This window comes from Nocardioides potassii (assembly GCF_021648885.1).
Classification (GTDB): domain Bacteria; phylum Actinomycetota; class Actinomycetes; order Propionibacteriales; family Nocardioidaceae; genus Nocardioides; species Nocardioides potassii.
In genome coordinates, this window is the sequence record NZ_JAKJHZ010000005.1 from 56,610 (window position 1) to 108,236 (window position 51,627).

Sequence of the window (51,627 nt, forward strand, 5' to 3'; positions counted from 1 at the left end):
GGTGCGGTGCTCACGGCCCCGGGCCACCGTCTCCCAGCCCGACCCGGTGTCCCGCTGCAGCACGACCGTCCGGCCCGTCCGGGTGTCGGAGAAGGACGCCAGCGCCTGGGTCCTGCCGCTCGACCTCGTCGGGCTGGTCCCCGGTTGGGCGATGGCCGGTCGGAGGTCGAGCACACCGGTGCTGATCTCGGCGCTGGCCCGGGTGACCCTCACCGGTGGCGCCTCGTCGCTGGCGAGCGCGGGGGGAGCCATGGCGACCGTGCACGCAAGGACGGTCAGCAGGAGACGCGACGCCAGTGACACAGCGGACCTCTCGGACGGCAGACGACGGACATGTTCGGCGACCCCCCCGGGCAGCGCCGGTGCGAGGTTAGTCGACCTGTTCAGTCCACGGGACCAGACCCGGAGATCGTCTCGTGATGTGTGCCGACTCCCTGGGTGGTCGCTGTGTCGCGCAGGTCCTGGCCCAGAAGGCTGGCTATCCGGGGGGTTGGTCCACCTGCGCGACGACCCTCACGGGGCGAACTGACATGGTGAGCCGCCTTGGCGACACCCTCGGTCAAAGACCAGACCCGCGCCTACGCGCTTCGCGGCTCGTCTTTACCAAGTTTATCCAACTTTATTGACGTGTGCTAAAGCAGGATAATCTTGATAAGATCGGACGCATGGATCCGGTCCGAAACCCGTACACGCCGAACGCCGGCGCGCAGCCGCCTGCGGTTGTGGGTCGCGACGTTCAGTTGCAGACGTTCGAGCTGTTGCTGAAGCGGATGAGCGCCGGACGTACTGAACGGTCGATGATCATCACCGGGCTGCGCGGCGTGGGCAAGACAGTGTTGCTCGGACGCTTTCGCAGCAAGGCGCAAGAGCTCGACTGGGTCGTGGTTGAGCGCGAGGTCTCCAAGCATGACGATGAGAAGTTCCGCCGCCAGATGGTCAGCTCGATCCGAACGGCCCTTTTCGAGATGTCACCCAAGGCGCGGTGGGGGGACCGCATGAAGCGCGCGGCCGCCGTCCTCAAGTCTTTCAGCGTGTCGGTCGACCCCACGGGTGCGCTGACGGGCGGAATGGACGTTGATGCGGCTCAAGGGTTCGCCGACCAGCAGGACCTCCAAGCTGACCTCACCGACTTGCTGGTCGCGGTGGGCGAAGCCGCCAAGGACTCCCGCAAAGGCCTCGTACTACTCTTCGATGAGGTGCAGTTCCTCTCCACTGCTCAACTCGAAGCCCTCATCTCGGCGCTGCACAAGACAGTTCAGCGCGCCCTGCCCGTCACCATGGTCGGCGCCGGGTTGCCGCAGATCGCCGAACTTGCAGGCGACGCCAAGTCGTATTCCGAGCGGCTCTTCAAGTTTCCCAGGATCGGCAACCTCGATGAAGAAGACGCGCGAGATGCACTCGTCGGGCCGGCTCGAGCCGAAGGCGCCGACTGGGCGGCGGATGCGCTCGACCTCGCCACTGAGGTCACAGGCGGCTACCCGTACTTCCTCCAGGAGCTCGGCTACGAGGTATGGGGCGTCGCTGAGGGTCCGGTGATCACGCGAGAAGATGTTGAGCTGGCTGTGCCGACGTACGAAGCCAAGCTCGACGAGTCATTCTTCCGCGTCCGCCTGGATCGAGCGACCGAGATGGAACGCATCTACCTGCGCGCCATGGCTGAACTGGGGCCCGAGCCGCAGAAGGCGCAAGACGTTGCGGCTGTCATCGGCCGCAAGTCCACCCAGATGGGTCCTACTCGAGCGCAGCTCATCAACATGGGGTTGCTGTACACCCCGCAGCACGGCTACGCAGCCTTCACGGTGCCCCACTTCGACAGGTTCATGCTGCGAACCATCCCGGCGCTCATGATGCCGCCAGACAGGGCCGGGAAGAAGAGTCGGAAGGACGGCTGAAAGTCGAATTTAACTGAGGGCGGCCACCCCGCACCGGCGACGCCGTCCTGGACGCCGTGCTGAGGACGTAGATAGTGGGTGCGGGGTCCCTTCCACAGATGCGCCGTGTCGTCGTGGGTGGAAGCGATGTGGTCGACGCTCGGTGCACGACGAAGGCCCCCGACCATCGGTCGGGGGCCTTGCTCGTGTACGCCATCAGGGACTCGAACCCCGAACCCGCTGATTAAGAGTCAGCTGCTCTGCCAATTGAGCTAATGGCGCCCGGTGAAGCGAGTGAGACTCTACAGCCCCGGTGACGGGCAGGCGAAATCGGGATGGACACCACCGGTGGTCGCCCTACAGGTCGGCGAGCACGGCCTGGGCGGCGTTGTGGCCCCCGAGCCCGGAGACCGCTCCGCCGCGGCGGGCGCCCGACCCGCACAGGAACACCGTGTCGTGGTCGGTCTGCACGCCCCACTGCTGGGCCGGGGTCTCGAGGCGGGAGCGGTTCGGCGCCCACGGCCAGTCGAGGTCGCCGTGGAAGATGTGGCCGCCGGGCATCGCCAGGTCGCGCTCGACGTCCTGGGGGATCTTCGCCTCGATGCACGGGTTGCCGTCGGCGTCGCGGGCGAGGCAGTCCTCGATCGGCTCGGCGAGGACGGCGTCCAGCGAGGCGAGGGCGCGTCGTACGGCGACGTCGCGCGCGCCGGGGTCGGCGTCGAACAGGCCGGCCGGGACGTGGAGGCCGAAGTAGGTCAACGTGTGCGCCGAGCCGGCCCGGTCGCCCAGGATGGAGGGGTCGGTGAGGCTGTGGCAGTAGACCTCGCCCGGCAGCGGGTCGGGCACCTGCCCCGAGGCAGCGGCGTCGTACGCCCGCTCGAGCTGGGTGTAGTCCTCGGCGAGGTGCAGCGTGCCGGCGAACGCGACCTCCGGGTCCGCGCCGGACCGCAGTGCCGGGAGCCGGTCGAGGAGGACGTTGATCTTCAGCTGGGAGCCGACCGGCTTGGTCTCGGCCTCCTCGCCGTCCCCGAGCAGGATCCGCAGCACCCACGGGGCGACGCCGGAGAGGACCCGGCGACCGGTCACGGAGTGCTGCCCGTGGCCGTCGTGCCAGACGACCTCGGCGCCGTCCAGGCCGGGGTGGATGGCGCTCACCCCTGCCCCGGTGACGATCTCGGCGCCGGCCTCGACGGCCGCACGTGCGAGGGCGTCGGTGACAGCACCCATCCCGCCGATCGGCACCCGCCACTCACCGGTGCCGTTGCCGACCAGGTGGTAGAGGAAGCAGCGGTTCTGGACCAGGGACGAGTCGTCCAGCGAGGCGAACGTCCCGATCAGGGCGTCGGTCGCCACGACGCCGCGGACCGTGTCGTCGGCGAAGCGCTCGGTGATGGTGCGACCCAGCGGCTGCTCCACGAGGTCGGCCCACGTGCCAGCGTCGACCCGCGCGCGCACGTCGCGCTCGAGGGGCAGCGGCTGCATGAGGGTCGGCGCCACGACCTCGGCCAGCCGGCCGACCTCGGCGTAGAACGCCTGCCAGGCGGCGTACTCCTCGTCCCCGCCGGTGAGCTCGCGGAAGGACGCGCGCGTCGCCTGGCCCTCGGGGCGCTCGACGAGCAGGCCGCCGGCGCGCTCGCCGCGCATCCAAGGGGTGTACGACGCCGTGGTGCGGGAGGCGAGCCGGACGTCGAGGCCGAGGTCGGCCATGAGCTGCTCGGGCATCAGGCTGACGAGGTAGGAGTAGCGGGAGAGCCGCGCCGGGTGGCCGGAGAACGGCTCGACGGACACGGCCGCGCCACCCGTGTGGCCGAGCCGCTCGAGGACCACGACCGAGAGGCCGGCACGCGCGAGGTAGGCGGCGCTGACGAGGGCGTTGTGACCGCCGCCGACCACGACGACGTCATAGCTGCTCCTGCCGGTGCTCATCGGGTCAACGTAGTACGACGTCGTGGGGTCGGGGCCCTTCGGCGCACCGCGTCGGGTCCAACGGCCCTGCCCGTCGGCCCGGCGCCGGTGAAGAGTGGTGGCACGGACCCACCAGCAGACGAGATCGAGGAGGAGACATGAACGGCACGGACGCACAGGTCGTCGTCGGGGTAGGCACGGAGGACATGCGGGCCGCCCTCGCGGTGGCAGCGGAGGAGGCGGTGCGCGCGCGGTGCGGCCTGCACCTGGTGCGCGCGGTGCACGTCCCGGCCGTCTCGGCAGAGACGCTCCTCGTGCTGCCGGAGGTCGAGGACCACAGCAGGGTGCTCCTGGCGGCCGCCGTCGAGCAGGCCGAGGAGCTCGTGAAGGGTGCCGTTCCGGTGACGCAACGGCTCGTGGTGCGGGCGCCCGTGCCCGCGCTCGTCGACGCTGGTCAGGGCGCGCGGATGGTCGTGCTCGCCCACCGGCGGATGTCCCGGGCCGCCCGCCTCGTGGAGCGGAGCGTGACGAACGCGGTCGCCACCCGCCTCGAGGTCCCGGTCGTCGCGGTGCCCAGCGGCTGGCAGCGGTCCGGGTCGCCGCTGGTGGTGGCGGGCATCGACGAGGCCGACCGCGCCGAGGACGTGCTGCGCGCGGCCATCGGCGAGGCCCGGGCGCGGGGTGCCTCCCTGCGGCTCGTGCACTCCTTCGCCGTCCCGGCGGTCTACGAGGACCTGCTGGTCGGCGCCGGAGAGGTACGACGTTGGGAGGAGCGCGGCCGGGCAGAGTTGTGCGCCGCGGTCGACCGCCTCGGCGATGCGTCCGTCGCGACCGAGGCGGAGGTGGTGGTCCGCTCGGGCCGTGCCGCCGACGTGCTGCTCGCCGAGGCGGCCGACGCGGACCTGCTGGTCCTGGGGCGCCACGACCCCCTCGTGCCGATCGGGTCGCACCTCGGTCCGGTCGTGCGGGCCGTCCTGCGCGATGCGCCGTGCCCGGTCCTGCTCATCACGCCTCGTGGGACGCGGCGGCAGGACCGATCGCTCGCCGTCAGCGGTCGCGGCGCCTACTGACCGACCGACCCCTCGCCCGATCGGGCGTAGGACGCCTCCCCGCGCCCCGTAGTGTCGAGCGGATGGGAGGGTTCGAGATGGAGAAGGTGAGGACCTGGGTCGACGACCGGCTCAGCGACCCGATCTGGTGGAACGACTGCCTGCAGCTCGCCAAGACGGTGCTCGCGGCCGTGGCGGCCTGGGTCATCGCGGCAAGCGTGCTGGACCTGCCGCAGCCGTTCCTGGCGCCGTGGTCGGCGCTGCTCGTGGTGCACGCCACGGTCTACCGGACGTTCTCGAAGGGCGCGCAGCAGGTCGCCGCGACGGTGGTGGCGGTGCTGCTCGCGACGGCCGTGGGGGAGTGGCTCGGGCTCACGACCGGGTCGATGGCCCTGCTGCTCGCGGTCGCGCTGCTGCTGGGGTCGGTGCCGTGGCTGGGCGCCGAGGCCACGACGATCGCCGCCACCGGCGTGGTGGTGCTGGCGACCGGCTTCGACGACGACGTGATGCTGGTGTCGCGGCTGCTCGACACCGCGATCGGCGTCGCCGTCGGGCTGCTGGTCAACGTCATCGTGTGGCCCCCGCTGCGTCGTCGTACGGCTGCCAAGGCGCTCGACCGCATCGACGACGGCATCGGTGAGCTCCTCATCGACATGGCGGGCGGGCTCGGCGACGGCTGCCAGGACGAGGACATCACCGCGTGGATCGACCGCACCCGCGACCTCGACGAGGACCTCGACCAGGCGTGGGCGCTCGTGCGTCAGGCGCAGGAGAGCGCCCGCATGAACCCGCGCCGCTCGGCCCGCCCGATGAAGAACCCGGAGCACTGGCACGAGCTGCTGCGCCGGATGGAGCAGGCCATCGCGGAGACGCGCAGCCTGGCCCGCACCCTCGGCGGGCAGAGCGCGCACCGGGAGACGTGGGGCGAGGCGTTCGCGACCCCGTGGATAAAGATGCTCGGCGACGCGGGCCGCGCGGCGTCGGAGGCCGACCCGGGCGGGCTGCTGGACGTACGGCGCAGGCTCGTCGAGCTCAGTGAGGAGATGCGGGCGACCGAGAGGTCTCCGGAGTGGCCGATCTACGGCGCCCTCATCATCAACCTGCGCAACATCATCGACGCCATGGACGTGGTCGCCGAGGCGAACCCGATCGGTGCACCGCCGCTCCCGATCCACCTCCCGCAGCGTCGGTCGGCCGTGCCGAGGGAGAGCGCTTGACCTTGACCTCGGGTCAAGCCGGATGGTCGTCTCGCCGGCGACGCCAGGTCCCGGTCACGAGAGGACGACGATGCTGACGATCGGCGAGTTCGCGCGGGCGACCGGCCTGACGGCCAAGGCGCTGCGGTTGTACGACGACCTGGGGCTGCTGGCCCCCGCGGACGTGGACGCGCACACCGGCTACCGGCGCTACACGGCGGACCAGGTGAACCGGGCGCGTCTGGTCGCCCGGCTGCGGTCGGTGGGGGTGCCGCTGCGGCGCATCGCCACGATCGTCGGCCTGGACGACCGCGAGGCCGCAGCGGCCGAGCTGCTGTCGTACTGGCGCCAGGTCGAGGCCGACACCGCGTCGTCGCGCCACGTCGTCGCCGCTCTCGTGTCAGAGATGAGAGGACACGACATGCACCCCACCGCCACCCACCACCCGGCTCCCCGCTCGGCGCACCGCGCCGGCCGGGGCGGACGATCCCTCGACCTCGACCGGGTCCACCCGCGCGAGCACCGCGTCGCCGCGCAGGTCACCGGTCAGCGGGTCTTCGCCGTCGCAGACGGCTACGGCGAGGACGGCGCCGCCGACGCGGCACTCGAGGCGCTCGCGAGCCTCGACGGCGCGGAGCAGGTCGCCGACCCGCTGGGCGCGCTCGACGCGACCGTCACTCGCGCGGCCGAGGCCGTCGCCGCCCGCGGCGTGGACGCGGGAGGCACGACGCTGACCGCGTTGCTCCTGGCCGGCGACCGGGCCCTCGTCGCCCACGTCGGTGACTCGCGGGCGTACGTCGTCCGCGACGGCAGCCTGGAGCGGCTCACCCGCGACCACACGGTCGTCCAGTCGCTCATCGACGAGGGGAGGCTCACCGCCGACGAGGCGCGCTCGGACCCCGACCGCAACCTGCTCAACCGCGCGCTCGCCCCGGGGGCGCCGGCGGCGCCGGACCTGTCGGTCCGTCAGCTGCACGCGGGCGACCGGTTCGTCCTCACCACGGACGGCGTGCACAGCGTCCTCGAGCCGCGTCGGCTCGCCGAGCTGCTGCTCGCCCCGGGGACGCCCGAGGAGGTGACGCACGCCGTCGAGGCGGCGGTGCTCGCTGCCGGGGCGCCCGACAACTACGGCGTCGTGGTCGTCGACGTGTAGGCCGGCCGGATCCCCGCAAATAGCTCGAGGCCCTGACCAGTCGGTCAGGGCCTCGCGCTGTTGGGGTGAGTAACGGGACTCGAACCCGCGACATCCGCCACCACAAGGCGGCGCTCTACCAGCTGAGCTATACCCACCATGCCTGCTCGATCGTCACCGGTTGCCCGGGGCGTCGAGGACGACGTGAAGTGTAGGGCAATCAGTGGCCGGAGCTGGAATCCGGTCCACCCTCGCCGTCAGCCTCGAGCCCGCCCTCGATCCCGAGCCCGGTCAGCTGCCCGCCGTGGCGCGCCGCGATCTCCTTGGCCAGGGCGCTGTCCGGGCCGGGCTGCGGCACGAAGACGGCCTCGCGGTAGTAGCGCAGCTCCTCGATGCTCTCCTGGATGTCGGCCAGCGCGCGGTGGTTGCCACGCTTGGTCGGGGCCGCGAAGTAGGCACGCGGGTACCACCGGCGCGAGAGCTCCTTGATCGAGGAGACGTCGACGATGCGGTAGTGGAGGAAGGCGTCGAGCGCCTTCATGTCGCGCGCGAGGAAGGCCCGGTCCGTGGCGACGGTGTTGCCGGCGAGCGGGGGACGGCTGCCCTCTGCGCAGTGCTCGTGGATGTAGGCCAGCACCTGCTCCTCGGCGTCCGCGAGCGTCGTACCGCCGTCGAGCTCGTCGAGCAGGCCGGACTTCTCGTGCATGCTCCGCACGAACTCGACCATCTGGTCCAGCGACTCCTGCGACGGCTTGATGATCAGGTCGATGCCCTCGCCGAGGACGTTGAGCTCGAAGTCCGTCACGAGCGCGGCGACCTCGATCAGCGCGTCGGCGCCGAGGTCGAGGCCGGTCATCTCGCAGTCGATCCATACCAGTCTGTCGCTCACGAGCCGCCACCCTACGCGCTGCGCGGACGCTCTCAGGCACGGCTCAGGGTCACCTCTTAGCCTCAGGGGTGTGAGCGGAGGGGTGAGGGACTGGTTCGGCCTCGTCGCGCGCCTGGTGACCGGTGGCGTGTGGATCGTGGCCGGCGCGCTCAAGCTGCCGCACCCCGCGGACAGCGTGCGCGCGGTGCGGGCGTACGACCTCCTGCCGGAGGCAGTGGTGCCCGCCGTGGGGCACCTGCTCCCGGTCATCGAGGTCGTGATCGGGCTCTGCCTGGTCCTCGGCGTGCTGGTGCGCGGCACCTCGATCGTCTCGGCGCTGCTCTTCGTTGCCTTCATCATCGGCATCTCGAGCGCCTGGGCGCGCGGGCTGTCGATCGACTGCGGCTGCTTCGGCGGCGGGGGCCAGATCCCGGACGCCGCGGCGAAGTACCCCGGGGAGATCGCCCGAGACGTGGGACTGCTGGCGCTGAGCCTCTGGCTGGTCGTCCGGCCCCGCTCGCGGTTCGCGCTCGACTCCGTCCTGTTCACCTCCGGCACGGACGACGACACTGATCCAGACGACGACGAAGGAAGCCTCGATGGCGCAGAAGAAGACCTCGCACAGGACCGCTGAGGAGAAGGCCGCGACCGCGGCCAAGCGGGAGGCCCGGCGGGCTCGCACCGAGCGCGCCCGCGTGCAGGCCGAGGAGCGCCGCAAGGCCGCCAAGCGCAAGGAGCAGCTCACCCGGTTCGGACTCGTCGCCGGTGTCCTGGTGCTGATCGTCGGCGGCTACTTCCTGGTCACCAGCCTCGGCTCGGACAAGCCGGACACGCCGCCCGAGGGCGCGACGTCGTCGTACGGCATGCGCATCGGTGACGCGGACGCGCCGAAGCAGGTCGTGGTCTACGAGGACTTCCTCTGCCCGTTCTGCGGCCAGCTCGAGACGACGGTGCGCGACCAGCTCGACGCCGCCGTCGAGGCCGGGGACGTCAGCGTGGAGTTCCGCCCGCTGAACTTCCTCTCGCGGCTCGGGGACTACTCGATGGACTCCGCCAACGCGTTCGCGGTCGTCCTCGACGCCTCCGGTCCCGACGTCGCCAAGAAGTTCCACGACCTGCTCTTCGACAACCAGCCGTCCGAGAATGGTCCGTTCCCGAGCAAGGACGACCTCGTCGACCTCGCCGTGCAGGCGGGTGCCACGGAGGCCGACGTGCGGCCCGGCATCGAGGACCTGGCCTACGAGGGCTGGGTCGACGCCGCCGAGGACGCGGCGTCGAAGGCCGGGGTCAACGCGACCCCGACCGTGCTCATCGACGGCAAGAAGGTCGAGGGCGAGGGCCTGACGATCGCCGACATCGCCCAGCAGATGGTCGGCTGATCCGGCCTGAGACACTGCCGGGCGTGAGCCTCCAGTCCTTCATCACCGGCCTGCCCAAGGCCGAGCTGCACGTGCACCACGTCGGGTCTGCGTCGCCGCGGATCGTCTCCGAGCTCGCGGCGCGCCACCCCGACGCCGGGGTGCCGAGCGACCTCGACGGCCTCAAGCAGTTCTTCACGTTCCGCGACTTCGCCCACTTCATCGAGGTCTACCTCGCGGTCGTCGGCCTGATCCGCACGCCGGAGGACATCCGGTTGCTGACCTACGAGGTCGCCCGCGAGATGGCAGAGGGCCAGAACCTCCGCTACGCCGAGCTCACCTGCACGCCGTACACCTCCGTGCTGGCCGGCATCGCCATCGAGGGCTACACCGAGGCGATCGAGGACGCCCGCGTGGCGGCCGAGCGTGACTTCGGGCTGGTGCTGCGCTGGATCTACGACATCCCCGGCGAGTCCGGGATCCCGGCCGCCGACGCGACCTTGGAGTACGCCCTCCGGCACCGGACGGACGCTCTCGTCGGTTTCGGCCTGGGTGGGCCGGAGACCGGGGTGCCGCGGGCCCAGTTCCGGGAGCACTTCGACCGGGCGCGGGCCGCGGGGCTGCACTCGGTGCCCCACGCCGGTGAGACGACCGGCCCGGAGACGATCTGGGAGTCCCTTCGCCTGCTGGGTGCCGAGCGCATCGGCCACGGGGTCTCCGCCGCCCGGGATCCGGAGCTGCTCGCCCACCTCGCGGAGACGGGCGTCGTGCTCGAGGTCTGCCCGACCTCGAACATCGCGACCCGCGCAGTGGACCGGATCGAGGACCACCCGCTGCGCACCTTCGTCGACGCGGGCGTGGCAGTGACGATCAACTCCGACGACCCGCCGATGTTCGCCACCACCCTGAGCCAGGACTACGAGGTCGCCGCGGACCTGCTCGGGCTCGACGAGGCGGGTGTCGCCGACCTGGCCCGCGCAGCGGTCGCGGCGTCGTACGCGCCCGACGACGTGAAGGCGCGCATCGGAGCCGAGATCGACGCCTACGCGGCGGCCGACCGGCGTGTCCCGGGCGACACGCCGTAGCGCCCGAACTTCACCCTCACGAGGGGTTGTGGCGCCGGTCACCCCCGGGATAGAACTGCGGTGTCGGAAGGACTTCGGTCCGGAAGACACCGAGACCCCGGCAACTCATACTTGCCGGGGTCTCACCTATTTTTGAGCGTGAGATGCCCCGTTCGCGGGGCCTGATGTAGCAGCGAAGTAGCAACGGTCACGAGTAGGCGTTCAGTCGACGCGCCGACCGCTGCCTCGCTCGCCCATCCCGTAGTCGCTGCAGCCGCTTCACCAGGAGCGGCGCGTACGCCAGCGCCTCCGGTCGGTCGATGAGCGCGTTGAGCACTTGGTAGTAGCGGACCGCCAGCATCCCGAACTGCTCGACAATCGCCGTCTCCTTCGCGCCCGGGTGGGTCCACTGCTGGGCCTCGAAGTCGAGGATGGCCTGCTCGTCGTCGGTCAGCTGCTGCATGCCGAGGACGGTATGCAGGGGGTCCGACATCGACCTAGGGTGCAGCCATGAGCACGGAGCAGTGGGGAGCCCGGACCGAGGTCGCGACGCTGATCGGCTTCGGCCTGTTCCTCGTCGCGCTGGGCGGGCTGCTCGCCTACCTCGACTTCAACAGCACGAGCGACACGGGAGGCGTGCTGCTGCTGCTCGGCGGTCTGTCCGCGCTCGTCGGGCAGGTGCTCGTCTTCATCGGCATCGTGGCGGTCGGCGTGCGTCTGGGGTCGCGCCCCTAGCCCCAGGTGTTGTGGGCGTGCTTGCAGTGGCTCGTCCTGCTGCTGGGGCACGTCGTGCACCGCGGACAGTCGGCGTGCGCGTCGCGGCCGAGCGACACAGCCTGCTCGACGGGTGCCGGCGGCGGTGTCACGAGGCCGTCGTCGTCGGTGAGCTCGGGGCGTCTGCACCAGGCGACGGGGACGGCGGCGATGTGAGCGGTGTGGAAGGGGTTGCGCCACTGCACCTCGAACCACCAGTCGCCCTGGTCGTCGACGAGGCGGGCACGGATCTCACCCTGCCGCGGCCCGGCGTGGTCGTGGCCGTCTGGAAAGGTGATGACGCACGCCGGCCGCTGGTGCTCGGGGTAGGTGTCGCGCATCGTGAGGGCCATCGGGCCAGTGTGGGTCGCGGGTCCGACAGAGCAACAGCCCAGGTCGGCTGATCTGTGGAAGACTCCCGGACATGTCTCGGGGGAGTCAGCATCTGCGGTCGCTGACGAGCCTCCGCTTCATCGCTGCGTTCTTGGTGGTCGCGCATCACGCCGACCCGATGGTGTATCCGCCTAGTCTCCAGCCCCTCGCTGTGCTGAGGTACGGATATCTCGGCGTGACCTTCTTCTTCGTACTCTCCGGGTTCGTGCTGGTCTGGTCGGCCCGAGACGACGACACCGCGAGGGGCTTTTACCGGCGTCGATTCGCGCGGGTCTGGCCGCTACACGCGCTCACCTTCTGCCTGGCGGCGGGACTCGCAGCCGCGGGCCTGGTCGACGTCTACGGGCCGGCTTGGGCGGCACCGATCAATCTGGCGCTGCTGCAGGCTTGGGTCCCGGATTCCGAGGTGATCCTGTCCTTCAACGACGTCTCTTGGTCGCTGTCGGCCGAGGCGTTCTTCTACGCCGTGTTCCCCGTGCTGGTGATCCTCGGGCGGCGGCGTGGGTGGCCGGTGATGCTCGTGGCCGGGGTCATCTGGCTGGTAGTCGGCGGGGTTTTGGCTCAGGCGCTCGGCTCGCCGGGGTACGTGAGCACTTTCCCTGCGTACAGGGTTGGCGAGTTCGTCGTTGGGATGGCGCTCGGCCTGGCGGCGCGACGAGCGACTCCAGCGCGCCAAGCGCTCGTTCCGACATCGCTTGCCTCCGCGTCAGTCGCGGTGTCGTTCGTGGCCCTGCTTGCGTTCAACCGCTTCAGCGGCGGGTGGTTCGCCGATCACGCGTGGGCTGCGACGCTCGTGATGCTTCCCTCGGTGGCGCTCGTCGTCATGGCGTTCGCCGCGCGTGATGCGGCTGGCCGGGAGGGGCTGCTGACCCACCCGGTGATGGTCCGGCTCGGCTTGTGGTCGTTCGCGCTTTACATGGTGCACAACATCGTCCTGCGGTTGGCCCGGCCCTGGACGAGTGAGCACGGATGGACAGTGTTCATCGCGATCGCGGTCGCCGTCGCACTCTCGGGACTCCTGTACGAGGCGTTCGAGCGGCCCGTTGAGAAGCGGTTGCGTGGCAGGGCCCGTCCGGCTGTGCAGCTCGAGCCTGCGGGGAAATGACAGAACCGGCCCGCCTCCGAGGAGACGGGCCGGTTCTGGTGCTGTAGGTCAGGCGCTGAGCGACTCCACCCACTCTTGGACCGGCGGCACCATCGCGGTCATGCCGAGGTTCGACGGGTGCACGCCGTCACCTCCGAGCGCGCCGAGGTCGACCCGCCACTTCCCGGTGGGCGAGCTCGATCCGCCCTGCTCGACCGCTGCTGCGATGTCCACGACACCCTTGAGCGGGTGACCGGTCTGGCCTGCGCGGATGACGGTGCCGGTCGCGCCCACCGACAGGGCGGCACGGGTGGTCGGGTGACAGGGTGCGCCGTCGCGGAGGAACGCGATCCACGGCTGCCGGTAGGTGGCGGCGTAGTCACGGACCGTCTGACCCGAGAGGGTGGCGCATCCATCGTCGGTGTCGACGATCGGCGTCGGTGTGGTCTGCCACAGGGGCAGGTCTGCGTTGAGGCCGTGGATGTAGTCGTAGTTGTCGACGGCGCGCGCCCACATGGTCGTGGTGTTGATGTTGTCGCTGAGGTCGTTGACACCGAACTGGACGAGCATGTGCGTGAGCGCCTCGATGAGATCGGCGCCGAGCCAGCGTCCGGTGAACCGTTGTGCGTTGCGGCCGAAGTTGACCCCAGCGACTGCGCGGGACGCGAGGGCCTGCTGCCACCACAAGCCCTGGGCGGCGATGGAGTCGCCGTACAGGCCGAGCGACAGCGCGGTCGCGCGGCCGTCCCCGATGAACCCGATCGGTACGGGGCCGTTGGCGGGGAAGGCGTCGGGTGACGGGAGGGTGGTCTCGGTCAGGTGTTCCCCGGTCGTCACGGCGGCGGGTGCGGACACGTTGATGTTCTGTGCGGGCGAGTAGACGCGGACCTCGAACGTGGTGGCCTCGAGGAAGGGGCCGGTGAGCGCGTCCGAGGTGAGGTAGCCGTCGAGAGGCAGTGACCCTGACGTGGAGCCGCTGAACGTCACCGGCACCCACGAACCGCCGGCCTTCCGGACAGACGCTTTGAGGGTCGCCGGGTTGGTGATCGACCCCTGCGACCCGCCGAAGAACACCAGCCGCATGTCCGCGGAGTCGGCGAGGACGGTGAACGCGGTGTGCTGCCAGGTCTTGCCGCTGCCCGTGAGGGTGGTGGTGTTCTGGTTCACGCCGAGCGGTTCGGTCATCAGCCGCGGCACGACCAGCGTCGGGTCCGGCGGCGGGGGGCCACCGGTCCCGCCGCCCGTGCCGCCTCCTCCGGTGGCGAGGAGTCGCCGGACGGTCACGCCGTGCTCCCGTTGCCGTACGTGCCGGCTGCGACGGCGAGGGCCTGGGCCTGCTCCTGGGTGACGGGCTCGCCTGCGTTGAGGGCGATGAAGTCGAGGAGGAACCCGCCCTCGCTGCCGCCGAACTGCCACGTGTTGATGTAGAGCTCGTTGCAGTCGTAGGTCGCGTTGATGCCGGTGGGGGTGAAGGTCATCGTCCACGGCACACCGTCGCGGTAGGCGGTGCGGACCTGGTTGCCGCTGCCGTCTCGCTCGGCGTTGATGACGAACAGGTGCTTGAGGGTGTTGTTGTCGTAGTACGTCTCGCCGCTCGCCAGGCCGTAGGTCTGGCCCTCGTTCATCACGAAGAACTTCGTCGATCCGCCTCGTGCGACGGGGTCGGTCACGGCGTCCACGAGGAAGATCAGCGTGAGCTTCTGGGCGCTGTCGAACGCCGTGCCGATCGCAGTGCGCTGCAGCGCGACACTGGTGGTGAACTTCGCCGAACCGGTCGCGCCGGGCGACAGCGCCGCGCCGTTCAGGGCGGGCAACGACTTGCCGTCGCTGGTCACCCAAGCAGTCCCGGGGAGGCTGTCGTGAATCTGGATGGAGCCCTGCGAGAAGCGGGTATACATGTCGAGGTTCATCGCCAGCAGCTGTTCGTGGAGGCCCACGCTGTCGACGTTGGCCGGACCCCAGGTGCGGGCGGTGGAGCGTTCGCCGGTGCTGTTGTAGGCGCGGACAGCACCGGAGTGGGACGACCCTGCGCCGAGGCCGGTGTACGTGTGGGCGGTGTCGCTACCCGAGTCGACCCACGCGCCGCCGTCGATCTGCACCTCGTACCCGGCCGCGACGGTGGAGGCGACCCACGTCAGGGCGTAGCCGTCGGTGGTGGGGTCGACGGTGACGGTTCCGGGCTGGGTGGGCGGGTCGGTGACAGGCTCAACCGTTCCGCCACCGCCGGCGCCCGCGGCCACGAGGTCCCATGCGCCCTCGTAGTAGACGCCGGTCACCCATGCGTCGTCGACGACCTCGATGTCCGAGCCCGCGATCGTGACGGCCTCGGCGCCGGACTTCACCTTGAAGGCGATCGAGTAGCCGGGCGGCGTGCCGAGCTCGATGGTCGTGGGGCCGGTAGCGCGAATGACGTGGAACCCGTTTGCCGGGCTGAGAACGAGCGTGCCTGAAGCGCCGTTGTGCACTTGCACGCCGTCGATGCGGGCCGCGATGGTGTCGAGCAGCTCGCCGTTGCCGAGCGCCTCGAGCACCGCGGCGATGACCTCGGGGGCGGCGGCGATGACCTCCCCGACCGAGGTCCACGTGCCCTGGTTGGTCACCGAGTCGTACACCAGCACCGAGCCGGTCTCAGGCTCGGCAGGAGCGGGCGGCGAGATGATCGCGCCCCAGCGCGTGATGCCCGACTCCGCCGACCCGCCGACCGCCCAGAAGATGTCCGGCGGGTCTGTCAGCGGCGGGTTGCACAGCGACCCGTCGAGCACCGCGCCGTTGGTCGCCGTGAACCCGAGCGTGGGGTAGTCCCAGGGGCCGCCGGGGCGGGTCAGCGTGTAGAACGTCATCGGGCGCTCCTCCTGCTCAGCGGGTGGATCAGGCGTTGGGCGGCTGGACCGACTCGTCCTGGTGCTCGGCCTCCGGGTCGCGGTTGGGCGTGCCGTAGACCGCGGCCGAGGTGACGATGCAGGCGACGACCGCCGTCACCCACTCGCCGGTCGTGATGTGCTCGGCGCCAGCAGACGCCTCCGTCACTGCCGAGCCGATGAGCACAGCGCCGGGGGCGACGAAGCCGACGACGGCCTTCCAGTAGGGCGCGATCTTGTTCACGGGGTCTCCTCGAGGTTGAGGGGCGAGTGCCCCAGGACGGCTTGGTCGATGAAGTCGCAGAGGCGCGGGCAGAACAGGCAGCCGAGCGCGTACAGCGCGGCGGCGAGGCGGGGGTTCATGTGATGAGCCGGAGGTGGTCGGGGCCGCGACTGTGCAGCGTGCGCTGCTGCGGGACGGCCTTGGGCGGGTGCGGGTCGTTGAAGTCGCCGCCGTCCACGACCAGGTCGCATACCTCGGCGAGGTCGGCCAGCGCCCGCGAGGTGACGCGCTCGCCGCGGCGGCGTGCGTGCTGCACCTTGGCGTTGGGCAGGTCGCGGTGCGGGTGCTGGTTACCGAGACCGATGCGGACGCCCTCGATCGTGGCGACGCACGAGACGAGGTCGCGGCGCGGACCGGTGCCGACCGGGGCGCCGATCTTCGTGCCCTGCTCCATCAGCAGCGTGCGGCGCTTGCGGGTGACCTTCACCCCGGGCGACACCGCGATCGGCTCACGGGTCAGCCAACCCACCAAGGTCGTGCCGGGCTCGAGCCAGCGCAGCAGCTTCTCGTGCTCGTCGGCGGGGTCGGCCTCGTCGATCTCCTGCAGCAGCAGCACGACGTACTGACGCTCGTCGACGCGATCGAGCAGCCGCATGACATTGCGCTTGAACTGGCCGGGATCGTAGCCCCGGCCGAGGTTGGCGGTGACGACGACGAGGCGGAAGGGCTGCAGACCGCCGGTGATGCGAAGGACGACCCCAATCGCGTCGTGGCCGTCGATGTCGAGGTCGACGGTGAACCGCTTGACCAGGCGCGCGCGGATCACAGCGAGTCCCGGGTGTCGATCCAGTCCGCGACCTTGGCCTGCAGCTTGGACTTGTCGTCCCGGGCCGCGGCGATGGTGTCGTTGAGCACTTTGATCTGTGCGCGCGCCTCGGCGATCTTCCCGTCGATGGCGCGGACCCGTTGCCGCTTCTTCGCCCAGGCGATGCCCTCCTGCCACGTCCGCACCTCGAAGTCGCGCGGGCCGTCGTCCGGGCCCCCGCGGCCACCCGTGCCGAGACCGTTGAACCCCGCGTCGAGCGCAGCGATCTGGTAGCGGCCGCCGGCGTTGTGGGGGCAACCGCGCAGCACGCCGTGACGATGCAGCGGCGAGAACGTCGGAGGTGTCCGCAGCCACTCGGCCGCGCCCATCTGCCGGCCGATCAGCACGTCGGCCTGGCTCGGTGTGCCGTCGGTGACGTCGTACGCGCCGCCCGGCTGGTGGGTATTGGCTGAGGCCGCGGCGTTGCCGATGAGCTGGTAGACCTTCAGCGGCCCGACGAGGTTGCCAGTCTCCTGCAGCTCGCGCTCGTAGACCGGCAGCCACTTCGCGAGGCACTCGCACGCGGGCAGGCCGCGGAACATGACGGTCACGAGTGCTCCTAGAGGTAGATGCCGGTCGGCAGGCGAGGCGGGCAGGGACACAGCGCGCCACCGAGGTCGGCATGGCAGCGGGTGAACTCGTGGTGCTCGTGGTCGCACCGCGGGCACGACGGCTGGCGGGAGATCGGCGTCTCGGCCATGCGTGCCTCCGGATGAAGCGCAGGGGTGAAGTCGGCCGAGATGAAGGGCAGGCGTTCAGTCGCACTCGGGGCAGGCGTAGCCGTGCTGGGTGCGCTCGAGCGGCGAGTGGCAGGCCGGGCAGGTGCGCTCGCTCATTCGTCGTAGTCGCGCGCAGCGAAGCCCCACGCCAGCGCGCCGATCAGGCCGACGAGAACCAGCATCAGGAGGAACACGCGCAGCCCAGGCGCGACCGTGTCGTCAGACGCGGCGATCTCGCCCGAGCCGTACGCGATGATCACGTAGGTCCCGATCACCCACGGGGTGATCCGCTTGAAGCGCCGCGGCATCGCCCGCCACCGGGCCACCGCTCCGGCCGACAGGAGCACGACGACCAACCCAGCCAGGCCGGCGTTGATCCAGCGGAACCAGTCCCAGGTCTCGGCGGTCATCGGGCCGGCTCCCCACACACCTGCTCCGGCAGCGCCGGGAGCGGGTTGGCCTTGCGCTCGGCGACCTGCTGGGCACGGAGTCGCTGGTACTGCCGGAGCTCGCGCTGGAAGCCTGTCTGGTCTCCGGCGCGGACCTCCTCGAGCAGCTGGTCGAGGGCCTCCTGCGTATCGGCCGCAGCATCCGAGCGCGCGCGGTAGACCGTCGCGAAGTCGGTCTGCCAGGTCGAAGTGCAGGACGTGAAGTCTGCCGACTGCGCGCGCTGGACGATGAGCACTCCGCCGAGGACGGCGTTGATCGCCAGGACGCCGGTGAGGATCCACCGGTTCAGGGTGTGATTCCGCGTCGGGCTCATGGGCCGTTCCTTCCGAGAGGCGCGGTAGAGGTCGAGGGCATCGCGGAACACGACGCCTGCGAGGAACCCGACGACGAGCCCGAGTCCGGCGAAGAGAGCAGTCACTGCTCGTCACCGCCCGGCGGCTTCGTGCGGTCGCGCATCATCACGCCGACGACGACGCCGCTGAGGAGGGTGGAGAGGGCGACCGCGACGCCGGTGGCGTCGAGGATCTTCTGCGCGAGTCCGACGACGACGACGATGCCGAGCAGTGCGACGATGACGAACACCAGGGCGGTGACGGCCTTCTGGCTCATGCTGCCCCTCCGTCGGTCATCGGCGCTGCCGGTCCTTCAGCAGCTTCACGAGCGCGTCCGAGGTGTCGCGCGGGTCGGAGTCGAGCGCGAGCGTCGCGACGTTGCCCTCGGTCGTGTAGTCGACGGCGAAGATCCGGAAGACGCCCTGCCCGTCGTTGTCGGCGGCGTTGAAGGCGTCGGGGTAAGCCTCGACCCCGAGGACGCGCACGAGCTCGCCGGCCTCGATCTCCCACGGCTGGACCATCGCGCCGGTCAGCACGTCGCGGATGGGGCGCGCAACCGTCAGGGTGCCGGCGTTCTTCGGGACGTTGTGCTCGGCGAGGAAGGCTGCGCCGGCGGCCGCCGCGGCGGTCTGCGATCCCGCCTCGCTGCCGAGGTCGACAACACCCATGCGCGTGAAGCCCGCCTCGTCGAGGATGGGCGCGCCACCGGTGTAGTAGGACCAGCGGTTGACGCCGCTGCTGTCGACCCACTTCACGGCGACCTGGTTGAAGACGTTCTGCGTCGAGATCGGGAACGAGCCGCCGTCGTCGAGGGTCGCCTCGTAGCGCACGGTCGTCGGCCACAGTTCCCAGCGGAAGGCGTAGCCGTTGCCGGTGGTGTCGGGGCCGGTCGTCCACCGGTAGGCCGGCTCGATGGCCATCAGGTCCGCAAGCACCTGCTCGGCGGTGATGCCGTCCGGGTACGCGAGCTGGCCGATCATCGTGCTGGTCGTCGCCACGGTGGCATTCGCCCCGTCGTAGTCCAGCAGCACCCGGCCGAGCAGGTCGTTGACGACCTCGTGTGCCAGGACGTACTCGTTGCTGTAGCCGGTCGTGATGTCGGCGCCAGAGCGGTCGACCAGCATGGCGCGGACTGAGATCTCTCCAAACCATCCCCAGCTCGAGTCGCCCGCCGTGGTGGTGGGGCCGCCCGTCCAGATCCACCGCAGCTCGACCGTGTTGCGGCCGTTCGCGAACGAACCGCCGACAACGCCCGTCACGCCCGACAGGCCGGTGGTGGCGGCCACCGTGAAGGCGGGATCGAGCGAAGCGCCTGCGTCCGTGCGGGCGATTGCCTGCAGCAGCCACGTCGAACTGCTGAGGCCGGCCACGTAGTCGACCGAGATCGCGCCGAGCTTCTGTGCCGCCTGCCAGATCCGGTCGTATCGGGCCACCACGCGGGAGTCGGCGACCAGCGGCGACCCGTCGGGGAACGTCATCAGCAGGCCCTGCGTGGCGTTGGCCGCCGTGTCGCCTGGGCGGGTCGAGGTCGTCATGCTCGCCGATGGGTTGGTCACGTCCACCGTCCGCCATCCGTCCGAGGCGCTGCGGTCGACGTAGATCAGCGGGCGGGTGTCGTCCGAGGCGTGCTGGGCTGGCCCGAACGCGACGCAGTCCCACCGCTGCCCGTCGGCCGAGGCGGTGCGGCCGGTGTCGGACAGCCTGCCGTCCGCGACCGTCTTCGCGGAGCGGGCGTTGTAGACGCACACCTTCGCGAGGGGCTCGAGGCCGCCGAGGTCGGACAGTGGACGGGTGAGCGTGAAGGCGATGGACCGCACGCCGCCGACAGCCTCGCGGCGGAACGACAGCGACTGCACCTGGTCGGTGACGTGCTCGAGGCCGACACGCACCGTCAGCGGGACCGGCAAGGTCACGACGACACCGGGCGCACGAAGAGGTACTGCGGGTGGTAGTAGACCGTGACCGAGATCGCGGCTGCCTTCGTGTGCGACTCGAGCCGGGCGGCCTGGTGCACCCAGGTGAAGGTGTTGTCGACTGCCGGCTGGATCACCGGGAACCCGCCAGCCACTGCTGCCTTCTCGGACACGGCGCTGCCCGTGAGTAGGTTGCCCACCGCTCCGACGACCGACTGGGTGGCCGAGTCGATGCTCACCATCCGTGCCGTCCCGAACTCCGCCACGAGGAACTGGCTGTCGACCGGCAGGAAGAGGAGCGCATCCCACTGCAGCGACCCGCTACCCGACGTGCGCGCGGCCTGGACGGCGCCGTTCGTCGAGGCGCCCGTCGCGGTGTACGAGTAGTCGAGGATCTCGGTCGCCGAGCCGACGCGGATGATGCCGAGGTCGACGACCTGCCGGTTCGTCGTGAGCGGGATCGTCACCGTGTCGCCGACCACGCCGAACGACGGGACCGCGGCACGGGCCGTGAAGACCGACGTCGCGTCCGACCGCCGCACGACAGCCGCCACGCGATAGAGGCCGAAGAGGGTCGTCGGCGTCTGGAGCCGCTGCACCATGGCCGCGTTGGTGCTGAACGACGTCGTCACGTAGTTGTTGGTCCCGGTGCCCGACATCGCCGCGTCGGGACCGCCGCCCGGGTTGGTGGTGTCGATGCCCAGCGAGCAGGCCTCGGCCTGTGCGATCGTCGGCGTCCCGGTCGCGAACCACACGCCCTTCGCCGTCGACCCCGTGGTGGCTGAGGCGAGGAACGGGGCGGGCACGTCACCAAGGGCGTTGGCCATCGGGATCGTGAACTTCAGCGCCCCGCTCGCCGCGGCGGGGTCGTTGTTCACGGTGTACGGGCCCAGCGTCTCGCGGAGGCCCAGCGCGAACGGCTCGGCCAGCACCTCGATCGTGAACGTCCGCATGGCCGCCTGAGCCACGACGTCGGCCAGCTGCGAGGCGTCCGAGCGGAAGGTGCGGAAGAAGACCGGCTTCGACGCGCCCTGCGGGTGGTAGCGGATGAGGTTCGTCGGACGGTCGAGCTCGCGCCACAGCTTCTGCATCTCGACGGCCGCGGCGTCCTGGTTCGGCTTGCGGCACTCGATCTCCATGGTCAGAGTGCGCCCGTCGTAGTTCGACGAGCCGACCGAGATCCCGTCGCGCATCGCGTTGCTGGCCATCGACCGGCGCAGCCGCGGCGGCGGTGCGGAGAACGACTTCACCCAGAACGAGATCTCGTCGTTGAGGTCGAGGCGCACCGTCGGCGACGAGGAGATCGAGTCGACGAACTGGACCAGGTCAGCCACGTCACCACGCTCCCTGCAGGTGGGCCTTCTGGCCGGGGTTGAGTCCCTCGACGATCAGGCGCAGGTCCTTGATCTCGTCGCGGAGCTTCCGGGCCGTCTTGCCCGGCTGGTCCTTCAGCTCGTCGACCAGCTTCTTGATCTGCTTCTCCAGCTCGGTCGCGAAGCGGTCGCCGAGGATGGCCTGCGCGCTCTCGTCGCCCAGGCCCTTGGCGATCGCTGCGTTCTCGTCGAAGAGCGCGGAGTCCCGCACGACGGCGCTTGGGTCGTTGGCGTACTGCTGGATCAGGCCGAGGTTGCCCGACTGCATGAGCGAGGACAGGAAGCCCTTGGAGGCGCTGCCCTTCAGCGCTGCGAAGGTGGCCATCAGGTTCTTCAGCGCCGTGTTCGTCGAGGCGAGCTGGGCCGACGACTGGGACATGGCCGACTGCGCGGCGGTCGTCACCTCGCCGGTGGTGCTGTCGACCTCCTGGGCGATGTCGGAGAACCCGAACGAGTCGCCCGTCAGCCCGGACGCGATCGACTGGGAGAGGCTCGACATCTCGTCCCGGATCGAGGAGAACTTGTCCTTGATCCGGTCGCGGGCCGCCTCGAGCACCTTGTCGAGCTTCTTGCCGCCACGCCGGATGCCATCGGCGACCGCGTCCATGAGCCGCTCGCCGGCCTGCTGCGCGGTCATCGAGGTCGTGCCGGCACGACCTCGGCCGTTGCCGAGGTTGATGATCCAGTCGTTGGTGTCCTCGATGTGCTTGGTCGGCTTTCCCTTCGGGTAGAGGAAGCTGATGTTGATGCTGACGCTCTTGTAGGACGGGATCCCGCGGATGGCGCGGTCGGCCTCCCCGGCCTTCTCTGCCATGTTGCGCAGCTTGTCCGCGGCCTTCGCAGCCCACCCCATGCCGGGCGCCTTTGACATCGCGTCGAGCATGTCGGCCGCGGCGCCGGCGAGGGTCTCGAAGCCCTGCAGGATGTTCGAGAACGTCGGACGCAGGACCTTCTCCCACAGCCACTTCCCGGCCGTAGCGGTGTCCTCGAAGGCGTCGCCGATGAGCTGGAAGCTCTTCTTGATGACCGGGCCCGCCACCTTGGCGAACTTCTCGGCCGCGGGGATCCCGTCGCGCAGCAGCCAGTCGGCCAACTTCTCGGCCATCGGCAGGAGCTTCTGGCCGATGGTCTCCTTGACCTCGTCGAACTGGACCGACAGCCGGCGGAACTTGCCCTGCGCGGTGTTGGCCGCGTTGGAGGCCTGGCCCTGGTGCAGGTCGGCGAGCTCCTTGGTCACCTGCTTGAGGGACTTCTCCTTGCCCTCCTGGTCCTTGGTCGCCACGCCGAGGCGCGACAGGCCGCCGAGAGAGCCGTTCTGCGCCTTCATCAGCGCCTCGGTGACGGTCTTCAGCGACTTGCCGGTCCCGGCGCTGACGTCCATCGCGAGCGACGTCAGCTCCTGCGCCTTGCCGACATCGCCAGTTGCCGTGGCGAGCCGTGACAGCGCAGGGCGCAGCTCGTCGTCCGCGACGCCGAGGCTCTTGCCCTGCCGCTCGATCCACTTCTCGGTGGACGCCACCTGCTGGTCCGTCGCGCCGGCGCTGTTCTTGAGGGCGGTCGCGAGCTTCTTCTGCGACTCCTCGTCCTCCATCGCGGCCTTGCCCATGTCGAACAGGGCCTTGCCGGCGATGATCGCCCCGCCTGCCACGGCCCCAGCACCAACGGCCGCGAACTTCTTCAGCTTGCCCGAGGAGCGGGACGCCGAGTCGCCGACGTGGTCGAACTTGTCGGAGGCGCGGTCCCTGGCGAGGATGTCGAAGACGATCGCAGTGCTCACAGGCTGCGCCTCCGCTCGATCTCGTCCAGGTAGATGCAGAACCGCTCGAACTCGAGCAACGTCAGCTCGTCCACGTCACGCGGCGTCATGTGCAGGTGCAGCGCGAACCCGAGCTCGTAGGTCAGGCGTCGCGCCTCGTGGCCGCCTTCTTGGAGGCCTTGGCTTTTGGGGCGGGGTCGTCGTCCCCCGTGATGTCGACCTCGTCCAGCTCGAACTCGACCTCGTCCGGCTTGAGCGTCGACAGGTCGCGCTTCAGGAGCACGTACAGCAGTGCGTGTACGGCGATCATCGAGCCGCGCGCGCAGGCGTCGATCCACTCCGCCCAAGTCAGTCCGGTCAGCCGCTCGACGACCATCATCTCGCTGGACTTCATGTGGTTCGGGTCGAAGTCCCAGACGCGCGCCTCCTCGGCGCCCTCCGGCTTGTAGCTGAACTTCATCCCTCCACCTTCCGTGCGATCTCTGCGAGGACCCGCTGCACACCCCGGATCACCTCGGGCTTGTTCTTGTCGAAGGCCTCGTCGAGGAAGCCAGGGTTGACGCCGGCGGTCTGCTCGACCCACACGCTGCGGTTGCCGAAGACCGGGTGTCGCAGCCGCCCCTCGTTCAGGCGCTTCAGGTCGTAGGACCGGTGTCGCGCCCGGATGCGTACGCCGGCGTTGCGACCGGCCACCGCCCCTGAGGTCAGCGACACCTTGGCCATGACCAGTGCGGCCAGCCCGCCGCGCGACGGCAGCGAGGGCCCGATGTTGGCCTTCATGTCCTCGCGGACACCCTTGGTCGCGCGGTTCAGCCCGGCGTACAGCTCCTTGCGGATCGCCTTCGCGTCCGCGTGGGTGCGGATCCGCCGGACCAGCGCGTCGACGTCGTCGGCGCCGCGGAGCTCGACGTCAGGCATCGATCAGAGCGCGGTGTCGGTGCTGATGTACGCCGCAGACACCAGGCCGTTGGTGGTGTCGTAGAAGGCGGTGAAGGGGATCGACGCCTTCAGCACGTCGGGGCCGCCGACCTCGGGCACGTCCCCGTTGAAGTAGACCTTCGGGACCGAGAACCGCAGCGTCGGGTAGTACGAGGTGGCGATCGCCGTCGCGCCCACCCACTCGAGGACGAGCGACGTCGAGGTGTGCCCGGTGAACCGGTCGAGGAAGTCGGCCTTGTTGACCAGGTCGACCTCGAGCGTTCCGGACACCGCGGCGAAGTCGTTCCACACGGGCTCGGCCTTGGCGCCCGCGTTGCCGGCGTAGAAGCGGCCGGTGTCCTGCGGCCGGGCGATGGTGAGCGACACCGACCGGACGCCCTGCACCGCAGCTTCTGAGCCGTAGGTGCCGAGCTTCACCGACATCTCGCCAAAGTGGAACGGGGCGTTCGCTGCGGTGTACGACGGGGCGGTCAGCGCCTGGGCGTCGGTCCACGTCTTGCCGTCGAAGTCGAACGTCGCGCCGAGGATGCCGTCGACCGCGCAGGAGAACTCCGCCTGCGTGATCTTGCAGCCGGTCGCGGTGATCGGGATGACGGTGCCGCCGACGTTCGGGAGGCCGGCCTGCATCGTCAGCGACTTGCCGAAGTTGTCGCCAAGGACGTGGGTCTGAAGGTAGGCCGCGGTGGCGCCCTGCTGGACGGGCGTCGCCGACGACCCCATGAGCTGCGCGAGCAGCAGGCCGAAGCCCTTGCGCAGGACGTCCGCCTGGATCTGCCCGGTGGCGGCGGTCGTGGTCACGACCTCGTCGACCGCGGCCGGACGGCCGGCCGCGACACCCGACTGCGGGGCGGTGTTCTGCACCTTCTTGACGTTGAACGACCGCGCCTCGATGAAGCGGGTCGGGGCGGCGTACGTGCCGTAGGCCGACTCCGCGGCCAAGCCGACGGACGAGCCGATTCCAGATCCAACCGCCATGCGTCAGCCCTCCTGGCCATAGGTGTCGCGCAGCTGGTCGCGCGACATGTCCGTGATGTCGTCCTCGGTCGCGCGCTCGGTGGCGACGACCCATGCCGCCCACACGTCGCGAGACGCGTTGCCGGCGGGGCGCGCGTTCTCCTCGATCGCCTCCTCGACGGCGTGCGCCGTCGCGTAGGCCTCGTCGTGCGCGGTCCGAGCCTCGTCGTCGCCGGGTGCCCAGTTCGGCTCCTGGATGGTGTACGACCACACCTCGTCGGCCGGGACCTCGAGCAACGCGCCGGCGAGGACCAGGCGGCCCTGCACGATGCGGTCCTCGCCGGACACGTTCTTGACCTTGGCCATGGGGTTACTCCTCAGATCCGGGCGCGGTAGTCGATGCGGAAGATGAGCAGGCCGGCGGCGCCCGACTGGCTCTGCCACTGGTCGTAGTCGAAGTCGCCGACGCCAGACCAGAGCAGCCCCTCGACGCCCATGGCGGGCGTGTTGTGGAGCATGGTCTCGATGGCGGCCATGAGGGCGAAGGTGTCGACGCGAGCCTTCGGAATGTCGCCGTCGCCGTTGAACGATGAGGCCGCGCAGAGGACCTGGCCAGTCTCGTCGCGCGCGGTGTAGTTCGCGTTCGCCCACTCCTGGCGCGACGTCGCGGCGGTCGTGCGGTTCTCCGAGTCGACGTCGCCGACCCCGATCATCACGAAGTCGTCGGAGGTGTCGATGACCGTGTCGCCGTCGAGGACCTGCACCTCGGCGGGCAGTGCCGCTCGGGCACCGGCGTACAGCGCGGCCATGAAGGCGGGGACGACGGAGGGCACGTCAGACTCCGACGTGGATCGGCATGTGCGGCTTCAGCAGCTCGGACACACGGAAGGGCAGGAGGTAAGCGGCGCCGGGAACGGAGTTGGCCGCCGACTCCGACGGGGCCGAGCCCGGACGGCGAGTCGGGCCGCGCTGCGTGTTCCAGAAGTGGCGGACCAGCTCCTTCGCCGCGAGCAGCAGATCGGCTGGCACTGGGTCGCGCCCAGCCATGTACGTGACCAGGTAGTGACCGGCGGGCACGGCTCGTCCGTCGGCGTAGGAGACGAGGCCGGGGTCGGCATCCAGATAGAGGTCCGCGATCGTGAGCGTCGTCTCGTACATGTCGGAGATGCTGGTGATGCTCGCGACCGGGCCGGGGACACGCAGGCCGTATCCGGTGGAGCGAACCCGGACCGTCCTCTCGACCGGCTCCAGCGGCCCCACCCGCTCACCGATGGCAGCGACTGCGGCGTCGAGCATGGCCTGCAACTCGGTGTCGTGCTGCTCGCCGGTGATGTTCAGGTGCGACTTGACGCTCGCGAGAGAGAGGACGGCCACGGGTCACCTCACTTGTTCTTCGGCGGGGCGGCCTGCTTGTCTGCGGCCTTGGGGGCCTTCTTGTTCGCCGGCTCGGGCGCCGCCTTCTTGGCGGGGGCTGGCTTGCGGATCTTCTTTGCGTCGTCCTCGGTGAGCTCGTCGTCCTCGCCGTAGGCCAGGACGCTCGCCTCCGGGTGACCGTCCTCGACCAGGTCGCCGTCCTCGGTGCGCCACAGGCGCGACTCGGCGCGCATCAGGTCTGCGACCCGACGACGGTCCACGTGACCGTGGAGGTTCCGTTGGTGGCCGTGCAGATGTAGGCCTTGCCGTTGGTCGTGTCGATCAGGTTGGACCCGACGATCGCGACACCGAGGTAGGTGACGTTGTTCGTGGGGGCGCCTGCGTTGCGCAGCGGGGCGTCGAGGCCGGCGCCCTCGATGACGCGGCCGGGTTCGATGATGGGCATTGCTCGTCCTCCTCGGACTCGAGGCAGGACGGCCGGCATTCGGCCGCCCTGCCTCAGGTGGGTGTCAGATGCCGGTGACCGTGCAGAACGCGGCCGGGCGGTAGACGATGAACGCCGCACGCACGTCCGCGCGGATCGCCTGCTTGCCCTCGACGAAGAACGTCGAGTGCGAGTCGGAGATCTTGGTCTCGATGCCGCGCTTGACGGCGAGCTCGGAGAAGTTCCCGAAGTCGCCGACCACGCCCGTGTCGACGGTGAGGCCCGCGGCCTGCGCGACCTGCAGGCCCCAGATCTTCTCGGGGCCGGGCTCCGAGGGGTTGCCCCAGATGTAGATGCCGTCCGCGGTGCGGAGCAGGCGCACGTCCTGCCAGTCGGTCGGGTTCGTCACGTAGGCGTCGGGCATGGCCCAGCCGACGGTGCGGACCTTCACGATGGCCTTGTAGACGGCGTCCGGCACGGGGTCGGCGCCCTTGGCCTGGGTCTGGATGCCGGCGACGTTGAGCACGCCGCGCAGGTTGGGCGCGGTGCCGTTGCCGACCAGGACTTGGCTGTCGAGGCGCTGGCGCACCATGAAGGGCAGGCGGTTGTCGATGTACTGCCGGGCCCGCGGGACGTCCTCGAGCGTCTCGTCGGTGACGGGCAGCCACGTGCCGACCTTGCGGACCATGGAGGTCTTCTCGGTCAGCCCGAGCGCCGACTCCGGGTAGGTCCCGGCCTCGGCGATCTCGGCGGCGTTGTTCGTGAAGGTGGTCTCCTCCATGTACGTGACGCCGGCCTGCGTGGTCGTGGTCTGCGGGATGAGGTCCAGCACCTGGATGGGGCGGGTGGCGAAGTCCACCACGCGACCAGTGCGGGTCGTCTCCGGCACGTAGCCCGAGGTGTCGAGCAGGGTCTTGAGGTCGATCTCGATGGTCGCCTCCTGGCCCTTCTCGGTGAAGGCCGAGGACTTGACGAAGCCCTCGCCGAAGGACTTGGCGCGGTTGCGTTCGGTGACGTCGCGCTCGCCCTCGTGCTCGCCTCGCTCGGCGGCCCGCTCGGCTGACGCCTCGGCCGCGTTGGCCACGGCCTTGAGGCGGTCGACCTCGGATCCGAGGTCGGACAGCTCGTCGTTCATGGCGCGGATCTGCTCGGCCTTGGCCTTGGTGTCACCGTCGATGCTGGTGACCTTGGTCAGGTCGAGGTTCTCGCCGGCCTCGGCGAAGATCTTGCCGAGGTCGTCCTGCTTGGCGGCCAGCTTCTGCTGGGCCTCCTTGAGTGCGGGGAAAGTCATGGTCATGCTCCGATCTGAGTGAGGTTGGAGAACAGGTCGCGGCGACGGACGTCGGCAGCGATGGCCTCGAGGGCCTTGATGTCCTCGGGAGTCACCTCGGCGGCTTCGTCCGCCTTGGTGTCGAACAGGGCGCGCAGCTGCGTCAGCGACTGGTCGAGCTCCTTGAGGAACTCGATCGACTCGTCGCTCAGGCTGCGACCCTTCTCGGAGCGGAGGACCATGACCTCCTGCGCCCGACCGAGGTAGGCCTTGACGGCGGCCACGACCGCGTCACCCTCCTCGGAGAACTTGAGCCCCTTGGCGACCAGCGTGCGGGTGTTCACCCCGGCGCCGATGAGCACCGGGGACACCTCCTTCACGAAGATCGACTCGAGGAAGTTGACCCGCTGGCCGTTGATCTCGCCGGCCTTGCTGATGACGTCGTGCAGGCTGTAGGACCACTCGCCCAGCGGGCCGAGCTCCTTCACGACCTCGAACGTCTCGCGGCCGGCGGTGGTGTTGAGGAAGAACTTCAGCTCGGCCTTGGCCTCGGTCTCAGTGGTCCTGATGACGCCCTTGCCGACCGGCAGCGCGCCGTAGTGCGACTGGTGGCCGTACGCCGAAACCACGACCTCGGCGCCGTCCTTGATGGCGCCGGGCAGCGTGACGTCGCCGTCCTTGTCGATGACGTTGAAGGTGGAGAAGACGGCCTCGACCTCGCCCTTATCGGCGCTCTTGACGGTGAAGCCGGTGATGGTCTTGTGCATCTTCACTCCTTCGGAGCGGGTGGGGTGAGCGTGCCGGGGGCCTGGAGCTGGACGGAGTAGAGACCGGAGTGCTTGAGCGTGCGAAGGTCGCCGGTCTCGAGGAACTCGACAACCGACTCCGGCGTGAAGCCGGCGTCGGTGAGCTGCCGCGCGGTGGTGGCCTGGTTCGCCTGGATGGCGGCGACGTCGGTGGAGTCGTCGCGCAGGAAGGCGATGTCGCGGTCGTCATACCAAAGCGCGGAGTCCTCGCCCGGGCGCTTCATCAGCGCCTCGAGTGAGGCCGCCGCGCCGCGCCACAGGGGACGCAGCGTCTTGTCGGCCGTGAGGCGAATCGCTGCGTCGAAGTTGCCGGCGTTGAGCGAGGAGCCTTGCAGGCCCTCGGAGAGTCCAACGATCACCGGGTGCATGCCCGCGGCGGAGGCGATGCGGGTCTCGCCGGCGCCCTGCGTGGACTTGAAGTCCATCTGCTGCATGTTCGCGCCGTTGAGGGTGACGTCTGCGCCGCCTCCGAGGTACAGCGTCTTGTACGCCATGTCGACGCCCTCGGTCTGCTCGCGCATCTTCGCGACGAACGACTCGAAGGACGCGGGCGTGACGTCCTTGTCGAGGCTCACAACCGTCGAGATCGTGGCGCCCTGTTCGAAGAACTTCAGCTTGTGGCGGGACGCGGCCTTGTCGGCCTTGATCTCGCGCAGGACCGGGGTCAGCCACGACATGCCGCGGAAGCGTGCGGACGGGTCAGGCAGCGGCGAGAAGTGGACGACCTCGTCCGGCAGCAGGAGCACCGGCTCGGAGTCCTTGCCGGCGTGTGGCGGCGGCTTGTAACGGTAGGCGATCGGCTTCGTGTCGAGGTCGTGGAGGTTGCCGCTCCGCGAGCCCAGCACGATGTTGACCCAGTCGGGTCGCATCCGGACGATACGGCGCCCGGGGCCGGTCGCCGCCTTGCCCAGGCGCCCTGTGTCGTCGGCTGTGGTGGCGAAGAAGTTCCCGGACAGGTCGGCGTCCTGGATCATCCGGGTGAGCAGCTCGCCGGTGGTGCCGTTCGGCCAGGGCCGCTCGAGGATGGACAGCTCCGAGTTCGAAAACAGCGGGCCCGGGCGACCGTTGCGGCGCGGCTGCCAGGCGAACCGAGTCTCCGAGAAGAGGGTCTGGCGGGCGAGCATGCAGGCGAACACGATCCCGTTGGACGCGTAAGCGTCGCGGATGTAGCCCTCGAAGTCGTTGCCGATCTCCTCGCGGTCGGGCATCACTGAGCCCCACACGGGCTGGCTGCTCGACCAGAACGGCGACTGCGTGAACGACTTGCGGCCCTCGAGCAGGCGCTGCGACAGACGCATCAGCCGGCCTCGGCGAGGAACAGGTAGCCGAGCGCGGCGACCAGCAGGCCGCCGACGATGTAGGCCGCGGGCACGAAGAGCATCGAGACGCCGGCGACCACGAGCGCGCCGGCGACGATGAGGACGAGGGCAAGGAGAGCCTCACGCACGGGGGTCTCCCTTCATCAGACGAACGCGGCCATCGGGGTCAGGGACTGCGGCTTGGAGTTGGCGCCCCAGAGCGCGAGGCTCGGCGCCTCGAGCATCGAGTGGTCCCACAGGAACCGGCCTGCGCTCATGCGTCGACTGCCGTCACGGGCCGCGTCGTTCAGCTCGGCTGCGTCGTTGTGGAACACGGAGTGCGTCTCGGTGATGCCGACGTACAGCGACGCGCAGGCGTCCTTCAGGTCTGACATGTCGGCCACCAGGAGTCGATCGCCGAGTCGCTCGCGCAGCGGTTCGACCAGGTCGGCGCCCGGTCCCGAGGCGGCAATCGCCACCGGGACGTTGTGACGGTTGGCGATGTCGCACGCCTCGTCGAGGATCCATGACGCACCCGGCCGGCGACCTCCGAGCCTCGGGTCGGAGGATGCGGGGAAGATCACCTGCACGGCATCGGTGCCGTAGTCGCCGACGGCGGCCAGCGACGAGTAGGCGAGGCCCGGCTCGACGGCGATGCCTAGGCACCGCGGCTTCGGAGCGACCGCGTCTGCGATCCCCTGCTTGCCCCAGTGGGGACCGAAGACCTGCGATGCCGTCTCGGTGGGCGGGTCCTCCCACCACACCAGGAACTCGCGTGCGAACTCCTCAGGTGGCATCGCCTGGCGCAGGGAGCGGATCGTCTCGCGCTGCACGCGGCCATCGAGGGCCGACATGATCTGCTCCCAGCGACGCTCGTCGTCGAGCGCGCACCCCTTCGCCGTCTTGGCGTGGTTGCACTTCGGCGTCTCGCAGCCAGGTTCGGGCTTCTCCGGCGTCGGACCGAGGCGGTCGGACAGCTCGAAGTAGAACTGGTTGTGCGTCAGGCCAGCGCGTCCACGGTCGCGCTTGTCGCGCAGAGCCTCCGACATCAGCAGGCCGGCCGACGAAGCCGAGACGACCTGGGGGCGCGGTCGGGCCGAGAGCGTCGGGTAGAGCGAGCCGATCACCGCCGGCGTGACGGCGAAGAACTCGTCGAGAACGACCTTGTCGCCAGAGAGTCCGCGGCCTCCAGTGGCCTGACGAGCCCGGTAGCGGAGCCGCCGGTCGCCGGTGAGCTCGATCGCCCAGCGGCCGTTCGCTGCCGTGATGCCAGGTCGGTCGCCGCGGGTCGGCAGCAGGTGTCGCGACAGGAACGAGTTGTCCTCGATCAGCGCGGCCGTCTCGCGAAACGTCTCCTCGGTCGTCGACAGCTCGTGCGCCGAGTGGATCGAGAGGCGCTCCTTGGTGACGAACAGCCAACCGAGCTCGATCATCTTCAGCACACCGGTCTTGAAGTTCTGCCGCGGGCCGACCATGTCGACCTCGAAGGCAGCAGGCTTCCCGTTCGGCAGGATCGCGAAGGTGGCGTCGAGGATCAGTTCCTGCTCGGCGTCCGGCGCGTAGCCGGCTCGCGCGCAGATGTCGGCGACCTCGGGCCCGAACGTCTCGACGTACTCCGGGACATGGAGGTAGGTCGGCTCAAGCCTTCGCCGCGCGCTCAAGCTTCCTCTTCACCGCGTCGTCTGCGTCGGCCAGCGGATCCTCGGCAACCGTGTTGCCGGCCGCGATGTTCGCCATCAGCCGCGAGTGCTCCTTCGACAGCGTCGCCAGCTCGGAGCCCTGACCGCGCGCCATGCCGCGGGCGATGATGAGCACCTGCTGGCCGAGCATCGTCTCTAAGGCGTCGAGCTTGCGGAGCTCCGCCTGAGTGGCAGACACGAGGCCCTCGGCGAACGGGTTCGGCTCGTCTGCGTCACCCTGCTCGTGCGGCGGCTTCAGGTCCGACTTCGCCACCACGACCTCCAACGATCTGCCGGGGAGAGATGCCGATTTTCGGTGCTGGGGTCCTACGCATCGACGTCTTCCGTGTCGACCCGACCCCCGGGGGCCAGGGGTCACAACACCCAGCGAGTGACGTCCTTCGCGACATGCCGACGCTGCCCGCCGTCGGTCACATTGCACAGTGCGTGAGCCGGTCCGATGACCACGTTGCCCTCGTCGTTGTGCGCGACGTGGGCCTCGTCGGTCGGCGCGATGTCGCGGGTCGGATGGAGGCAGCCGCCGCTTGAGCCGTGCCATCCCTGCACGCAGATCAGCCACTCGCCTCGAGCCTGCGCCGCAGTGATCCGCTTGCGCTCGGCCCGGTGCTCAGGCGTCCGGTGCTGCGGCCTGGCCATCGCTCACCCCCGAAGGCGTTGCCTGCGCGCGACCGGCGACGCACCATGGACGGATGAGCCAGAGCCCCGAGCGCGACGAGGACTGGCGCCTGCTGCAGGAGGCGCTCGAGGAGCGCGACCGTGAGTGGTGGGCCGACGAGCAGGACGACGAGCCCGACATGCCGAACGCCCCGGCCTGGTGGCAGCGGGGCGCTTGAGGTCCGGGGACGCCAATGACGTCCGAACTGTGACAAGGCTACATGACCGTCACGACACGGCGGTCAGCTTCTTGGATCGCGTGTCGCGCAGCACGAGGTCGAGGGCGTCGCCCATGCGGTAGCGAGCGTGGCCGACCTGCTCGTCGGCTACGACCATGCGCTCCTGCTCGAAGTCCCAGGTGTAGCCCCGGCGGATCTGGTGGTGGGGCTGCAGGTCGCCGCGGTTGGCCCACTGGCGGATCCGGTCGTACAGCCGCGGCACGCTGGCTTCGGTGTCGACGAGCGCGACGATCGCTTCGGCCAGCGGCTTGGGTCGTGCGAGCCACCCACGCGCCTCAGCGAGCACGACGTCGAGGTGGTCGCGTGCGTACGTTGTGGCGCCGCAGGATCCGCAGGTGACCCACGTCAGCCCGGGGATGACCGAGGTCCCGGCGCCGCAGCGGACCGCAGCGCCGTCCTCGTCGAAGCCGACGACCTGGCGGCAGGCGCCGGCGTACCACCCGGGCACGAGCGGCGTGAGCGTCTGCAGCCGCTCCTCGTGCTGGCTGAGGTCGCGAACGAACTCGCCGCACCAGTCGAGTGTCGAGATGCTCGTGAGGTACCGCTCGAAGCCGAGGCATAGCCACGCGACGGCTTGGGCTTCGGTGACGGTCTCGGCCTGGCGTGAGGCGGTGAGCCGGTCGAGCAGGCGGGTGAGGTGTGGTCGGTCGTCGACGAGTGCGCGGGCCCAGGTGATGAGCGCGTTGCTGGTCTCGTCGAGGGTGTCGCTGATGCGGTCCCCGGTGCCGGCGCTCTTGACCTGCCCGTCCCAGAGCACCCGGGATCCGGGGACTGGTCGCGAGGTGCCGGAGCGTCCTGGTCGCCAGCGGGCGAGGTTGCGGAAGTAGACCGGCAGCACCTCGAGAATCGTCTCGGCCTTGCGCCGGCAGAGCTCGCACAGAGCGAGGCCGTTCGTGGTCTCGGCGTGGCAGTGGAGGCAGTGGATCACGGCGTGGCCTTCCTGGTGCGGATGACGGAGGTGCGTGGACGGGTGGCCCACATGGGCAGGCCGTACTTCTCGCGCATGGCGAGCACGTGGCGCAGCAGGTCGTCGCTGCCGCGGAAGTTCTCGCGGCGCTCGTCGATGCGGTCGGCGCCGAACTGGCGATGTCGCTCCTGCTCGAGCTCGTAGCCACCGGGCTCGATGGCGAGCAGCTCGTCGGCTCGCAGTGAGCGCAGCCGGTCATGAAGGTGGGTGCTGTAGCCGATCTTGATGTAGTTCCCGATGCGGGCGTAGTAGACCAGCGGCCGGCCGCCGACGTTGCCTTGTGCGGCCACGTCGCGGTCGGAGCGTCGTTGCGCAAGGGCGGCGAGCCGTGCCTGTTCCTCGGCCAGGATCTCGGCGCGGAAGTGGCGAGCGATCTCGAGGCCGTGGGCGGAGCAGAGCGAGGGCAGTTCGGGGCGCAGGCCGCTGTTGGCCGGTCGGCCGCAGTCGGGCATCCAGCATGTGTCGGTCAAGGCGTGGTCCTCTCGCGGACGATCGGGGGACAGGCAGGAGCGGTGGCGCGTACGGTCGGCGCGTGATCGGGGTGAGCGCGCACGACGGGGTCGACTACGACGGCTACTCGGCGTGGTGGATCTGGATGCTTGAGCACGGGCTGGACGGCATCGTCGGAGGCTTGCTGGCGGTAGCAGGAGTTGCGGGAACGCTTTGGTACGACCGTCACGCTCGTGCACAGACACGTAAGTCGGAGCAGCTGGACGAGGTGCGCCAAGTGGTGGGGAGAGTGCTGGAGAAGGCGCTGGACGCGAATTCGGCGCTCCAGGCCAACGATCCAGATAGGCACCCCGGTGCGGCATTGATGGCCTTAGATCGAGAGATTCGGCTCGCGACCCCACACCTCTACAGCGCTGGTCTCACCGACTTCGCTGCGTCGCTTCAGATGCATGGCTCGGTCATCAACTACGTGATGAACCGCGAGCAATGGCGCCAGTCCGCAGGGCGTGTGGCAAACGCCGTCCTGACCCGGTGCCAGGCGTGGCTGCGGGACCCGGATCAATACACGGGAAGACCGCAAGACAGGGGCGAGACCATCGCCTTCGGTGACACGGTGCTCAACACGATCCTTCATCCCGCCCCGGCGCCGGAGGACGAGTCCTCGCCTGAATCCTGACGCCTCGCCCTGATGCTCGCCAGCAGCGCCTGCCCGGCACTCCGGTCGTCGTCGAGCACGGGGTCGGTCTCGGCACTGAGCTCGTCGACGGCGCACGCTCGGCACGAGCCGACGTACTCGCCCGGGTGTCGTCGGCAGTCCTCGCCGGCCTTGGCAGGCTGACGTCGTCCGGGCTCCTCGGCGCGTTGGGGGACGAACGGCCGTCGGATGGCGCCGGGTGTGCGGGCTTCGGGGTCGGTGGCGTGCCCGATGACGCGGTGGGTGGTCTCGGCGAGGTTCTGGCCGACGAGCTCGGCGATGACGGCGTAGGTGCCGTTCTGGTCCCACTTCGCGCAGCCGTGGGTTTCGTCGCGGAGGCGGGTGGCGAGGTAAGTGAGCGCCTGGGCGTCGCGGGTCGTGGTCGTCATCGCCCACCCCTCGAGCTCGCGGCGTAGCCGCCATCCATGAGCCGAGCCCCTAACCACCTGAGGTCATGGATGAACCTCAACCACCCATACTTCGGTCGGGTCGGGTCGGGTCGGGTCGGGGTCTTGTGACACCCCTTGTGACGCGACGGTGTGGTCACGCGTGAGTCACGGCGTGACGTCGGTGTGACGATCACGAGTCACCGTCTTTCTGTCGCTTCTCGCGAGACTTCCTCTTGCGCTCGGCCGCGGCCTCGCGTTCGGCGTGCACCTGGACCCGGCTTGGCTGCCGCTGGTCCCACTCGTGGAACTGGTAGCCGTCGTCCTTCTGGTCCCACAGGCCGGCGCGCACGAGGCGTGTGGCCTCGGCCTTGGTGCCGAGGGTCACGGCGATCGCGTTCGGCACGAAGCCGTCCGTGAGTTGCTGCATGGACCAGGCGCCGGCGCGCACCCACAGGCCCATGGCCCCGTTGCCGGCGGCGAGCACCTTGGCGTGTAGGGCGAGGTTGTCGTCGACCTTGAACCATGGCATTCAGGCCGCTCCCTTCCAGTAGGACCGCCACGGCATCGGCTCGGCCGGGGCGGTGTAGATGAGCACCGACTCGGTGACACGGCCGGAGCCGGGGACCTGAGCAGCCGGGGCGATCGAGAAGCCACCTGGTCGGAGCAGCCGCGCCTTGGCCTGCGTGATGAGGCGGGGCAGGTCTGCGGTCGCCTCTCGGCAGAGGTCGGCGTAGGGCATCGACTCGTCGACGATCGGCCAGATGGCTCGGAACATGCTCACGACAGCGCCTCCACGACGGCTGCGATGAGGTCGCGCGCGGCGGGCGGCGTGACGGCGTTCCCGGCGAGCTTGACGCGCTCGCGGCGGGTGCCGCCCCAGATGTAGTCGGCGGGGAATGCCATGCCGGCGGCGACCTCGTGGGGCTCGAGCATCCGGAAGAGGCAGTCGTCGACCTGGGCGGCCGCGGCCTCGATGTCCCCTGGGGTGATGACGGACTGGTGCCCTGCGGTGGTGAGGGTGCGGAGGTACTCGCTGGCCGGTGTGGTCATCTCGGCACCGCCGCTGTTGTTGCGGTGGATGAGGGCGTACCGGTCGACGGTGGTGAGCGTGCCGATGGGCTTCTCGACGGGCTGCGAGGACTGGCTGGATCCGTAGTAGGGCATGACGAGCGCCGCGCCGCCTCCAGTGGCGGTGGTGGCCGTCGGCAGCGGCTCGCTGATCGGGTGCGCGCGGTTGTTGTGGTTGTTCGCCTGGATGAGCGCGTGGTGGTTGCCCGACGCGGTGACGGTTGACATCGGTGACTCGACCGACCGGGCGTCGGACCCTCCACCGCGCAGCTCGGCGATGAAGGGGTGCTGGACAAGGCCGTGGTTCGCACCGTCGGCCACCACGGTAGGCAGCGGCTTCTCGCGCGGGTCGAGGTCGCGGACCCGGTCGCGGAACTGCGTCAGGAACGCGGGCGGCTCGATCAGGCTCGCGGTGTCGTAGGTCGTGGGCCAGTCCTGCCCGCCCCACTCGGCGCGGGTCACGAACGCGTCCTGGTGGCGCGAGGTCTGCGTACGCAGCGCCTGCTCTGCGGTGCTCACCCGGTCGCCGGCGCGGCCCTCAAGCGGAACGACGAGCGCCTTGGACTCGATGGTGTGCAGGGTGCGCAGGACGTCGTACATCGACCAGACGCGGTAGTAGGAGTTCGGGTCTCCGTGCTGCGGGTGCTTCACGTCGGCGGCGTCGTACTGGTTGCCGCTCTGCTCCATGTGGAAGGGCGACCAGTAGCGGGCGATTCCGGCGGCGATGCGGCGGCGGGTCTTGTCGGCGAGCGGCTTGGCGCGGTCGCCGATGCGGGTGCCGCGCAGGGACCAGTCGATCGCGGCGGCGGCCGGGAGGTAGCCGGGCTCGACGGCGGTACCGCAGGCGGCGTGGAGGTAGACGTACTGCGACCGGTACTTGCCGACGGTGCGGCCGTTCTTCCACGCCTGGTGGGCCTCGACGACCGACTGGCACTCGGGGCACCACGCGAGCGGGCGCATGACCTTGTCGATGTCGGGGGCGCGGTTGCCCTTCAGCCAGCAGACGACGTAGAGCCGGTCGCGGGACTGCGGGGCCGGGTCACCGTGCGCTTGGGCGTGCATGGAGTTGAGCGAGACGATGCGGAAGTCGTAGCCGAGGTTGCGCAGGCCCTTCTTCCAGAGCATCCACGCGTCGGCGTACTTCGGGTTGGTGGCGACGTCGACGACGTTCTCGATGACCATGGCCTTGTAGCGGTGGTGCTCGGCGAAGCGGAGGACGTCGAACATCAGCAGCCGCGAGCGCTGGACGATCGCGGTCTCGGGGTCCTCGTCGACGAGCTCGGGGTTGAGGGCGTCGAAGAGGTCGGGCTCGAGAGAGGCTGGGACGTTGGAGTACTTCCCGCCGCTGGCCTGGCTCCACTTCGTGCACTCGGGGGAGGCCCAGAGGATGTCGGTGCGGGGGAAGTAGCGCGGGTCCTCCTCGTGGAGGTCGACGGCGGCGTGGTCGGCAGTCGGGTGGTTCTCGTTGTGCACCTGCACGGCGAGGTCCCAGTGGTTGGCGGCGATCTTGATCTCGACGCCGGGCACCTGCACGGCGCCGGTCGAAGATCCGCCACCGCCACAGAACAAATCAGTGATGGTCAGCATGGGTCACTCCTGCTTGGTGTCGGCGACGTAGACCGCGAGTGCGTACGCCTGCCAGATGTCGGCCTTGAACCCGTGGAAGAAGCCGGGCTGGGCGGTGGTGCCCTTGCCGCGGTTGGGCTGCCCGGGTGCGAAGCGGTCGACAAGCGCTTGGGCGATGTTGGAGTCCTTGGCGCGGCTGTCGTGGCAGTGGTGGACCTTGACCTGCAGCCGCTTGACGAGCTCGGGGTCGGTGCCGGTGCGCCGGCGGATGGTCTCGGCGTAGCGGCCGATCCAGACGCAGGTGTCGAAGACCTCAGCCCCGACCGCCATGCCGTAGGAGGCGACCATCTCGATGGCGGCGTGGTCGAAGTCGAGACCGAGTGGCATGTGGCCGAGGTCGTCGAGCAGCTGCGCGTTGGGCACCTTGGCGGCGCGCACGGGTCGGCAGCCTTCGCCGATGAGCGCGTACGCCGACTCGACCGGCCCGGGGTCGATGGCAAGGACGTGCGTCACCCTCGCCACCTCCCCCCGCGTCGCAGGTTCAGCACGATGACCGCCAGCCCGGCGAGGGCGACGAGTGCGAGCCAGGCGTCGGTGGCGGTCACCGGCCCTCATCCTTGCGCTTCAGCCAGTCGTAGAAGTCGCAGCAGCCGGTGATGGTCCAGCCGATGGCGATGACCCACGCGGCCAGGCAGACGGCAACGGCGGCGGTGACCAGCGTGACGACGACGAAGGTGTAGGCGAACTCCAGCAGCGTGTTCATCGGCCCTCCTCGCGCGGGGTGGGAGCGAGAGCGCGGTAGGGGTTCGCGGTCACCTCGGTTCGTGTGCCGTTAGTCAGCCCGGCCGAGTCGCCCATGCCGGTTACCCAGCCCTCGTCCCATGCGTCGGCGCGGACCTGAGCGTCGTGGGCGGCGAGCCAGTCGGACGCGAGGACGGTGCATGCGATGTCGCGGTACTCGTTCTGGTCGTCGTCGTTGAGCGTGGTTGCCCACCTGTGTTCGACGCTCTCGTGTCGCGCTACCTGCTCGACAGCAAAGATGGACCTCGCCAGCGCCTCCACGTCCGCCTCGGACGGTCGCTCGGTGGCGGTCACGACTCGCTCCGAACGATGCGAGCGGCGCGGTCACGGAGCCACGTCTCGCCTGCGTCGTGCCACGGCCACTCGTCAGCCGCTTGCCTCAGCGCCTCTGCCGCACCCTCGGCGCGCATCTCGGCGTCTCTGGCTGCAAGCGCCTCCGAGCCGTGGACGTAGCACATGTCGTGGTCGGCGTTGTCTTCGCGGCCTGCTTGTTCACCCTCGGCGCGTGCTCGGGTCGCGGCGGCAGACTCACGGGCAGCGACGATGCGCTCAACGGCCTCGTAGACGTACTGCATGTCGGGCGCGATGGCCTGTGGCGCTCGGACCGCCGCACTGAGCGCGTGGCGCTCGGCCTCGCTGAGCCCCTCACTCGCGTCCGTGCTGGCGTCGCGACAAAACGTGCAATCTGACTGCATGCCCGACCAGTGCGGGTGGATGCGACATGACCGCTCGTCGAGCGCCCCACTCGCGTCCGTGCTGGCGGCGGGGGTGGGGGGAACGCTCGGGCATCCGCTGGCCGTCGAGGACAGGTGCGGGTAGCGCAGGCGAGGGCAGGTGCAGGTGTGCGCAAGTCCGTCAGTCATCGGCCTGCCTCCAACCCGAATCGCTCGCGGAGCGCGTCGAGGCCCGCGTTGATGTCCTCTTGGGCGCAGTACGACAGAGCCTTCGACGGCAGGTGCGCGAGAAACGTGTCCTCGATTGCGTCGATCACCGCTTCTATCGCGGACCGCTCATCCGCGGTGGGTTCGCTCGCGTCGTCGGCGTCCGGGGTGGCGGGGTGATGGATCTGGCACGGACCTTCCTCGGGCAGCACGTACTCACGGAGGCACGGCTTCTGCTCGCCTGCCCCGCTCTCGGTCGCGCTCACGAGCCCGACCCGTTCAGCTTGGCGACCTCAGCCTCGATCTCGCTGCGGCGCTCAGGGGTCGCGGTCTTCCACTCCGCACGCAGCTCGTCAGCCTTCGACGGTGCGGGTGCGTCGGGCAGGGGATCGACGGTGTACACGCCGCTCTTGCCCTTGGTCAGGATGAGCGGGATCTTCTTCTGGCCGTCGATGTGCGACATGCGGCTGATGCGCGTGCCACCCACCGCCTTGCCGCCGAAGACGACCTCGGTGTCACAGAAGAGCTCGACGCGACGACCGGGCCAGGTGGAGGCGTCGGCGGACCATGCGCCGGCGAGCACGCGGCGCATCGACTTGCCGGGTCTCCACGGGCGCGGGAACTCGGCGAGGTGCACGTTGATCGGCTGCTCGCCGTTGTTCTTTGTGACGCGCTCGATCGTGAAGACGCGTGGTCCGCCGAGTAGATCCACGGCGTCCAGCTGATCGCTCTTGGGAGCGAGGGTGTCGGTGATGTCCATCAGACGGTGATCTCCTCGGAAGGGACGCGCCACGACTCAGAGAGCACGTCGTCGCGGTCGAAGAAGTAGTAGCCAGGCAGGGGAGTGGGCTCGGCGTGCATGCCGTCGAAGCCCGCCCAGAGGCCGGTCGACATCGACTCGGCGTAGATGCGGATGGCGCGGTCGTTCAGCTCCTTGGCGACCTCGATCGAGAGGTCGTCGGGCGTGTGGATCTGCACGAGGTACGGAGCGGTGACCTCCTGGCAGATGAAGCGCAGCGGCGTGCGTGCGGCCGGGTGACCGAGTGCCTGCAGTCCGCGCCGGTAGAACTCGGCCTGCTGGTGGTAGCCGTAGTTGGCCATCGCCTTTGAGAAGCCACGACGACTCGCGTCGGTGCACGTCTTGTAGTCCCAGGCCGCGCGCTCGCCGAGCAGGTCGTAGCGCGCCCTGCACCAGACGCCGTCCTCCTGCCAGAAGCCGGAGACCTCGGCCTCGGACTCGTCGAGGATCTTGGCGACGATGGACGACTCGCGCAGGGCGGTGGCCATGCCGATGATCTGGTCGCGCTCGGCCTCGGACACAGCGACGGCCGCCTCGGTAGCGAGCATGTCGGCGTACTCGGCGCGTTCGGCCTTGCCGTCCTTCGTGCGCCCGTCGTGCTGCCAGACGATCAGCAGCGGACCGGCGCCGAGAGCGTGCGCGTGAGCCGCCTTGCCGAGGTTCATCGACTTGGTGGGCTTGCGGTTGCGTCGCAGCTCGTAGGCCTTGGCTGGCACGTTGTCGGTCAGCAGTCGAGCGAACGTTGAGGAGAGGGAGCCGCCCGGGATCGGGTCGGCGTGGTAGGCCTCGTCGCTCACACCGCTGGTGAAGCCGCCGGGAGCGGTGATGTTGTCGACGTTCACGACGCCTCCTTCTCGATCTTCCGCAGCACGTCGGCGCGGATCTCCTCGGCGACGCGCGCGCAGGTGGTGCAGTCGCACGGGCAGTCGACGCAGGTGGTCCCGCAGGCGCGCGGCTCGGGACCGGTGCAGACCATCCGGTCTCCGCAGGTGTCGCAGCGACGGTTGCCGCAGTCGTCGACGCCGCAGCGCATGTGCTTGACCTCGGCGATGGCCCCGTCGAGCGCTCCCTGCCACGCCTCGTCCAGCGGCGGCCCGGGGTAGCGGTCGGCGTTGACGGTGTCCGGGTCGAAGCCGGCGCAGTGGCCGGTTGGGCAGTCGGTGTCGCGGTAGGCCGAGCGCACGATCATGCGGCCCTCCTGTTGAGCAACCCGCGTTCCATTGCGGAGAAGACGGGCGACGACTGCCCTGGTCGAAAGACGACGAGAGCGCACGGAAACGGAGCGTTGCTGGTCGCCTCGCCCTGGCCGAACACGAGTCGTCCGCGAACAAGGCGCACCTCGGCCGCGCACATGACGTACTCGTGCCACCACGACGTGTCAGTTCGAGCGGGAATGAGCATGACGACGGTCGACCCCGTCTGCGACTCGCTCCAACCCTTGTGCACCCACTTGCCGATTCCTCGGCCATAGGGCGGGTTGCACCAGACGATTCCCGGCCACGGCTGAGCCAGGGCGTCGTCCGCCTCGGTGTAGAACGTGTTCACCTTGGCGTTGTTGGGTGACGCAGCGGCGTCGAGGGTAAACGGGAACTCCCTTGCCACAAGGTCGAAGAACCCCTGCGGGGTGGCCCAGTCGAGACGGTCCGACGTGAACATGCCCTCATTGATGCGACTCACGACGCGCACCCCTCCCACACCGCGATCCACGCGCCCTTGGTGCTGAGCAGCGTCGAGCGGGTCATCCCGACCTTGCGCTGCTCCCGTGGTCGACGGAGAGCGGCGGCGTGGACGCGTGGGCCGACGAGGCTGGCAGCGGCGACGCTGACCAGATCGCGACAGTCGTTCGCCGACCACTTCTCGCCGGTCGCGTTCAGCTCGGCGATCTTGGCGTCGACCTCAGCGATGAGGCGCGGGTCGGCACCGTTCTCGACGGTCGCCATGCCCTCCTCGCCAGCGGCGATGGCGGCTGCGACGCGGGTGTCGGTGACGGTCATCGGGTAACTCCCATCCGGTCGAAGAAGACGACGTTGGCGGCGAGGTCAGGCGCGGGTTCGAGGTCGACCTCGTCCTCGCGACATGCCAGCCACTCCTCGGCCTTGATCCACGCGAGGACGAGCAGCGAGGGGCCGAAGACCATGGCGAGCCAGATCAGCAGCTCGGACATCACGCCTCCGCTCGCAGCGGCGTCGGCGGCGACCAGGTCACCAGGCGCTGGTCCTTGCCGGGGCGGGTGGCGAACTCGCCCGTCCCGTCGTCGAAGATCGAGATGAGGTAGTCGGTGCCGCTGGCGCCGGCCTCGGGGTCGTGTGCGGTGAAGACCCTCATGCCGCCAGCGCTCCCGTCACGTTGCGAGCGACTGTCACGGTGACCGTGCCCTTGTCGTAGGTCGCGCGAGCCGTGGGCCAGCAGACCTGCATGGCGGCGAGGAGGTCGACCATCCGGCGCAAGTCAGCGACGTGCTCGGCGTTGATGGTGGCGACCGTGATGCGGTCCTTCATGTCGTACCCTTCCGGTAGGAGTTCGTCTCCGACCCGTCCGGTGGCACCCGGGCGGGTCGTCTGTTTCTGGGCATGGCTGTGGCCCGCTCCCACCGCCCGGGGGTTCGGCGGCAGAAGCGGGTGATCTGTGGGGCGGTCAGCGACCGGGGCGCATCAACGCCTCGATCTCGCGGCGGTATCGTTCAGCAGCTGCGATCGCGTCGCACTCGGCGAGGCGTCGGCGCTTGGCCTCCTGCTCCTGGCGTAGTGCTTCGAGCTTGGCGTCACGGACCTGCTGGTGGCGTCGGCGGGATGCCTCGACCTGCGCGTCGGGCGCGTTCGGCTTGCGGACGTTGGCGGCGTTGCGCTTCCCCTGCGGCTTCTCACCCAGCAGCGCCAGCACGTCACGGCGGGCGAGCCGCACCGAGAACCGTGTGGGCGTCTCCGGCAGCTTGTACGTGCCCGACGCCTTGCTATGCGACCAGATCGTGTGGCCCGACGAGTCGGTGCCCTCGCAGACCCAGCCGCCCTTGCGCAGTTCCTTCGCGAAGGCGCGGATCTCGGCGCGGGCGTGGCGGGGGCGGGTGGGGTCCGTGGTGGTCATGCGTCCCTCCATCCGAGGTCGCGCCGGAGTGCGTCGAGGCCGTTGAGGCGGTCGAACTCGTCGCGGCTGATGCGGCGCGAAGAGACCACCTCGCGCCAGTCGCGACGCTCGCCGAACTGGCCACCGAGGACGACGTGGAGCATGTCGCCGTCGTCGAGATGCACGAAGGCAGCACGGGGCGTTCGGTCTCGCTCCTGAGCCAGACCGGGGTCGCGCACGACGGCGGTCACCTGACCGTGATCCTCGCCGATGTAGCAGTTGGTCGGCGTGCTGCCGACGTAGATCCGGTCGCTCATCCGCTCGTCACCGCCCACTCGCGCTTCGCCTTGCCGCGCACCACCATCAGGTCACCACGACGTCGCAGCCAGGGGCCAAACTCCTCGCGCACGAAGCGCTCGGCGTCACGGTGGCGGGCGTCGCGCTGGTCCAGCTCGTAGGCGCGGATCAGGGCCTTGGCCTGCGGGTAGGTCACGCCGAGCTCGTGGACGAGGTAGCGCTCCTGGCCGCTCTTGGTCGTCAGGTCGGTGGTCCTGACCCCGGTGATGTGCTCGCCGGGAGGCTCCGTAGTGGCGGTGAGGCCGGGCGGGCTCATGACGCCTCGGCCTTCTTGCGCTCGACGAACGCGTCGAGGTCGGCCTTGTCGAAGAGCACCTTGTTGGTGATGTTGGTGATCTTCGGCAGCTCGCCGTCCTTCGCGAGCTGCTCGACGCCGCGCTTGCCGATGCCGAGATAGATCGCGGCGGCCGGGTAGTCGAAGAGCCGGCGCTCGACGGGAGCGAGAACTCGAGCACCCATCAGGCCGGCTCCTCGACCGCGAACAGGCCGGGCTCCCGGATGAGCGCTTGGACCGGGACGTCGAGCGCGGAGGCGATCCGGTAGAGCACCTCAGGGCTCGCGTTCTTCCGCTCGTTCTCGATGTTGTCGAGGGTCGAGTAGCTGATGAGCGCCTTGGTGGCGAACGGTCCGGGCTTCATCCCGCTCTTGATGCGGAGGTGTCGGATCGCGAGGCCGTTCTGGCGAGGCGTCTTGGTCATGTGGAAGAGATTAGGAGGGGATTCGGAGGAAGACAAGAGGAAACGCGGAAGAGATCCGGAAATCTCGCATCGCCGCAGGTCAGCCCGTCTCACACGCCTGTAACTACCGCCTTCGATTTCCAGCCTCCTGGGCCAGAACCTCTTCCAACGCCGCCTAGACTCTTCCGGACTTCTTCCGACACTCTTCTGGCATGAAGAAGTACCCGCATGAGCACTGGGTGGCCCTCGGCGACTGGATCGCCCACGCCCGGAAGCAGGCCGGATACACCGACACGAAGCGGTGGGCGGCTGCGGTCGGTCGCTCCGACCGCGTTGTCCTTGGGCTGGAGCGGGGCGAGCCGCAGGGGGCCAAGACCATCGAGGCGGTCTCGGAGGCGCTGGGCGTCAGCAACTGGGCACTGTTCGAGATTCTCGACAAGGGGAGCAGCTCTCCAGACTTCGTCGCGAAGTCTCCCGATGAGATCCAGGCGATCCGCGCGCGCTACGAGTCGGAGACGGGTCTCGAGGCCGATGCGGCCGGCGCCGACCTCTTCGCCATGTTCAGCGACGAGGAACTGCTGGACGAGATCCGTCGACGGCTCGCGACCCGCCCAATGGCCCGCTCAGAGCGCCGCCTGCGTGAGGTCCAGGCTTCGCCAGGGTCCGACTCCCTCGACGACGACATGGACGCAGCGGCCAATGAGTCCGCGGGCGACCCTCTCCAGCAGGAGCCCGGCGCGGAAGAAGATCCGTCGACCTGATGTCAGTCGCCTCTGATTGAGTTCACGGCCTGACAGCGGGCGCCAGCGGGGAGCGGTCGGTCAGCGGAGAACCGGGAGTCGCGCCGAGGGCCATGACGACGGATTGAGAACGCTCGACGAGCTGCTGTGGCACTGCGCAGACTTGGGCGTCGACGTCGAGTGGGCAGACCTGGGACCGACGAAGCACGGAGGCTACAAGGCCTCGACCGACGTCATCACCCTGAGCCACCGGCTGACCCGTCGGCAGGCCATTGCGACCCTGGCGCACGAGCTCGGCCACCGAGCGTTCGGGGACCGCTGCTCGACGCCGGCCGTGGAGCGACGGGCGTGGGAGTACGCCGCGGCCTTCCTCATCACGCCGAGCGAGTACGCCCGCGCCGAGGCCGAGGTCGGCTGCCACATGGCGGCGCTCGCCGAGCACCTCGACGTGACGCCGAAGGTGATCGAGGCATGGCGCCGGTGGGCGCACAAGCGGGTGCCGCTCGAGCGACGGCGCTACTACACCGTCGAGTGGCCCTAGCCCCAGAGCGCGCCGCCGACCTTCGCGGCCGCGGCCTGCTTCGCCTCGCTGACTGCGTGCTGGTAGTTCGAGGCGGTTGAGATCTGCGACCACCCGAGGATGTCCATGACGACGCGCGGGTCGATGCCCTGCAGAAGCATGAGCGTAGCGGCCGTGTGGCGCGCGGCGTGCAGCTTGATGGGCTCGACACCGGCCTCGACCAGGAGCGCGTGCCACTGCGCCCGATCGTCGCGCGGGTCCAGCGGCGTGCCGATGCGGGTGGGGAAGAGCAGGTCGTGGTCCTGCCACTTGTCGCCGGCGCGCAGGCGTTCCTCGGCGTAGGCCTTGCGGTGCTCCTTCAGCGAGGCGAGCAGCTGGTCGGGCAGGCCCATGTCGCGCTTCGACCGCTCGGTCTTCGGCGGCCCGAACACGAGGCCCTTGCCGGGCAGTCGGTAGACGGTCTGCCGCACCCGGATGGTGCCCGCATCGAGGTCGACGTCGGACCAACGCAGCGCGAGAGCCTCGCCCTGACGCAGGCCGAGCGCGAGGGCCACGGACCAGCGCGCCTCGTGTCGCTTCCCCTCGGCCGCGGCCAGCACCTTCTGCGCGTCCTCGGTAGCGAGCGGCTGGACCTCCTTATCGTCCTTCGCGGGCGCGTCCATCGAGTCGGGCCCGGCAGGGTTCACCGTCAACCGCTGCTTCTGCATGGCCAGGCGGAGCATCCGAGACAGGATCGTGTGCGCCCAGTGGATCGTGCTCGGCGACAGGGGCCGGCGCTTCTCGCCGAGGGTCGGGTTGCCCTCCTCGAGCAGCAGCGACCAGACGCCTTCGATGTCCTCGGCGGTGATCGCGTCGAGGCGCAGGTGACCCATCGTCGGGATGAGGTACTGGTCGAAGCACTGGCGGTACTTCAGCATCGTCGACTCGCGCGGCTTCTTCTTCTGCCGGGGGAGCAGCGTCGAGTGGCAGTGGTTGAGCCACTGCTCGAGCGTGGGCGACTTCCCGACGGGCACGGTCTGGGCGGCGATGCTCTCGCGCAGCTCGCGGACCTTCACGGCGCACGCGTTCTCGGTGGCTGCGGAGACGGTGCGTCGGACCGGCACGGTGCGGCCGTTGGTCGCGCGCTTGTAGCCGGTGATGACGGCGCCGCGCCAGCGGCACTTGCAGGCGCTCTTGCCGCGTGGGCCGAGGGGCCGGGCGCAAGCCTTCTCGTGGACCTGGTAGACCGAGCCGTCGCCGTCGGTGCGCTTCTTAGTCATCGGCCCTCCCACACTTTGATGGCGTCCGCGAACTCCACGCCGAATGCCCAGAAGCCCACCTTGCCGTAGCCGCGCTGTGCCGAGTCACGCGCCGCAGACACCGCGTCGTGATGCAGCGCGATCGCGTACGGACCCATGTCGTGGTCATAGACGACCCACGCACCGGGCACGCCGTCGAGGATGTCGGGAGGCTCGGAAGAAGTTTCCGGAGCGAGCGCGCGGGACTGGGTCATAGCCCGAGAGTAACCCCGCGCACCGACAGTCGATGTAGCAACGCGCGTAGCAGCGCGGGGGTCTGAACCTGCGGGGTTTTGCGGGGTCTTTACGCCTGACTGAGCGTGAATGGGGCCACTTTACGCGGCTCTGCGAGCAATATCCCGAAACTCATACTTGCCGGGGTCTCACCTATTTCCGCTCCTGTGCCCCGGTGCCGGGAAATGCACGCGGCCCCGCAACCTCATACGTGGCGGGGCCTGACCACATCCTGACGTGATCGGGTCTCCTCGCCCGGGAGGCTGCGGGGCGTGTCGCGGGGCGGGTCTGGCGCCCCCGGCAGGACTCGAACCTGCAACCCACGGATTAGAAGGCCGTTGCGCTATCCGTTGCGCCACGGGGGCTGGCGGCAGCCAGTATCCCAGCGGGTCCGGACGTGTGACGATCCGGCCGCCGGGGCGACCGGATCGTCACACGCGTCGTGGAGGTCGATCAGGCGGAGGCCGCGACCGGCTCCTTGCCCGGAACGACCACGTCGGTCGTCTCGTCCTCGCGCCAGGCCGTGCGCCCACGCGGGGCGTCGTACGTCTCCTGGTCCAGGATGCCCTCGCGCTTCGCGACGATCGTCGGGACGAGCGCCTGACCCGTCACGTTGACCGCAGTGCGGCCCATGTCGAGGATCGGGTCGATCGCCAGCAGAAGGCCGACGCCCTCGAGGGGCAGGCCGAGGGTCGAGAGGGTGAGCGTCAGCATCACGGTCGCGCCGGTGACGCCGGCGGTGGCGGCGGAGCCGATCACCGAGACGAACGCGATCAGGACGTAGTCGGTCACCGACAGGTCGAGGCCGAAGAACTGGGCCACGAAGATCGCCGAGATCGCCGGGTAGATCGAGGCGCAGCCGTCCATCTTGGTCGTCGCGCCGAGCGGCACGGCGAACGAGGCGTAGGACCGCGGCACGCCCAGGTTGCGCTCGGTGACCGACTCGGTGACGGGCATCGTGCCGACCGACGAGCGGGACACGAAGGCCAGCGAGATCGCGGGCCAGGCGCCGGAGAAGAACTGCTTGACCGACAGGCCGTTGAGGCGCAGCAGCACCGGGTAGACCCCGAGCAGCACGAGCAGCAGGCCGGCGTAGATGGCGATCGTGAAGGTGCCGAGCGAGCTCAGGGCGTCCCAGCCGTAGCTGGCGACGGCGTTCCCGAGCAGGCCCACGGTCGCGATCGGGGCGAGCAGGATGATCCACCACAGGACCTTCTGCACGACGGCGAGCGCCGAGCGGACGAAGGCGAGGAACGAGTCGGCGGCCTCGCCGACCTTCAGCGTCGCGATGCCGACGGCGATGGCGACGACGAGGATCTGCAGCACGTTGAACGACATCCCGACGGTGCCGTCGCCGTTGTCGTACCCCTCGAGGCCGAGCACGTTGGCCGGCACGAGGCCGGTGAGGAAGTCGAGCCACGAGCCGGTCGACGACGGTGCCGAGGCGGCGTCGGAGGTCACGCTCGTGTGCTCTCCGGGCTGGAGCACGAGGCCGAGCACGATGCCGATCGACACCGCGATCAGCGCGGTGATGGCGAACCACATGAGGGTCTTCCACGCCAGGCGGGCGGCGTTGGTGACCTCGCGCAGGTTGGCGATCGACGCGACGATCGCGAGGAAGACGAGCGGGGGCACGACGGCGCGGAGCAGCGTCACGAAGGTGCCGCCGACCGTGTTGAGGGTCTCGGTGAGCCAGTTGGGGTCGACCTCGCCGGTGGAGGCGTCGACGCCGTCGGCGCCCATGCTGCGGGCGACCAGGCCGAGGACCACGCCGAGCGCCAGGCCGATCAGGACCTGGACGCCGAACGAGGGGAGCCGGAGACGGCGGGTGCGCTGCTCCGGCTCGATAACTGAAGTATTCATACTGGAAAGATAACCTTTCGGAACGACGCCTCGTCAAAGCGAGGTGCCGAGGACGCAGGGAAGGGTCAGTCGACGGCGCGGCGGGGGCGACAGAGCGCGCTCTCCGTGCGGACGAGGTCGACGGCACGACGCTGCGTCAGCAGCTCGCCGAGGGTCCATGGGTCAGTCACACCTGGCGCAACCGACCCGCGGTCGCCCCGATTCCGTGGTTCGCCTCACACGTCAGGAGCCGCCTGACTAGGGTGCGCGCATGACTCCTCGCCTCGGCCTGCGCCTGCTCGCCCTCGCCCTCCCCGCCCTCCTGCTCGCGCCCGGTGCGGCGCACGCCCGGACCCTCACCGTCGCGGACAGCACGAGCGACGCCAAGGCCCTGGACATGGCCCTCCTCCTGGGCGAGTTCATCGATGGCACTCCCGCGGAGGGGCCCTACTTCCTGGACGCTCCGGACGAGACGTCGGTCGACGTCGTCAGCACCACCATCGATCACGCGGCCAAGCGCCTCACCCTGACCGTGCAGCTCCGCGGCCTGGTCGAGCTGAAGGGGCTCTCGGCGGACTTCCGCATCTTCACGCCCGACTCGCGCTGGGACCTCTCGGCCACCTACGCCGAGGACGGGGCGCAGTGGGTCCTCTTCCCGGGCCGCGACGGAGACACCATCTACTCCAGCGAGGGCAGCGTGACCGCGGCGTCAAGCTTCAGGAAGTGCCGGGTGCGCGTGCGGTACGACGCGCCCGGTGACACGGTGATCGCCTCCGTGCCCACCGCCTGCCTCGGCAAACCGCAGTGGGTCCAGGTCTCCGCAGGTGTCATGCGCACGCGGGTCGCCCCGGTCGGCGACGGCTCGGCCAACGTCGCCGCCTTCGCCGACGACGCGTTCCGTGGTGGTCTCAGCCTGGAGAGCCAAGGCCGCAGCCCCAAGGTCCGTCGCGGCTGACCTGCCCGCTCACCCGCGCGACAGGAGCACGATCACCTCGTAGTGCGTGGTGTGCGGGAACATGTCGAGCACGCGCGCCTCGACCGGCCGCAGCGACGGCATGAGCGCGAGGTCGCGAGCGAGTGACTCGGCGTTGCACGAGGAGTAGACGACGTGGCGCACGCCGGACGACTCCAGCCAGCCCGCGAGGTCGGAGCCGATCCCGCGCCGCGGTGGGTTGACCACGACCAGGTCGGGAGCGGTGCCCGAGGCCAGCGCGTACGCGGTGGCGTCGCCCGCGACGAACGACGCGGCCACGCCGAGGTCGGCCGCCGTGGCGGTCGCCGCCGCGATCGCGTCGGGCGACACCTCGACGCCGAGAACCTCGCGACCAGGACCGGCCAGGTGCAGCGCGAAGCCGCCGACACCGCAGTAGAGGTCCCAGACCGTGCGGACGTCGAGGCCGGCGACCCACGAGCGGGCCTGTTCGTAGAGCGCCTCGGCGACGAACGTGTTGGTCTGGAAGAACGCCTTCGGGCCCAGGCGCAAGGTCACGCCCGTCGCCAGCCGCATCGGGAGCTCGGCCTCCTCCGTCAGCACGATCTCGCGGTCGCCCTCGAGCACCGCCTTGTGCTCGGGCTGGATGTTGAGCGTCACGACGCGCAGCGCCGTCACGCCCTCCAGCAACGCGGGGAGGCGGGAGCGGATCCTCGCCTCCAGGGCCGTCGACCGCAGGACCAGCCGGAGCAGCAGCTCACCGCCGGGTGACTCCGTCAGCAGGACGTGCTTGAGCTCGCCCCTGCGCTGCGCGACGTCGTACGGCACCACGCCGGTGCTGCTGATCCATGAGGCGACGCGGTCGAGCGCCGCCGTGAGCCCGGGGGAGTGCAGGCCGCAGTCGCGCAGGTCGACGCCGGCGAGGTCGCGGTCGAGGATGCCCAGGGTCGGGGCCTCGACCGTCCCGCCGACGGCCATCTTGGCCTTGTTGCGGAACCCCGACTCGACGCCGGCCACCGTGGGCAGCCAGACCGGGGAGTCGACCAGCGACCGGGCGTGGTGCTCCTTGTCGGAGAGCTGGCGCGCCCGCGGCACCTCCAGCAGCGTGCAGGAGCGACAGCGGAAGGCGTCGTAGTGGTGGCAGTCCACTAGCGCAGGCGGCCCATCCACTCCTCGACGTCGGCCGACGTGCGGGGGAGGGAGGCGGAGAGGTTCCGGTTGCCGTCGGCGGTGACGAGGATGTCGTCCTCGATGCGGATGCCGATGCCGCGGAGCTCCGCGGGGACGAGCAGGTCGTCCTCCTGGAAGTAGAGGCCGGGCTCGACCGTCAGCACCATGCCCTCGGCGAGGTCGCCCTTCGGGTAGATGTCGGCCGACGTGCGACCGCAGTCGTGGACGTCCATGCCCAGCATGTGCGAGGTGCCGTGGAGGGTCCAGCGGGCGTAGACCTTCGACTCCGGGTCGAGGGCCTCCTGCGCGGACACCGGCAGCAGGCCCATGTCCTCGAGGCCGTGGGCGAGCACCGCCATCGCGGCGTTGTGGGCGGCGAGGAAC

General features: G+C 69.7%; 76 protein-coding genes and 3 tRNA genes (2 of these 79 running past the window's edge). 14 read left to right on the forward strand and 65 right to left on the reverse strand.

From position 1 onward, the window contains the following. On the reverse strand, positions 1-213 hold the 5' end (the start) of the coding sequence (locus L2K70_RS21555; protein WP_308195732.1) for a glycoside hydrolase family 16 protein. The gene continues 861 nt to the left of window position 1, outside the view; the window shows 213 of its 1,074 coding nt (coding positions 1-213); its start codon is at positions 211-213; its stop codon lies beyond the left edge, outside the window. Between the two features lie 452 nt (positions 214-665). Here L2K70_RS21555 and L2K70_RS04580 point away from each other — a divergent pair, with 452 nt between their 5' ends. Further along, a complete protein-coding gene (locus L2K70_RS04580; protein ID WP_236399680.1) occupies positions 666-1,892 on the forward strand; it encodes an ATP-binding protein in 1,227 nt (408 codons plus the stop codon). A gap of 188 nt (positions 1,893-2,080) precedes the next feature. Here L2K70_RS04580 and L2K70_RS04585 read toward each other — a convergent pair. After that, positions 2,081-2,153: transfer RNA gene (locus L2K70_RS04585), tRNA-Lys, on the reverse strand. 75 nt (positions 2,154-2,228) lie between these two features. Then, on the reverse strand, positions 2,229-3,797 hold the full coding sequence (locus L2K70_RS04590) for a phytoene desaturase family protein (RefSeq protein ID WP_236399683.1): 1,569 nt from the start codon (positions 3,795-3,797) through the stop codon (positions 2,229-2,231). A gap of 137 nt (positions 3,798-3,934) precedes the next feature. Here L2K70_RS04590 and L2K70_RS04595 point away from each other — a divergent pair, with 137 nt between their 5' ends. The 3 genes from L2K70_RS04595 (at position 3,935) to L2K70_RS04605 (ending at position 7,174) form a co-directional block, all read left to right on the forward strand. After that, positions 3,935-4,846, forward strand: coding sequence for a universal stress protein (locus L2K70_RS04595; RefSeq protein ID WP_236399686.1), 912 nt, complete (start codon positions 3,935-3,937; stop codon positions 4,844-4,846). Between the two features lie 62 nt (positions 4,847-4,908). Next, entirely contained in the window at positions 4,909-6,042 is a 1,134-nt protein-coding gene (locus L2K70_RS04600) for an FUSC family protein (protein WP_236399689.1), read from the forward strand. Positions 6,043-6,112: 70 nt separating this feature from the next. Next, positions 6,113-7,174 carry a MerR family transcriptional regulator gene (locus tag L2K70_RS04605; protein ID WP_236399692.1) on the forward strand — a complete coding sequence of 354 codons (1,062 nt, stop codon included), beginning with the start codon at positions 6,113-6,115 and terminating at the stop codon, positions 7,172-7,174. 61 nt (positions 7,175-7,235) lie between these two features. Here the strand turns inward: L2K70_RS04605 and L2K70_RS04610 are convergent. Next, positions 7,236-7,311 (reverse strand) — tRNA-His (locus L2K70_RS04610). 62 nt (positions 7,312-7,373) lie between these two features. Further along, positions 7,374-8,042: an oligoribonuclease gene (gene orn / locus L2K70_RS04615; protein WP_308195734.1), complete on the reverse strand. Its 669-nt coding sequence runs from the start codon at positions 8,040-8,042 to the stop codon at positions 7,374-7,376. A 70-nt stretch (positions 8,043-8,112) separates the two neighbouring features. Between orn and L2K70_RS04620 the strand changes: the two genes are divergently transcribed. The 3 genes from L2K70_RS04620 to L2K70_RS04630 are packed head-to-tail and all read left to right on the forward strand — an operon-like array spanning position 8,113 to position 10,464. Beyond that, positions 8,113-8,655, forward strand: coding sequence for a MauE/DoxX family redox-associated membrane protein (locus L2K70_RS04620; protein WP_236399694.1), 543 nt, complete (start codon positions 8,113-8,115; stop codon positions 8,653-8,655). Continuing rightward, positions 8,621-9,400, forward strand: coding sequence for a DsbA family protein (locus L2K70_RS04625; RefSeq protein WP_236399696.1), 780 nt, complete (start codon positions 8,621-8,623; stop codon positions 9,398-9,400). Before L2K70_RS04620 ends, L2K70_RS04625 begins: the two co-directional genes overlap by 35 nt. A gap of 23 nt (positions 9,401-9,423) precedes the next feature. Next, positions 9,424-10,464: an adenosine deaminase gene (locus L2K70_RS04630; RefSeq protein WP_236399699.1), complete on the forward strand. Its 1,041-nt coding sequence runs from the start codon at positions 9,424-9,426 to the stop codon at positions 10,462-10,464. 187 nt (positions 10,465-10,651) lie between these two features. Here the strand turns inward: L2K70_RS04630 and L2K70_RS04635 are convergent, their stop codons facing one another. Then, entirely contained in the window at positions 10,652-10,906 is a 255-nt protein-coding gene (locus L2K70_RS04635; RefSeq protein ID WP_308195736.1) for a DUF3263 domain-containing protein, read from the reverse strand. Between the two features lie 47 nt (positions 10,907-10,953). On the opposite strand from L2K70_RS04635, the gene L2K70_RS04640 reads away from it, so the two are divergent. After that, entirely contained in the window at positions 10,954-11,178 is a 225-nt protein-coding gene (locus tag L2K70_RS04640) for a hypothetical protein (protein ID WP_236399705.1), read from the forward strand. On the opposite strand, the gene L2K70_RS04645 is transcribed toward L2K70_RS04640, so the two are convergent. Continuing rightward, on the reverse strand, positions 11,175-11,549 hold the full coding sequence (locus L2K70_RS04645) for a hypothetical protein (RefSeq protein WP_236399708.1): 375 nt from the start codon (positions 11,547-11,549) through the stop codon (positions 11,175-11,177). The genes L2K70_RS04640 and L2K70_RS04645 overlap by 4 nt on opposite strands. Positions 11,550-11,620: 71 nt before the next feature. On the opposite strand from L2K70_RS04645, the gene L2K70_RS04650 reads away from it, so the two are divergent. After that, positions 11,621-12,694, forward strand: a complete 1,074-nt coding sequence (locus tag L2K70_RS04650; RefSeq protein ID WP_268930172.1) for an acyltransferase family protein — start codon at positions 11,621-11,623, stop codon at positions 12,692-12,694. A gap of 48 nt (positions 12,695-12,742) precedes the next feature. Here the strand turns inward: L2K70_RS04650 and L2K70_RS04655 are convergent, their stop codons facing one another. From L2K70_RS04655 to L2K70_RS04785, 28 genes are all read right to left on the reverse strand, one after another. Beyond that, the gene (locus L2K70_RS04655; protein WP_236399711.1) at positions 12,743-13,957 is read right to left on the reverse strand and encodes an SGNH/GDSL hydrolase family protein; all 1,215 of its coding nucleotides are present in this window, start codon (positions 13,955-13,957) and stop codon (positions 12,743-12,745) included. Next, complete coding sequence (locus L2K70_RS04660) at positions 13,954-15,513, reverse strand: hypothetical protein (protein WP_236399714.1); 1,560 nt, start codon at positions 15,511-15,513, stop codon at positions 13,954-13,956. The genes L2K70_RS04655 and L2K70_RS04660 overlap by 4 nt, the downstream gene beginning before the upstream one ends. 28 nt (positions 15,514-15,541) lie before the next feature. After that, positions 15,542-15,775 (reverse strand): hypothetical protein, encoded by a 234-nt coding sequence (locus tag L2K70_RS04665; RefSeq protein ID WP_236399717.1) that lies wholly within the window; start codon positions 15,773-15,775, stop codon positions 15,542-15,544. After that, positions 15,772-15,894 (reverse strand): hypothetical protein, encoded by a 123-nt coding sequence (locus L2K70_RS20980; RefSeq protein WP_268930173.1) that lies wholly within the window; start codon positions 15,892-15,894, stop codon positions 15,772-15,774. Before L2K70_RS20980 ends, L2K70_RS04665 begins: the two co-directional genes overlap by 4 nt. Further along, the gene (locus L2K70_RS04670) at positions 15,891-16,580 is read right to left on the reverse strand and encodes a hypothetical protein (protein ID WP_236399719.1); all 690 of its coding nucleotides are present in this window, start codon (positions 16,578-16,580) and stop codon (positions 15,891-15,893) included. Before L2K70_RS04670 ends, L2K70_RS20980 begins: the two co-directional genes overlap by 4 nt. Further along, positions 16,577-17,170: a hypothetical protein gene (locus L2K70_RS04675; RefSeq protein ID WP_372477472.1), complete on the reverse strand. Its 594-nt coding sequence runs from the start codon at positions 17,168-17,170 to the stop codon at positions 16,577-16,579. Before L2K70_RS04675 ends, L2K70_RS04670 begins: the two co-directional genes overlap by 4 nt. Positions 17,171-17,178: 8 nt before the next feature. Then, the gene (locus L2K70_RS04680; protein WP_236399722.1) at positions 17,179-17,319 is read right to left on the reverse strand and encodes a hypothetical protein; all 141 of its coding nucleotides are present in this window, start codon (positions 17,317-17,319) and stop codon (positions 17,179-17,181) included. A 132-nt stretch (positions 17,320-17,451) separates the two neighbouring features. After that, a complete protein-coding gene (locus tag L2K70_RS04685) occupies positions 17,452-17,748 on the reverse strand; it encodes a hypothetical protein (protein WP_236399725.1) in 297 nt (98 codons plus the stop codon). After that, on the reverse strand, positions 17,745-18,101 hold the full coding sequence (locus tag L2K70_RS04690; protein WP_236399728.1) for a hypothetical protein: 357 nt from the start codon (positions 18,099-18,101) through the stop codon (positions 17,745-17,747). Before L2K70_RS04690 ends, L2K70_RS04685 begins: the two co-directional genes overlap by 4 nt. Positions 18,102-18,202: 101 nt before the next feature. Continuing rightward, positions 18,203-18,397 carry a hypothetical protein gene (locus tag L2K70_RS04695; protein WP_236399731.1) on the reverse strand — a complete coding sequence of 65 codons (195 nt, stop codon included), beginning with the start codon at positions 18,395-18,397 and terminating at the stop codon, positions 18,203-18,205. A gap of 16 nt (positions 18,398-18,413) precedes the next feature. Next, a complete protein-coding gene (locus L2K70_RS04700) occupies positions 18,414-20,033 on the reverse strand; it encodes a hypothetical protein (RefSeq protein ID WP_236399734.1) in 1,620 nt (539 codons plus the stop codon). Beyond that, entirely contained in the window at positions 20,030-21,367 is a 1,338-nt protein-coding gene (locus tag L2K70_RS04705) for a hypothetical protein (RefSeq protein ID WP_236399736.1), read from the reverse strand. The genes L2K70_RS04700 and L2K70_RS04705 overlap by 4 nt, the downstream gene beginning before the upstream one ends. A gap of 1 nt (position 21,368) precedes the next feature. Continuing rightward, positions 21,369-23,183 carry a hypothetical protein gene (locus tag L2K70_RS04710; protein ID WP_236399739.1) on the reverse strand — a complete coding sequence of 605 codons (1,815 nt, stop codon included), beginning with the start codon at positions 23,181-23,183 and terminating at the stop codon, positions 21,369-21,371. Positions 23,184-23,304: 121 nt separating this feature from the next. Beyond that, positions 23,305-23,622 carry a hypothetical protein gene (locus tag L2K70_RS04715; RefSeq protein ID WP_236399742.1) on the reverse strand — a complete coding sequence of 106 codons (318 nt, stop codon included), beginning with the start codon at positions 23,620-23,622 and terminating at the stop codon, positions 23,305-23,307. Beyond that, the gene (locus L2K70_RS04720; RefSeq protein WP_236399745.1) at positions 23,619-24,080 is read right to left on the reverse strand and encodes a hypothetical protein; all 462 of its coding nucleotides are present in this window, start codon (positions 24,078-24,080) and stop codon (positions 23,619-23,621) included. The genes L2K70_RS04715 and L2K70_RS04720 overlap by 4 nt, the downstream gene beginning before the upstream one ends. 3 nt (positions 24,081-24,083) lie before the next feature. Continuing rightward, entirely contained in the window at positions 24,084-25,076 is a 993-nt protein-coding gene (locus L2K70_RS04725; protein WP_236399748.1) for a phage tail tube protein, read from the reverse strand. A 3-nt stretch (positions 25,077-25,079) separates the two neighbouring features. Continuing rightward, positions 25,080-25,421 (reverse strand): hypothetical protein, encoded by a 342-nt coding sequence (locus L2K70_RS04730; RefSeq protein WP_236399751.1) that lies wholly within the window; start codon positions 25,419-25,421, stop codon positions 25,080-25,082. 11 nt (positions 25,422-25,432) lie between these two features. Then, entirely contained in the window at positions 25,433-25,888 is a 456-nt protein-coding gene (locus L2K70_RS04735; RefSeq protein ID WP_236399753.1) for a hypothetical protein, read from the reverse strand. Position 25,889: 1 nt separating this feature from the next. Next, positions 25,890-26,429, reverse strand: a complete 540-nt coding sequence (locus L2K70_RS04740) for a head-tail connector protein (RefSeq protein ID WP_236399756.1) — start codon at positions 26,427-26,429, stop codon at positions 25,890-25,892. An 8-nt stretch (positions 26,430-26,437) separates the two neighbouring features. Beyond that, the gene (locus tag L2K70_RS04745; RefSeq protein ID WP_236399759.1) at positions 26,438-26,662 is read right to left on the reverse strand and encodes a hypothetical protein; all 225 of its coding nucleotides are present in this window, start codon (positions 26,660-26,662) and stop codon (positions 26,438-26,440) included. Next, positions 26,662-26,874, reverse strand: a complete 213-nt coding sequence (locus L2K70_RS04750; protein WP_236399761.1) for a hypothetical protein — start codon at positions 26,872-26,874, stop codon at positions 26,662-26,664. The genes L2K70_RS04745 and L2K70_RS04750 overlap by 1 nt, the downstream gene beginning before the upstream one ends. Positions 26,875-26,938: 64 nt before the next feature. Beyond that, positions 26,939-28,144 carry a phage major capsid protein gene (locus tag L2K70_RS04755; RefSeq protein WP_236399764.1) on the reverse strand — a complete coding sequence of 402 codons (1,206 nt, stop codon included), beginning with the start codon at positions 28,142-28,144 and terminating at the stop codon, positions 26,939-26,941. Between the two features lie 2 nt (positions 28,145-28,146). Beyond that, positions 28,147-28,890 (reverse strand): HK97 family phage prohead protease, encoded by a 744-nt coding sequence (locus tag L2K70_RS04760; protein WP_236399767.1) that lies wholly within the window; start codon positions 28,888-28,890, stop codon positions 28,147-28,149. A 2-nt stretch (positions 28,891-28,892) separates the two neighbouring features. Continuing rightward, positions 28,893-30,227 carry a phage portal protein gene (locus L2K70_RS04765; protein ID WP_236399770.1) on the reverse strand — a complete coding sequence of 445 codons (1,335 nt, stop codon included), beginning with the start codon at positions 30,225-30,227 and terminating at the stop codon, positions 28,893-28,895. Beyond that, on the reverse strand, positions 30,227-30,376 hold the full coding sequence (locus tag L2K70_RS04770; RefSeq protein ID WP_236399772.1) for a hypothetical protein: 150 nt from the start codon (positions 30,374-30,376) through the stop codon (positions 30,227-30,229). The genes L2K70_RS04765 and L2K70_RS04770 overlap by 1 nt, the downstream gene beginning before the upstream one ends. A gap of 15 nt (positions 30,377-30,391) precedes the next feature. Then, the gene (locus tag L2K70_RS04775; RefSeq protein ID WP_236399775.1) at positions 30,392-31,888 is read right to left on the reverse strand and encodes a hypothetical protein; all 1,497 of its coding nucleotides are present in this window, start codon (positions 31,886-31,888) and stop codon (positions 30,392-30,394) included. Next, the gene (locus tag L2K70_RS04780) at positions 31,866-32,180 is read right to left on the reverse strand and encodes a hypothetical protein (RefSeq protein WP_236399777.1); all 315 of its coding nucleotides are present in this window, start codon (positions 32,178-32,180) and stop codon (positions 31,866-31,868) included. The genes L2K70_RS04775 and L2K70_RS04780 overlap by 23 nt, the downstream gene beginning before the upstream one ends. A 101-nt stretch (positions 32,181-32,281) precedes the next feature. After that, a complete protein-coding gene (locus L2K70_RS04785) occupies positions 32,282-32,563 on the reverse strand; it encodes a hypothetical protein (RefSeq protein WP_236399780.1) in 282 nt (93 codons plus the stop codon). 53 nt (positions 32,564-32,616) lie between these two features. Between L2K70_RS04785 and L2K70_RS04790 the strand changes: the two genes are divergently transcribed. Further along, positions 32,617-32,760, forward strand: a complete 144-nt coding sequence (locus L2K70_RS04790) for a hypothetical protein (protein WP_236399783.1) — start codon at positions 32,617-32,619, stop codon at positions 32,758-32,760. Between the two features lie 49 nt (positions 32,761-32,809). Here the strand turns inward: L2K70_RS04790 and L2K70_RS04795 are convergent, their stop codons facing one another. Both L2K70_RS04795 and L2K70_RS04800 read right to left on the reverse strand, forming a co-directional pair. Further along, a complete protein-coding gene (locus tag L2K70_RS04795) occupies positions 32,810-33,748 on the reverse strand; it encodes a hypothetical protein (protein WP_236399786.1) in 939 nt (312 codons plus the stop codon). Beyond that, positions 33,745-34,257 (reverse strand): GIY-YIG nuclease family protein, encoded by a 513-nt coding sequence (locus tag L2K70_RS04800; protein WP_236399789.1) that lies wholly within the window; start codon positions 34,255-34,257, stop codon positions 33,745-33,747. The genes L2K70_RS04795 and L2K70_RS04800 overlap by 4 nt, the downstream gene beginning before the upstream one ends. Positions 34,258-34,319: 62 nt before the next feature. Between L2K70_RS04800 and L2K70_RS04805 the strand changes: the two genes are divergently transcribed. Next, positions 34,320-34,913: a hypothetical protein gene (locus tag L2K70_RS04805; RefSeq protein ID WP_236399792.1), complete on the forward strand. Its 594-nt coding sequence runs from the start codon at positions 34,320-34,322 to the stop codon at positions 34,911-34,913. Here L2K70_RS04805 and L2K70_RS04810 read toward each other — a convergent pair. From L2K70_RS04810 to L2K70_RS04915, 22 genes are all read right to left on the reverse strand, one after another. After that, positions 34,868-35,320 (reverse strand): hypothetical protein, encoded by a 453-nt coding sequence (locus tag L2K70_RS04810; protein WP_236399795.1) that lies wholly within the window; start codon positions 35,318-35,320, stop codon positions 34,868-34,870. The genes L2K70_RS04805 and L2K70_RS04810 overlap by 46 nt on opposite strands. A gap of 190 nt (positions 35,321-35,510) precedes the next feature. Beyond that, a complete protein-coding gene (locus tag L2K70_RS04815) occupies positions 35,511-35,849 on the reverse strand; it encodes a hypothetical protein (RefSeq protein ID WP_236399797.1) in 339 nt (112 codons plus the stop codon). Next, entirely contained in the window at positions 35,850-36,101 is a 252-nt protein-coding gene (locus L2K70_RS04820) for a hypothetical protein (protein ID WP_236399800.1), read from the reverse strand. Further along, positions 36,098-37,975 (reverse strand): DNA cytosine methyltransferase, encoded by a 1,878-nt coding sequence (locus L2K70_RS04825; protein ID WP_236399803.1) that lies wholly within the window; start codon positions 37,973-37,975, stop codon positions 36,098-36,100. Before L2K70_RS04825 ends, L2K70_RS04820 begins: the two co-directional genes overlap by 4 nt. Positions 37,976-37,978: 3 nt before the next feature. Next, complete coding sequence (locus L2K70_RS04830) at positions 37,979-38,467, reverse strand: hypothetical protein (protein ID WP_236399806.1); 489 nt, start codon at positions 38,465-38,467, stop codon at positions 37,979-37,981. An 88-nt stretch (positions 38,468-38,555) separates the two neighbouring features. Beyond that, positions 38,556-38,717, reverse strand: a complete 162-nt coding sequence (locus L2K70_RS04835) for a hypothetical protein (RefSeq protein ID WP_236399809.1) — start codon at positions 38,715-38,717, stop codon at positions 38,556-38,558. Beyond that, complete coding sequence (locus L2K70_RS04840) at positions 38,714-39,049, reverse strand: hypothetical protein (RefSeq protein ID WP_236399812.1); 336 nt, start codon at positions 39,047-39,049, stop codon at positions 38,714-38,716. The genes L2K70_RS04835 and L2K70_RS04840 overlap by 4 nt, the downstream gene beginning before the upstream one ends. Next, positions 39,046-39,330 carry a hypothetical protein gene (locus L2K70_RS04845; protein WP_236399815.1) on the reverse strand — a complete coding sequence of 95 codons (285 nt, stop codon included), beginning with the start codon at positions 39,328-39,330 and terminating at the stop codon, positions 39,046-39,048. The genes L2K70_RS04840 and L2K70_RS04845 overlap by 4 nt, the downstream gene beginning before the upstream one ends. Positions 39,331-39,614: 284 nt before the next feature. Beyond that, positions 39,615-39,902 (reverse strand): hypothetical protein, encoded by a 288-nt coding sequence (locus tag L2K70_RS04850; RefSeq protein WP_236399818.1) that lies wholly within the window; start codon positions 39,900-39,902, stop codon positions 39,615-39,617. Then, positions 39,899-40,396 carry a hypothetical protein gene (locus L2K70_RS04855; RefSeq protein WP_236399821.1) on the reverse strand — a complete coding sequence of 166 codons (498 nt, stop codon included), beginning with the start codon at positions 40,394-40,396 and terminating at the stop codon, positions 39,899-39,901. Before L2K70_RS04855 ends, L2K70_RS04850 begins: the two co-directional genes overlap by 4 nt. Then, on the reverse strand, positions 40,396-41,277 hold the full coding sequence (locus tag L2K70_RS04860; RefSeq protein WP_236399824.1) for a PD-(D/E)XK nuclease-like domain-containing protein: 882 nt from the start codon (positions 41,275-41,277) through the stop codon (positions 40,396-40,398). Before L2K70_RS04860 ends, L2K70_RS04855 begins: the two co-directional genes overlap by 1 nt. Continuing rightward, complete coding sequence (locus L2K70_RS04865) at positions 41,274-41,624, reverse strand: hypothetical protein (RefSeq protein ID WP_236399828.1); 351 nt, start codon at positions 41,622-41,624, stop codon at positions 41,274-41,276. Before L2K70_RS04865 ends, L2K70_RS04860 begins: the two co-directional genes overlap by 4 nt. Next, positions 41,621-42,112 carry a DNA N-6-adenine-methyltransferase gene (locus L2K70_RS04870; protein ID WP_236399830.1) on the reverse strand — a complete coding sequence of 164 codons (492 nt, stop codon included), beginning with the start codon at positions 42,110-42,112 and terminating at the stop codon, positions 41,621-41,623. The genes L2K70_RS04865 and L2K70_RS04870 overlap by 4 nt, the downstream gene beginning before the upstream one ends. After that, the gene (locus tag L2K70_RS04875; RefSeq protein WP_236399833.1) at positions 42,109-42,429 is read right to left on the reverse strand and encodes a hypothetical protein; all 321 of its coding nucleotides are present in this window, start codon (positions 42,427-42,429) and stop codon (positions 42,109-42,111) included. Before L2K70_RS04875 ends, L2K70_RS04870 begins: the two co-directional genes overlap by 4 nt. After that, complete coding sequence (locus L2K70_RS04880) at positions 42,426-42,599, reverse strand: hypothetical protein (protein ID WP_236399835.1); 174 nt, start codon at positions 42,597-42,599, stop codon at positions 42,426-42,428. The genes L2K70_RS04875 and L2K70_RS04880 overlap by 4 nt, the downstream gene beginning before the upstream one ends. After that, a complete protein-coding gene (locus tag L2K70_RS04885; RefSeq protein WP_236399838.1) occupies positions 42,599-42,760 on the reverse strand; it encodes a hypothetical protein in 162 nt (53 codons plus the stop codon). Before L2K70_RS04885 ends, L2K70_RS04880 begins: the two co-directional genes overlap by 1 nt. Beyond that, a complete protein-coding gene (locus L2K70_RS04890) occupies positions 42,757-42,933 on the reverse strand; it encodes a hypothetical protein (protein WP_236399840.1) in 177 nt (58 codons plus the stop codon). The genes L2K70_RS04885 and L2K70_RS04890 overlap by 4 nt, the downstream gene beginning before the upstream one ends. A gap of 136 nt (positions 42,934-43,069) precedes the next feature. After that, on the reverse strand, positions 43,070-43,516 hold the full coding sequence (locus L2K70_RS04895; protein ID WP_236399842.1) for a hypothetical protein: 447 nt from the start codon (positions 43,514-43,516) through the stop codon (positions 43,070-43,072). After that, positions 43,513-43,812, reverse strand: a complete 300-nt coding sequence (locus L2K70_RS04900; protein ID WP_236399844.1) for a hypothetical protein — start codon at positions 43,810-43,812, stop codon at positions 43,513-43,515. The genes L2K70_RS04895 and L2K70_RS04900 overlap by 4 nt, the downstream gene beginning before the upstream one ends. Continuing rightward, a complete protein-coding gene (locus tag L2K70_RS04905; RefSeq protein WP_236399845.1) occupies positions 43,809-44,108 on the reverse strand; it encodes a hypothetical protein in 300 nt (99 codons plus the stop codon). The genes L2K70_RS04900 and L2K70_RS04905 overlap by 4 nt, the downstream gene beginning before the upstream one ends. Continuing rightward, complete coding sequence (locus L2K70_RS04910) at positions 44,105-44,311, reverse strand: helix-turn-helix transcriptional regulator (RefSeq protein WP_236399848.1); 207 nt, start codon at positions 44,309-44,311, stop codon at positions 44,105-44,107. The genes L2K70_RS04905 and L2K70_RS04910 overlap by 4 nt, the downstream gene beginning before the upstream one ends. Next, on the reverse strand, positions 44,311-44,550 hold the full coding sequence (locus L2K70_RS04915) for a helix-turn-helix domain-containing protein (protein WP_236399851.1): 240 nt from the start codon (positions 44,548-44,550) through the stop codon (positions 44,311-44,313). Before L2K70_RS04915 ends, L2K70_RS04910 begins: the two co-directional genes overlap by 1 nt. A gap of 191 nt (positions 44,551-44,741) precedes the next feature. Between L2K70_RS04915 and L2K70_RS04920 the strand changes: the two genes are divergently transcribed. Both L2K70_RS04920 and L2K70_RS04925 read left to right on the forward strand, forming a co-directional pair. After that, on the forward strand, positions 44,742-45,290 hold the full coding sequence (locus L2K70_RS04920) for a hypothetical protein (RefSeq protein ID WP_236399854.1): 549 nt from the start codon (positions 44,742-44,744) through the stop codon (positions 45,288-45,290). Positions 45,291-45,393: 103 nt separating this feature from the next. Further along, positions 45,394-45,810, forward strand: a complete 417-nt coding sequence (locus tag L2K70_RS04925; RefSeq protein WP_236399857.1) for an ImmA/IrrE family metallo-endopeptidase — start codon at positions 45,394-45,396, stop codon at positions 45,808-45,810. Here the strand turns inward: L2K70_RS04925 and L2K70_RS04930 are convergent. The 4 genes from L2K70_RS04930 to L2K70_RS04945 form a co-directional block, all read right to left on the reverse strand. Beyond that, positions 45,807-47,048, reverse strand: coding sequence for a tyrosine-type recombinase/integrase (locus tag L2K70_RS04930; protein WP_236399860.1), 1,242 nt, complete (start codon positions 47,046-47,048; stop codon positions 45,807-45,809). The two genes, L2K70_RS04925 and L2K70_RS04930, sit on opposite strands and share 4 nt — an antisense overlap. Next, positions 47,045-47,281 carry a hypothetical protein gene (locus tag L2K70_RS04935; RefSeq protein ID WP_236399862.1) on the reverse strand — a complete coding sequence of 79 codons (237 nt, stop codon included), beginning with the start codon at positions 47,279-47,281 and terminating at the stop codon, positions 47,045-47,047. Before L2K70_RS04935 ends, L2K70_RS04930 begins: the two co-directional genes overlap by 4 nt. Positions 47,282-47,589: 308 nt before the next feature. Further along, a tRNA-Arg gene (locus L2K70_RS04940) sits at positions 47,590-47,665 on the reverse strand. Positions 47,666-47,753: 88 nt separating this feature from the next. Continuing rightward, positions 47,754-49,163 carry a dicarboxylate/amino acid:cation symporter gene (locus L2K70_RS04945; RefSeq protein ID WP_236399865.1) on the reverse strand — a complete coding sequence of 470 codons (1,410 nt, stop codon included), beginning with the start codon at positions 49,161-49,163 and terminating at the stop codon, positions 47,754-47,756. A 250-nt stretch (positions 49,164-49,413) separates the two neighbouring features. On the opposite strand from L2K70_RS04945, the gene L2K70_RS04950 reads away from it, so the two are divergent. Continuing rightward, positions 49,414-50,097: a hypothetical protein gene (locus L2K70_RS04950; RefSeq protein ID WP_236399868.1), complete on the forward strand. Its 684-nt coding sequence runs from the start codon at positions 49,414-49,416 to the stop codon at positions 50,095-50,097. Positions 50,098-50,106: 9 nt separating this feature from the next. On the opposite strand, the gene rlmC is transcribed toward L2K70_RS04950, so the two are convergent. After that, complete coding sequence (gene rlmC / locus L2K70_RS04955) at positions 50,107-51,222, reverse strand: 23S rRNA (uracil(747)-C(5))-methyltransferase RlmC (RefSeq protein WP_236399870.1); 1,116 nt, start codon at positions 51,220-51,222, stop codon at positions 50,107-50,109. Beyond that, positions 51,222-51,627 carry the 3' end of an aminopeptidase P family protein gene (locus tag L2K70_RS04960; protein WP_236399873.1) on the reverse strand. The gene runs 992 nt beyond the window's last position, so only the last 406 of its 1,398 coding nucleotides appear in the window; the start codon falls outside the window, past its right edge; the stop codon is at positions 51,222-51,224. The genes rlmC and L2K70_RS04960 overlap by 1 nt, the downstream gene beginning before the upstream one ends.

Coding starts and splice junctions, on each gene's coding strand:
- L2K70_RS04905 (WP_236399845.1), bottom strand. CDS start 44,108: ATGAGCCCGCCCGGCCTCACCGCCACTACGGAGCCTCCCGGCGAGCAC.
- L2K70_RS04875 (WP_236399833.1), bottom strand. CDS start 42,429: ATGACCGTCACCGACACCCGCGTCGCAGCCGCCATCGCCGCTGGCGAG.
- L2K70_RS04595 (WP_236399686.1), top strand. CDS start 3,935: ATGAACGGCACGGACGCACAGGTCGTCGTCGGGGTAGGCACGGAGGAC.
- L2K70_RS04765 (WP_236399770.1), bottom strand. CDS start 30,227: ATGCGTCTGTCGCAGCGCCTGCTCGAGGGCCGCAAGTCGTTCACGCAG.
- L2K70_RS04725 (WP_236399748.1), bottom strand. CDS start 25,076: ATGGCGGTTGGATCTGGAATCGGCTCGTCCGTCGGCTTGGCCGCGGAG.
- L2K70_RS04815 (WP_236399797.1), bottom strand. CDS start 35,849: ATGCCATGGTTCAAGGTCGACGACAACCTCGCCCTACACGCCAAGGTG.
- L2K70_RS04590 (WP_236399683.1), bottom strand. CDS start 3,797: ATGAGCACCGGCAGGAGCAGCTATGACGTCGTCGTGGTCGGCGGCGGT.
- L2K70_RS04880 (WP_236399835.1), bottom strand. CDS start 42,599: ATGTCCGAGCTGCTGATCTGGCTCGCCATGGTCTTCGGCCCCTCGCTG.
- L2K70_RS04650 (WP_268930172.1), top strand. CDS start 11,621: ATGTCTCGGGGGAGTCAGCATCTGCGGTCGCTGACGAGCCTCCGCTTC.
- L2K70_RS04930 (WP_236399860.1), bottom strand. CDS start 47,048: ATGACTAAGAAGCGCACCGACGGCGACGGCTCGGTCTACCAGGTCCAC.
- L2K70_RS04685 (WP_236399725.1), bottom strand. CDS start 17,748: ATGACCGCCGAGACCTGGGACTGGTTCCGCTGGATCAACGCCGGCCTG.
- L2K70_RS04790 (WP_236399783.1), top strand. CDS start 32,617: ATGAGCCAGAGCCCCGAGCGCGACGAGGACTGGCGCCTGCTGCAGGAG.
- L2K70_RS04825 (WP_236399803.1), bottom strand. CDS start 37,975: ATGCTGACCATCACTGATTTGTTCTGTGGCGGTGGCGGATCTTCGACC.
- L2K70_RS04730 (WP_236399751.1), bottom strand. CDS start 25,421: ATGGCCAAGGTCAAGAACGTGTCCGGCGAGGACCGCATCGTGCAGGGC.
- L2K70_RS04625 (WP_236399696.1), top strand. CDS start 8,621: ATGGCGCAGAAGAAGACCTCGCACAGGACCGCTGAGGAGAAGGCCGCG.
- L2K70_RS04715 (WP_236399742.1), bottom strand. CDS start 23,622: ATGAAGTTCAGCTACAAGCCGGAGGGCGCCGAGGAGGCGCGCGTCTGG.
- L2K70_RS04750 (WP_236399761.1), bottom strand. CDS start 26,874: ATGCCCATCATCGAACCCGGCCGCGTCATCGAGGGCGCCGGCCTCGAC.
- L2K70_RS04640 (WP_236399705.1), top strand. CDS start 10,954: ATGAGCACGGAGCAGTGGGGAGCCCGGACCGAGGTCGCGACGCTGATC.
- L2K70_RS20980 (WP_268930173.1), bottom strand. CDS start 15,894: ATGAACCCCCGCCTCGCCGCCGCGCTGTACGCGCTCGGCTGCCTGTTC.
- L2K70_RS04945 (WP_236399865.1), bottom strand. CDS start 49,163: ATGAATACTTCAGTTATCGAGCCGGAGCAGCGCACCCGCCGTCTCCGG.
- L2K70_RS04885 (WP_236399838.1), bottom strand. CDS start 42,760: ATGAGGGTCTTCACCGCACACGACCCCGAGGCCGGCGCCAGCGGCACC.
- L2K70_RS04660 (WP_236399714.1), bottom strand. CDS start 15,513: ATGACGTTCTACACGCTGACCCGCCCCGGCGGCCCCTGGGACTACCCC.
- L2K70_RS04935 (WP_236399862.1), bottom strand. CDS start 47,281: ATGACCCAGTCCCGCGCGCTCGCTCCGGAAACTTCTTCCGAGCCTCCC.
- L2K70_RS04720 (WP_236399745.1), bottom strand. CDS start 24,080: ATGCCTGACGTCGAGCTCCGCGGCGCCGACGACGTCGACGCGCTGGTC.
- L2K70_RS04755 (WP_236399764.1), bottom strand. CDS start 28,144: ATGACTTTCCCCGCACTCAAGGAGGCCCAGCAGAAGCTGGCCGCCAAG.
- L2K70_RS04785 (WP_236399780.1), bottom strand. CDS start 32,563: ATGGCCAGGCCGCAGCACCGGACGCCTGAGCACCGGGCCGAGCGCAAG.
- L2K70_RS04915 (WP_236399851.1), bottom strand. CDS start 44,550: ATGACCAAGACGCCTCGCCAGAACGGCCTCGCGATCCGACACCTCCGC.
- L2K70_RS04910 (WP_236399848.1), bottom strand. CDS start 44,311: ATGGGTGCTCGAGTTCTCGCTCCCGTCGAGCGCCGGCTCTTCGACTAC.
- L2K70_RS04855 (WP_236399821.1), bottom strand. CDS start 40,396: ATGGACATCACCGACACCCTCGCTCCCAAGAGCGATCAGCTGGACGCC.
- L2K70_RS04900 (WP_236399844.1), bottom strand. CDS start 43,812: ATGAGCGACCGGATCTACGTCGGCAGCACGCCGACCAACTGCTACATC.
- L2K70_RS04680 (WP_236399722.1), bottom strand. CDS start 17,319: ATGGCCGAGACGCCGATCTCCCGCCAGCCGTCGTGCCCGCGGTGCGAC.
- L2K70_RS04645 (WP_236399708.1), bottom strand. CDS start 11,549: ATGGCCCTCACGATGCGCGACACCTACCCCGAGCACCAGCGGCCGGCG.
- L2K70_RS04810 (WP_236399795.1), bottom strand. CDS start 35,320: ATGACGACCACGACCCGCGACGCCCAGGCGCTCACTTACCTCGCCACC.
- L2K70_RS04890 (WP_236399840.1), bottom strand. CDS start 42,933: ATGAAGGACCGCATCACGGTCGCCACCATCAACGCCGAGCACGTCGCT.
- L2K70_RS04835 (WP_236399809.1), bottom strand. CDS start 38,717: ATGAACACGCTGCTGGAGTTCGCCTACACCTTCGTCGTCGTCACGCTG.
- L2K70_RS04865 (WP_236399828.1), bottom strand. CDS start 41,624: ATGATCGTGCGCTCGGCCTACCGCGACACCGACTGCCCAACCGGCCAC.
- L2K70_RS04690 (WP_236399728.1), bottom strand. CDS start 18,101: ATGAGCCCGACGCGGAATCACACCCTGAACCGGTGGATCCTCACCGGC.
- L2K70_RS04580 (WP_236399680.1), top strand. CDS start 666: ATGGATCCGGTCCGAAACCCGTACACGCCGAACGCCGGCGCGCAGCCG.
- L2K70_RS04695 (WP_236399731.1), bottom strand. CDS start 18,397: ATGAGCCAGAAGGCCGTCACCGCCCTGGTGTTCGTCATCGTCGCACTG.
- L2K70_RS04600 (WP_236399689.1), top strand. CDS start 4,909: ATGGGAGGGTTCGAGATGGAGAAGGTGAGGACCTGGGTCGACGACCGG.
- L2K70_RS04920 (WP_236399854.1), top strand. CDS start 44,742: ATGAAGAAGTACCCGCATGAGCACTGGGTGGCCCTCGGCGACTGGATC.
- L2K70_RS04635 (WP_308195736.1), bottom strand. CDS start 10,906: ATGCAGCAGCTGACCGACGACGAGCAGGCCATCCTCGACTTCGAGGCC.
- L2K70_RS04895 (WP_236399842.1), bottom strand. CDS start 43,516: ATGACCACCACGGACCCCACCCGCCCCCGCCACGCCCGCGCCGAGATC.
- L2K70_RS04605 (WP_236399692.1), top strand. CDS start 6,113: ATGCTGACGATCGGCGAGTTCGCGCGGGCGACCGGCCTGACGGCCAAG.
- L2K70_RS04760 (WP_236399767.1), bottom strand. CDS start 28,890: ATGCACAAGACCATCACCGGCTTCACCGTCAAGAGCGCCGATAAGGGC.
- L2K70_RS04845 (WP_236399815.1), bottom strand. CDS start 39,330: ATGCAGTACGTCTACGAGGCCGTTGAGCGCATCGTCGCTGCCCGTGAG.
- L2K70_RS04745 (WP_236399759.1), bottom strand. CDS start 26,662: ATGCGCGCCGAGTCGCGCCTGTGGCGCACCGAGGACGGCGACCTGGTC.
- L2K70_RS04950 (WP_236399868.1), top strand. CDS start 49,414: ATGACTCCTCGCCTCGGCCTGCGCCTGCTCGCCCTCGCCCTCCCCGCC.